The sequence below is a fragment of the Myceligenerans cantabricum genome (genome assembly GCF_054777735.1).
This window is the reverse complement of record NZ_BAAHAJ010000004.1, coordinates 338662-396332: the sequence shown is the minus strand read 5'-3', so window position 1 is coordinate 396332 and position 57671 is coordinate 338662. Positions and strand designations below refer to the sequence as shown.

Here is a 57671-nt window from a genome sequence, read left to right as displayed (position 1 = left end):
GCCAGGTCTGCGCGGGTCGCCGTCGGCCCCCCGCCGGCCGTGGCGGCGGACCGCACACCGGCTCACCCGCGCTGGCCCGCGCCGACTCACCCGCGCGCACCGCGGTCGCCGTCCCCACCCGCTCCGCTCGGCGGCACAGGTGGTTTCGGCGGGCCCGGGGCGGTGACAGACTGAGCGGATGAGCGAGCACACCACCTCGTCCGAGCAGTCCGTCGAAGAGCGGGGATCCAACCGCTCGCAGCGCCCGGTCTCGCAGGCCTTCAAAGATTTCGTGATGTCCCGGTGGGCGCCGCGCGCCGACCTCGGCGTCACGCCGTCGCGTGCCGCGCCCTTCACCGCCGCGCGTCGGGCCGCCCTGTCGGCCCGCCTGCCCGGTGCCCGGCTGGTGATACCCGCCGGCCCGCTGAAGACGCGTTCGAACGACACCGACTACCGGTTCCGCCCGCACACGGCGTTCGCCCACCTCACAGGCCTGGGCACGGACCAGGAGCCGGACGCCGTCCTGGTGCTGCACCCCGTCGACCCCGGTACGGGCGACCCGGGTGCCGACGGCACGCCGTCGAACCACCACGCCGTGCTGTACGTGCGGCCGCTCGCCCCGCGGGACAACGAGGAGTTCTTCGCCGACGCTCGCTACGGCGAGTTCTGGGTGGGTGCGCGACCGACGCTGGCCGACGTCGAGACGCTGACGGGCGTCGAGGCCCGCCACGTCGAGGAGCTGAAGGACGCGCTGGCCAAGGACGTCGGGGAGGGCGGCGTCGTGCTGCTCGTCGTCAGCGGCGCGGACGAGGAGGTCGAGACCCTCGTCGACGCGATCCGCGCCGAGGCCGGGCTGGATCTCGCCGAGCGCGCCGAGACGGAAGCGGGAGCAGGAGCCGCGGCGACGTCGTCGTCGGGCACCCTGGACGACGCGGCGCTCGTCGAGGCCGCCTCCGAGATCCGCCTTCTCAAGGACGAGCTGGAGATCGAGCACCTGCGCGAGGCCGTGGCCCGCACGATCGAGGGCTTCGCTGCCGTGGTGCGGGCGCTGCCGCGTGCGGTGGCGCACCGGCGCGGCGAGCGAGTCATCGAGACGACGTTCGACGGCAACGCCCGTCTCGAGGGCAACGCCGTCGGTTACGAGACCATCGCCGCCTCCGGCGACCACGCGACCACGCTGCACTGGATCCGCAACGACGGCGTGGTGCGCGAGGGCGAGATGGTGCTGCTCGACGGCGGTGTCGAGGTGGACTCCCTGTATACGGCGGACGTGACGCGCACGCTCCCGGTGTCGGGCGAGTACAGCGACGTGCAGCGGCGGATCTACCAGGCGGTGCTGGACGCGGCCGACGCCGCGTTCGCGGTGGCACGGCCCGGCGTGAAGTTCCGCGAGGTGCACTCGGCGGCGATGGAGGTCATCGCGGCGCGGCTGGAGGAGTGGGGCCTGCTGCCCGACGGCGTGACCGCCGAGGTCGCGCTCACCGAGGAGGGCCAGCAGCACCGGCGCTGGATGGTGCACGGCACGTCCCACCACCTGGGGCTGGACGTGCACGACTGCGCGCAGGCGCGGCGCGAGATGTACCTGGACGGCGAGCTGACGCCCGGGATGGTGTTCACGATCGAGCCGGGCCTGTACTTCAAGGCCGACGACCTGGCGGTCCCGGAGGAGTACCGCGGCATCGGCGTCCGCATCGAGGACGACGTCCTGGTCACCGCCGACGGCAACGAGAACCTCTCGGCGGCCCTCCCGCGCACGCCGGACGCGATCGAGTCCTGGATGGCGGCCCTGCGCGCCTGACCTGACGGTGCGTGTGGCTCAACGGTGTGGTCGGTCTGTTCTTGAATGATCGGCAGTTCAAACTGCCGATCATTCAAGAACAGACCGACCACACCGTAGGCACGGTGGCGGGGTGGGCGGTGTGGTCGCCGGGTGGGGCGGTTAGTTTTCCGTTGGGGGGGTGGCCGGGCGGCCGCCACGGGTGCGGCGGCGGTTCCGGGCACGACGACGGCGCTGGGTGGCGTCGCCCTCCGCGCCGGCCGACGACTGGGCGGCGGAGTCGGACGCGCGCGCGGGCCCGGCGTCGGACCCGGAACGGCCCGAGCCACCGCGGCCGCTGTCGGAACGGCCGCCTCGTGCCCGGCTTCCGCCGGAGCGTCCACCGTGGTCGCGCTCGCCCTTGCCGGCGCGCTTGCCCGTCTCGCCCAGGTCCTCCAGCTTCTCGCCGTCCAGGCCCTCGAGCACGCGCTTCTCCTGGGGGAGGCGGCCCTTGGTGCCCTCGGGGATGCCGAGGTCGGCGAACAGGTGCGGGGACGTCGAGTACGTCTCGACCGGCTCCGGGATGCTGAGCTCCAGCGCCTTGTCGATGAGGCTCCAACGGGGGACGTCGTCCCAGTCCACGAACGTGACGGCCGTGCCCTTGTTGCCCGCGCGGCCCGTCCGGCCGGTGCGGTGCAGGTAGGTGCGCTCGTCTTCCGGGCACTGGTAGTTGACCACGTGGGTGACGTCGTCGACGTCGATGCCACGGGCGGCCACGTCGGTCGCGACGAGCACGTCGATCTTCTCGTTGCGGAACGCGCGCAGCGCCTGCTCGCGAGCACCCTGGCCGAGGTCGCCGTGGATGGCGCCCGCGGCGAAGCCCCGGTCGCGCAGCTCGTCCGCGACCTTCGCGGCGGTGCGCTTGGTCCGGGCGAACACGATGGTGCGGCCGCGGCCCTCCGCCTGGAGGAGGCGGGCCAGGACCTCCACCTTGTCCAGCGCGTGGGCGCGGTACACGACCTGCTTGATGTTCTTGACCGTGGCGCCCTCGTCGGGGTCCGCGGCCCGGATGTGCGTCGGCTGCTTCATGTACCGACGGGCCATGCTCACCACGGCGCCCGGCATCGTCGCGCTGAACAGCATGGTGTGCCGCTGGGCGGGAGTCTGGGCGAGGATCTTCTCGACGTCGGGCAGGAAGCCGAGGTCGAGCATCTCGTCCGCCTCGTCCAGTACGACCGTACCGGCCCGCAGCAGGGTGAGATGGCCCTGGTTCATCAGGTCGATCATGCGGCCCGGCGTGCCGACGACGACGTCCACGCCCCGCTTCATGGTCTCGATCTGCGGTTCGTACGCACGGCCGCCGTACACCTGCACGATGCGCACGGAGCGCTTCGCCGAGGCCGTGGCCAGGTCGTTCGCGACCTGCACGGCGAGCTCGCGTGTCGGGACCACGACGACCGCCTGCGGCTTGCCGGGCGCGACGAGCTGGTCGTAGCCCTCCTCGCCGGGTGCCACGATGCGGTGCAGCAGCGGGACGCCGAAGCCGAGCGTCTTGCCCGTGCCGGTCTTCGCCTGGCCGATGATGTCGTGGCCGCTCATCGCGACCGGGAGCGTCATCGCCTGGATGGGGAACGGATGGGTGATGCCCGAGTCGCTCAGTGCCGCGACGATCTCGGTACGGACGCCGAAGTCTGCGAACGTCACGTTCTGCGCCTGGATGGCGGACGGTGAGCTGTAGTCGGGGGAATCGGTCTCGGCCGCGCTCGCGGCCGGGCTGTCTGTGGTGGTCACTGGCGCCTTCATCTCTCGTCGGCGCGGCAGCTGGCCCCCTGCGGGCGATCGGCACGCGCCGTTCGTGCGGCAGCCGATCGTGAAAATTCGTCGCGCGCCGGGCCCCGTCGTGGCGCCGCGGGCTGCGCGTTCCGCGGGGCGGCCGAGCGGCCGGAGCGCGGAGTCGGAAGTCGTGAACAGGACGACCGGGCAACCGATTACGGCCTCATGGTACGCGTCCGAGGTTGCGATCGCGTTATCCGGGTTCTCCGGGGCTGGGTTGTCCCGAATCGCCGGGCTCAGGCCTGATTTCCGGAGTTGCCGGGCTCGCCCCTGCTTCTCGCAGCCGCAGGGGCCGGCCCCTGCGGGCGCTCCTGCGTCGCCCTCGACCCTCGCTGCCCGCGGGAGGCCCGGGCCGGTCGCGTTCGTCCAGGCCGTGGCAGAACTCTGCGCCGGGCCCCGGCGGCCCAGCCCGGTCAGCCTGGTCACGGACCCGGCCGACCGGCCTGGCTGGTGCCGTGGCCGGGGCGACGGCGCTCTCCGGCCGCCGCCGTCTCGTCAGAGAGAGCCGAAGCCGACCTTGCGCTGCTCCTCGCTGCCGATCTCGACGTAGCCGACGTTGTGCGCGGGGATCATGACGCGGCGCCCGCGCGTGTCGGTGAGCTCCAGGACGCCGTCGGGCAGGGCCTTCTTCACCGCGGCGGCAACGGCATCGGCCGCCTCCTCGGTCTCGACGACGACCTCGCGCGGCAGGTGCTGCACACCGATGGTGACTTCCACGTTCACTCCTTCACGTGCCCGGACGGGCGGCGGGTCGCCGGGGGATCCCGGCTCGTCGCGATCCTAACCACGGCGACCGGTCCTGGCCGTGCGGTTTCGCCGAGGGCCGATGCGGGAACAGATCGGCGTGCGCCGCCTGCGTGACCGGTTCGTGACCTCGTGGCACGATGTCCCCGTGCACAAGGCTCCCAGTCCCGGCAGGTCCGCCCTGGTGCTCGCGCTCGTACTCGTGGCCGGCGTCGGTGCGGGCGCCACGGTCATGTTCGCCCAGCGGCCCGCCGAGTCGCGGGCCGCGGTGTCGAAGATCTTCGAGGGCGGGGTCGGACTGGACGCGGAGGCCATGCGCGAGGACAGCACCGGGGAGGTGGGTGCGGCAGCGGCCCCGTCGTCGGACGCCGGAGCCGCCGCCCGGACGCCGGACGACGCGTCGGCCGGGGGGACGACGCCGGAAGGACCGGACCCGGGCGGGACGACAGGGTCCGAGGAGTCGGTGACGTCGGAGGCGGCGACGGACTCCGCAGGGGAGCCGGACGCCGGAGGGACGGCGCCGCCCGAGCGGGCGGGTCGCAGGAACTCGGCCAAGAGCCCCACGCCCGAGGAAGGCTCCGGGCTGCTCGGCGACGACGTCGAGGTCGCGAAGGCGGCGTCCGGGAAGCTGCGCACCGCGGAAGGCAGGGAGCCCGCGCCGGGGCGCGGTGAGGTCCTGAAGGTGCGGGTCGCGGTGGAGAAGGGGCTCCCGGTCGACCGGGACGTGTTCGCGGACGCCGTCATGACGACCCTGAACGACCCGCGCGGCTGGAGCTCGGTCGACAAGGTGACGTTCGCGCGCACGGACCGCGACAACTACGACTTCCGCGTCGTGCTCGCCAGCCCGAGGACGACCGACAGGCTCTGCCTCCCCCTGGACACCGGCGGGTCGCTGTCGTGCGGGGTCGTCGGGACGGCGGTGCTGAACTTCCGGCGCTGGGCGGAGGGCTCCGACGTCTGGAAGAGCGACGCGCGGTACCGCCAGTACCTGGTGAACCACGAGGTGGGGCATGTCATCGGGCACCGTCACGACCTGTGCGCGGGCAAGGGCAAGAAGGCGACGGTGATGGTCCAGCAGACTCGCGACATCCGGGGGTGCAGGCCCGAACCGTGGCCCGCACCGGACAAGGGCTGACGGACCTCTTCCGTTCCGCGGGGCGCCCTGCGTGCTCGCCGGGCGCCCCGCGTCCCGCCCGACGTCCCGCGTACACGCCGCCCGGGCTGCGACGAAGACGCAGGTCCACGGCTGTGTCAGTGTCTCGTGATGGGATGCTCGGCGTGACCACAGCACTACCGAGACTCCGGCTGGTGCCGCCCGGGCAGGACCTGGGGGGCGCCGTCGTCCGTGCGCTCGACGACGCGCAGGCCGAGGCGGTCGAGGTCGCCCTGTCGCGGCCGGTCACGCTGGTGGCGGGCGCGCCCGGGACAGGAAAGACGATGGTCGCGACGCAGGTCGCGGGCGAGGCGCTGCGTGCCGGTGCGGCGCCGGAGCGGGTGCTGGTGCTGTCGGCGTCGCGCCGGTCGGCCGCGCGGATGCGGGACGACGTCGCGGCGCGGGCGGGCCGCACCGTCGGGGCGCCGATGGTACGCACGGTGGCGTCGGCGGCGTTCTCGATCCTGCGTACCCGCGAGCTCGCGCTCGACGCGCCGCCACCCACGCTGGTCTCGGGGCCGGAGCAGGACCTGATCCTGGCGGAGCTGCTGGCCGGGCACGCGGAGGGCGATGGTACGGGGCTCGAGCTGCCGCCGGGCCTGCCGTCCGACTCCCTCGGGCTGCGCGGTCTCCGCCAGGAACTGCGTGACCTGCTGATGCGCGCGGCCGAGCGCGGGCTCGGCCCGGTCGAGCTGCACCGGCTCGGCCGGTCGCACGAGCGGCCCGAGTGGGTGATGGCGGCCCGGCTCTACGAGGAGTACCTCGACGTGATGACGCTGCGGTCGGGGACCCCGGACACGGGGGCGCGGTACGACCCGGCCGTCGTCGTGGACGAGGCGACGCACGCGCTGCAGTCCTGGGAGCAGGACCTTCCCGGGTTGCCGCGCCTCACGTGGGACCTGGTCGTCGTGGACGACTACCAGGAGGCGACGGCGGCCACCGCCCGCTTCCTGCACGTCCTGCACGACGACGGTGCGCGGGTCGTGCTCCTGGGTGACCCGGACAGCGCCGTGCAGGGCTTCCGTGGTGCCGCACCGGGTCTGGTGGGGCGTGCTGCCGCGAGCACCGGCCCGGTGGGGTCGTTCGACGCCGCGACGGTGGTGCTCGGCACCGCCTGGCGGCAGGGGACGGCGCTGCGCGAGGTGACGCGGGCCGTCACGGGGCGGATCCCCGTGCTCGCGAGCGTGCTGCACCGGCGGGCGGGGGCGCGACCGGAAGACGAGCCGGGCGGCGACACGGGTGAGGTGCCGACGCGGTCGGAGGCGGGCGCGTCCAGCGCGAGCGAGGCGCGCACCCGCGAGGCCGTGCGGGTGGCCGTCCTGCCGGGTGCGGCGCAGGAGGCCGCGTGGATCGCGCGCGAGCTGCGGGCGGAGCATCTGCTGCACGGCACGCCGTGGGATCGAATGGCCGTGATCGCGCGGAGCGGCACGCGGCTTGCCGCGCTGCGCCGGGAGCTCGCATCGGCCTCGGTGCCCGTGGCGCTGCTCGGGTCGGACCTGCCGCTCCGTGACGAGCCGGCAGTGGCACCCCTGCTCGCGGCCGCCCGTGTCGCGGCGGGGGCACCGCGCGGCAGCCTGGAGGCGCTCATCGCCGCGGAGATCTCCGGCGGCGACGTCGAGCCGCTCGATCCGGAGACCGCCGCCCTCCTGCTCACGTCTCCGATCGGCGGGCTCGACGCGGTGGGGCTGCGTCGGCTGCGGCGGGCGCTGCGGTCGGAGGAGCTGGCCGACGGCGGCGGGCGCACCTCGGACGCGCTGCTCGTGGAGGCGCTGGGCGACCCGGCCCGTGCCGGGCTGCTGCCCGAGAACGTGCGACGCGGCCCGGTGCAGGTGGCGAGCGTGCTCGCGGCGGGCCGCACCGCGGCCGCCGAGCCGGGGGCGACGGCACAGACGGTCCTCTGGGCGGTGTGGGACGCGACCGGGCTGGCCGAGCGCTGGCGCAAGTACGCGCTGGGTGGCGGGCCCGGCGCCTTGCGCGCGGACCGGGACCTGGACGCCGTGCTCGCGCTCTTCCGCGCCGCGGAGACGTTCGTGGACCGCATGCCGGGGGCGCCCGTGGCGGCCTTCGTGGACTACCTGGAGTCGCAGGACCTGCCGGCCGACTCGCTGGCGGCGTCCGCGTCCGGTGGCGGTGCCGTGGAGGCGCTCACCCCGGCGGGCGCGGCCGGGCGCGAGTGGGACGTGGTCGTGGTGGCCGGAGTGCAGGACGGTGTGTGGCCGGACCTGCGCCTGCGGGACTCGCTGCTCGGCTCGCAGGCCCTGGTGGAGCTGCATGCGGGGCGCGCGGACGATGCCCGCGTGCACGGCGCGGAGGCGCGCCGCCAGGTGCTCGCGGACGAGCTGCGGGCGTTCGCCGTCGCGACGTCCCGCGCCCGGCGGCGGCTGCTGGTGACTGCCGTCGAGGACGCCGAGGATGCGCCGAGCGCCTTCTGCGACCTGATCTCCCCGCGCGACGACGACGGTGGGGGCCCGGATCCCCGCCGCGCCGTCGTCGGCCCGCCGCTGGACCTGCGCGGAGTCGTCGCGGCGGCACGTGCCGAGCTGGTCCGGGCGGTCGCGGCGGGCGCGACGGCACGTGCGGAGCCGTCGGAGCCGATGGCCGGACCGGAGCCGTCGGCCGCGCCCGACGCACCGGAGTCGCCGCACGCGCAGGGCGCCGGCGAGCCCGCCCGGACAGCCGCGCGGCTGCTGGCCGGCCTGGCTGCTGCGGGGGTCGCCGAGGCGGACCCGACCACCTGGTACGGGGTGGCGGAGGCGTCGAGCGACGCCGCGCTGTGGGGCCCGCGCGAGACGGTGACGGTGTCGCCCTCGAAGGTGGAGACGGTGTCCACGTGCGCGCTGCGCTGGGTGTTCGAGGCGGCCGGCGGGACGGCACCCGACGCCACCCACCAGAGTCTCGGCACGCTGCTGCACTCCATCGCGCAGGACATGCCGCAGGGCTCCCTGCACGAGCTGAAGGCCGAGCTCGACCGGCGCTGGCCCGAGCTCGCGCTGCCCGAGGGCTGGCCCTCCCGGCAGTTGCGCGGGCGGGCCGAGCAGATGGTGGAGCGCCTGGCCGGCTACCTCGCGGGCTCGGGCGAGCCGCTGCTCGTCGAGGCGGACTTCGACCTGCGCGTAGGGCGCGCGCGGCTCCGTGGCCAGATCGACCGGGTCGAGGACGCGGGCGATGAGGGCGTGCGGGTCGCGGACCTGAAGACCGGCAAGTCGGCCCAGTCCAAGGCCGAGGCCACCGAGAACCCGCAGCTCGGCGCCTACCAGCTCGCCGTGGAGCAGGATGCCCTCGACCTGCCGGACGGCACGGTCAGCAAGGGCGCCAGCCTCGTCTACGTCGGCACGCCGTCGGCCCGCGCGACGGTCCGGGACCAGTCGGCGCTCGCACCGGGGCCCGACGGCGAGTCGTGGGCGCGGGACGTCGTCGAGCAGGCCGCCGACACGATGGCGTCGGACAGCTTCGCGGCGCAGCGCAACAAGCTCTGTGAGATGTGCTCGGTGCGTCGCTCCTGCCCGCTGCAGCCCGAAGGACGCAAGGTGGTCGAGTGAGCCAGGACTCCCTGTTCGGTGACGACTTCTTCGTCGACGCCTACTCGACCGGCGGTGCCGGCCCGGCCCGCGACCTGCGTCGCACCCAGGACGAGGCGCTGTCGCACGCGGGCCGCCCCCGGTTCTCCGCGCGCGCCATCGCCAGGCTGCTCGGCAGGCCCGAACCCACCGACGAGCAGACCGCCGTGATCGAGGCCCCGCTCGAGCCGGCCCTCGTGGTCGCGGGCGCCGGGTCGGGCAAGACGGAGACGATGGCGGCGCGCGTCGTGTGGCTCATCGCGAACCGCCTGGTCTCGCCGGAGGAGGTGCTCGGCCTGACCTTCACCCGCAAGGCCGCCGGCGAGCTCTCCCAGCGTGTCCAGACCCGCCTCGCACAGCTCTCCCGCGCGCTCGGCGAGGAGTCGGGCGAGGCCCTGCCCGGCGCGGGCGACCTGGCCATCGACCGGCCCACGATCGCCACCTACAACGCGTACGCGGCCGGGCTCGTGGGCGACCACGGGCTGCGGATCGGCGTCGAACCCAGCGCGCGACTGCTCGGCGAGGCCGAGCAGTGGCAGCTCGCGTCGCAGGTGGTGGAGTCCTGGGCGGACGATCTCGGCACCGACAAGGCCGTCAGCACCGTGGTCGCCGCCGTCGTCGCGCTGTCCGGGGCGCTGGGCGAGCACCTGGTCGAGCCCGCCGAGGCCCGCGCCCGCCTCACGGACATGGCCGAGCACCTGGAGTCCGTCCCCCTCGGCGAGAAGCAGCGCAACCGCACCAAGGACGTGGAGCAGCTCATCGGCTCCGTGGCCGAGCGCGCCCGCCTCGTCGACCTCGTCGTGGAGTACCGCCGCCGCAAGCGGCTCTCCGAGACCCTGGACTTCGGCGACCAGGTGTCGCTCGCCGCAGAGCTCGCCCGGTCGGTCCCCGCCGTCGGGAACGCCGAGCGCTCGCGGTTCGCCGTCGTGCTGCTCGACGAGTACCAGGACACCTCGTACGCGCAGGTCGAGCTGCTGGCGGGTCTGTTCGGCGACGGCCACCCGGTGATCGCCGTCGGCGACCCCCACCAGTCCATCTACGGCTGGCGCGGCGCGTCGGCCTCCGGCCTCGCCCGCTTCCCCGACCGCTTCCGGCGGGACGACGCCGTGGCCGCGCGCGTCCACTACCTGTCCACCTCGTGGCGGAACGACGCCGCGGTCCTCGCCGCGGCGAACGTCATCGCCGGCCCGCTGCGCCGCCCCGGGGGCCCGGGCCGGGCGACGGCGCGCGGCGGAGGGGCGCCGGACGTCCACGTCCCGCCCCTCGACCTGCGCCCCGGCGCCGGGCAGGGCCAGGTGTCCGGGCACGTCGCGGCCACCATGGAAGAGGAGGCGGCCGCGGTCGCGGAGTGGGTGGCCGCCCACTGGCGCCCCGGCACCGACCCGCACGGCCGCACCACCGCCGCGGTCCTGTGCCGGGCACGCTCGCAGTTCGTCCCGATCGAGGTCGCGCTGCGCTCCCAGGGACTGCCCGTCGAGGTGGTCGGTCTGGGCGGGCTCCTGACCACGCCTGAGGTGGTCGACGTCGTCGCACTCCTGGAGGCCGCGCACGACCCGTCGCGCGGTGACTCGCTGCTGCGCCTGCTGACGGGCCCGCGCGTGCACCTCGGCGCCGCCGACCTCCTCGCCCTCGGTTCCTGGGCGGCCGACATCGCCCGCGAGGACGACCCCCGCAGGGCGGGCGATCGTGCACCCGACGGTGACCCGGCCCCAGCCGGTGAGCCCGGACCCGACGACGTGACCGTGGTCGAGGGCGATGTCGTCGACCACCGCTCCATCATCGACGCGCTCGACGACCTTCCCGAGCTCGGGCAGCCCGCCCGTGACGGCCGCACGCTCACCCGCGAGGGGCACGCCCGGCTGACGGCGCTCGCGGCGGTGCTGCGCGGGATGCGCGGCCTGACGTACCTCTCGCTGCCGGAGCTCGTGGTCCAGGCCGAGCGTGCCCTGGGGCTGGACGTGGAGGCGGTCACGGCGGCCGCGCTCCTCGGCGCGGGCGCCGCCGGTGCCGTCAGTGACCGGGGGCGCGAGCACCTGGACGCGTTCCGTGACGTCGCGGCGTCGTTCGCGCAGTCCGCGGACGTCGCGACGCTCGGCGCCTTCCTCGCGTGGCTGGGCGTGGCGAGCTCCCGGGAGAACGGGCTGGACATGCCGGTGCGGGAACCCGACCCGGACGCGGTCCAGATCATCACGGCGCACGCCGCCAAGGGGCTGGAGTGGGACGTCGTGGCGGTGCCAGGCCTGGTCGGTGGTGTGTTCCCGGCGTGGGACCGGGGCTCGCGGTCCGGCGAGAAGTCGAGCGGCTGGCTCAGCAGCCTCGGCGAGCTGCCGTACCACCTGCGCGGTGACGCCGACGATCTGCCGGCGTTCCGGTGGGAGGCCGCGTCGGACACGAAGGACCTGGTGGCGCTGCGCGAGGAGTTCAAGCAGGACTGCGGTGCGCACCGGCTGGCCGAGGAGCGCCGGCTCGCGTACGTCGCGTTCACGCGGGCGCGCCGCGGGCTGCTCCTCACCGGTTCCTGGTGGGGCACCGCCGCCCGCCCCCGCACGCCGTCGGTGTTCCTGGAGGAGCTGAGCGAGGCCGGCCTGATCTCCACCGAGGGCTGGGTGACTCCGCCGGACCCAGATGCCGAGAACCCGCGCGACCTGGTCACGGAGACGGCGGCGTGGCCGGCGGAGGCGGCGTCGGGCAGCACGGTGACCCCGGCCCGGGACGTCCTGCGCACGACGGCGGCGATGGTCGGCGACGCGGCGTCGGACGGGATCGCCGCGCCGGAAGGAGTGCTGCACGACGCCGTCGGGCACGACCTCGTCGAGCTCACGGCCATGCTGCTGACGGAGCGCGCGGAGCGGGACGAAGGGGCCGTCGAGTTCCCCGCGCACGTGTCGGCGTCGGGCCTGGTGCGTCTCGCGGCGGACCGCGACGACTTCACGCTGCAGCTACGTCGGCCGATCCCGACCGAGCCCACGGTGCACGCGCGGCGCGGGACCCAGCTGCACGGCTGGGTGGAGCAGTTCTACCGGTCGGCGTCGCTGCTGGACGTCGACGACCTGCCGGGCGCCGAGGCGGACGACCTGCCCGTGGACACGGACCTGGCCAAGCTGCGCGAGACGTTCCTGCGCTCGGAGTGGGCGGCGCGCACCCCGGTCGCGGTGGAGGCCGACGTCGAGACCCCCGTCGCCGGGGTCATGCTGCGCTCCCGCATGGACGCCGTGTTCCCGGACCCGGACGGCGAGCCGGGCAGCGTCGTCGTCGTGGACTGGAAGACGGGCCGCGAGCCGCACGACCGCACCGCCCGGGCGGCGCGCGAGGTGCAGCTGGCCGTCTACCGCCTGGCATGGTCCCGGTGGACGGGCCTCCCGCTGCACCAGGTCAGCGCCGCGTTCTACTACCTGGGCTCGGACACGACGGTCCGCCCGGCGCGCCTCCTCACGGAGCAGGAGCTGGAGGCGCTGATCCGCGGCACCGACGACTGACCGCGCGCCCGGCCGTGCGCGGCCGGCTGACCGTGCACGGCCGGGCGCGGCCGAGTGACCGCGGGCTCGACCGTGCGGCAGGGCCCGCCGTGGTGACGGGTCCTGCCGCACGGTCGTCGCATCAGGGCTGGATGGTCGGTACGAAGTTGTCCAGCAGGAACTGGCCCTCCGCACCGGCGGGGAGCTCACCCATGAAGCGGGAGACGACCCCGGTGGTCTCCGAGCGGACGTAGACCTCGAAGCCGATGATCTCGACGGACCCGTCCCACCAGTGGCCGCCCTGCCCGGCCACCAGCACCGCTTCCGAAGCGCCCTCGATCCCGATGTACGAGGCGTGGAAGCCGAGGTCGTTCAGCCGGTCGGGGTCCGGCATCTCCTGGTCGAAGAACGGTGACTGGACGAGGACCCGCCAGTGCAGGTCCCCGAACTCCTCGTCGGGCACGGCGACCTCGGGGGAGGACCACTCGTGGCCGCTGCCGCCGTCGCCCTCGGCGGCCTCGCCGGTCCAGTCCGGCGGGATCAGGTAGCCGACCCCGTCGGTCTCGGTGCTCTGCCAGTCGTCGGTGGCGCCGGGCGTGGGCTCGCCGAGCGTGATCGGCGTCGTCGTGGGCTCGCACGTGGGCGGGTCGTTGCGCGCCGGCTCGGCGAGGGGCACGGCGCTGGTCGCGGCGCACGCGACCTGCGCCGGCTGGGCCACGGCCGCCGACGTCGCCCCCGCGGTCATGCCGGCGGCGAGGCCGGCGATGAGGACGGAGGTACGGAACGTCTTCTTCACTGTGTGTCTCATACTGGCTATGACGCTGTGACCACGGGTTTCGTTGCCTGGCGCAGGAGATCGGCTGCGTCGGGCGCCGAGGGTGCTCACCCCTCTTCGCGCGTCGCCTCGTCCAGGTCCTGGAGCATCGCGGTGGCGTCCGTGACGACCTCGGGGAGCCGGTGGCGCACGCCGTGCAGCAGCCAGCGCGCGAGCGCGAGCTCGCCCACGAGCAGCGCGCGATCCTGCAGACGCGGGTCGCTGAGCTCGGTGCGGCGCAGCTGGTAGGCCTCCATAATCGAGTCCGCGGCCTCGACGGGCGCGGCGACCAGGAGCCACGCGAGGTCGTCGGCGGGGTCGGCGACCTTCGCCTCGGACCATCCGGAGATCGCCACGACGCGCCCGCGGTCCACCAGCATCTGGTCGGCGGCGAGGTCGCCGTGCACGACGACGGGCTGGAACTTCCACAGCGACACGTCCTCGAGGGCAGCCTCCCAGCGGTGCAGCAGGGTCGGCGGGATGCGTCCGGTCTTAGCCGCCTCGTCGACCTCCGACATGCGGCGGTCGCGGTAGTCGCCCGCGGCGTAGCTCGGCAGCCCGCATCCCTCCACCACCGAGCCGGGGAGCTCGTGGATCGCGCCGATCGCCCGGCCGAGGTCCGCGGCGAGCCCGGGACCCGGCGCGAGGGACTCCACGTCGAGCCACTCGCCGACGATCCGCCGGTGCACCACCGCGCGTCCGCCCTCGGGCAGCAGCGCGTACCCGGCGATCTGCGGTACGACGAACGGCAGCACGCCCGTGTCGACGTACAGCTTCAGCGACTCGAGCAGCTCCATCTCCGCCTCGAGCGCGGCGCCCGCGACGGTGCTCCGCGGGGCACGGACCACCCATTCCTGGTCGTCCTGGCTGGTCACGATGGCGGCGTCGTAGTCGCCGGGCATGGTGTCGGTCCGGACCGACGCCGCCTCCAGACCGGGTACGGCCGCCGTCGACAGGGCGGCGAGCGCGAGGGGAGTACGTGGCACGGCCCTACGGTATTCCGCTCGGGCCCCCCGGCGTGCAACCCGCGCCGGGCGACGGCCGTTACGGTCGGTCCATGCTCGATCTTCCCCTCGCGCACGTCGCGCACGACCGTGCCGCGCACCGGCGGACCAAGCCCGGACTTCTCGACGAGGTGCTCGCCCGGCCCGAGACCCAGGTGCTGCTGGTGGGCGCCGGGCGGGTCGCCGCGGCCGGGCGGGTCCCGGCGTTGCTCTCGACCCGGGAGGCCGCCGTCGTCGGACAGGCCGCTGCAGCGCCCGGTGTCGCCGGTGCCGAGCACTACTTCCTCGGCGAGGCCGACGACGTCGCCTACGTCGCGCGTGCCCTGCCCGGCCTCGCCGACGACGCCGTCACCGGCCTGCCCGACGGTCTCACCTGGATCACCCCGCGCGACCTCGCCGACTCCGACGACGCCCTGTCCACGGGCCTCGCCGTCGAGGCGGTCGGGCTCGCCAACTGGCACGCGGTGACGGCGTACTGCCCGCGCTGCGGGAGGCCGACCGAGCCCACCGCGGCCGGGTGGGTGCGGCGGTGCGAGAGCGAGGAGAAGGACCACTACCCGCGCACGGACCCCGCCGTGATCATGTCCATCGTCGACGACGACGACCGCCTGCTGCTCGGCCGGGGCAGCACGTGGCCGGTGGACCGGATGTCCGTCCTGGCCGGGTTCGTGGAGCCCGGGGAGAGCGCCGAGCACGCGGTGGCGCGGGAGGCGGGGGAGGAGGCGGGGATCGTCGTCGGGCGGGTCGAGTACCGGGGGAGCCAGGCGTGGCCGATGCCCGCCTCGCTCATGCTCGGGTTCCACGCCCACGCCGAGACCACGGACCTGGTTCCCGACGGCGACGAGATGGCGGAGGTCCGCTGGTTCACCCGCGGCGAGCTGTCGGCCGCCTACGCGGACGGCGTCCTGCGGGCCCCCGGCCGCGCGTCGATCGCCCGGTCCCTCATCGAGGACTGGCTCGGCACCGCCCCGGACCGCCCTCCGGCCTGACCCCACGCGGTCGAGCGCTCTCGCTCTCCCGGTCGGGCGCACGGCACGGGTCGGCTCCGAGGGACCGAAACCCGACCACGACTGTGCACCCGACCGCGAGGGGGGAGGGGGCCGTCGGCAGGGAGGACGGCCGCGAGAGGGTCAGTTGGCGAGGGCCGCCTTGACGTCTGCCAGGGACGGGTTGGTCGCCGCCCCGCCGTTCGGGAAGATCACCGTCGGGACGGTGCGGTTGCCGCCGTTGACCTGCTCGACGAACGCCGCCGTCTCCGGGCGCTCCTCGATGTCGATCACCTCGTAGCCGATGCCCTCCGAGTCGAGCTGCGTACGCAGCCGCCGGCAGTACCCGCACCAGGTGGTCGAGTACATGAGGACGGTCCCCGGGGCGGGGACCGGCGTGGCGGTCTCGGTCATCTCTTCGTCTCCTTCGCGATGTACGACGGTGGTCGCGGGTGCCCGGCATGCGCTGCCGACGGTCGTCGGCAGCGGCGTCCTTGCAGGCAGCACCGGCCGCTGTCGTCGGTGTCGGTCTCTCCTGACAGAATCCGTGCCATGGTGACGCACGCGCCTGCTCGTTCCAACTCCGCGATGGACCCGGTTCATCCCGACTCGATCCTCGACGCGCTCGATCCCGAGCAGCGCGAGGTAGCACTCGCCCTGCGCGGCCCGGTGTGCGTGCTCGCCGGCGCGGGCACCGGCAAGACCCGCGCCATCACGCACCGCATCGCCTACGGCGTGCGCAGCGGCAGGTACAAGCCGAACAGCGTCCTGGCCGTCACCTTCACGGCTCGCGCGGCAGGGGAGATGCGCACCCGGCTGCGGGACCTCGGCGTCCAGGGCGTGCAGGCCCGCACCTTTCACGCCGCCGCCCTGCGCCAGCTCGGCTACTTCTGGCCCCGCGTCGTCGGCGGTGCTCCGCCCCGCCTCATGCAGCACAAGGCCCAGATCGTCGCCGAGTCGGCGCGGCGGCTGGGCCTGTCGGTCGACCGTGTCGCCGTGCGGGACCTGTCCTCGGAGGTCGAGTGGGCCAAGGTCGGTCTCATCACCGCCGACGACTACGAGAAGGTGGCGGCCGCCCGCGGCCGCCCGGCACCGTCGGGCTACGGACACCAGACGATCGCGCGCCTCATCACCATGTACGAGGAGGTCAAGACCGAGCGCGACGCCATCGACTTCGAGGACGTGCTCCTCATGCTCGCGGACATGCTGAACAGCCACAAGGCGGTCGCGGACGAGGTCCGCGGCCAGTACCGGCACTTCGTCGTCGACGAGTACCAGGACGTCTCCCCCCTGCAGCAGTTCCTGCTGGACCAGTGGCTCGGCGGGCGCGACGAGCTCTGCGTCGTCGGCGACCCGTCCCAGACGATCTACTCCTTCACCGGCGCCACCCCGGACTTCCTCCTCGACTTCCGGCGCCGCTACCGGGACGCCGCCGAGATCCGGCTCGTCCGCGACTACCGGTCGACACCCCAGGTGGTCGGTCTCGCCAACGACCTCCTGCGCCGGGCCGGGCCGGGTGCCGCCCAGGCCCTCGAGCTCGTCCCGCAGCGCGCACCCGGACCCCCCGTCACGTTCACCACCCACGACGACGACGAGTCGGAGGCATCCGGCATCGCCACCCGTGCCGCCAGGCTCATCGAGTCCGGCGTCCCGGCCAACGAGATCGCCGTCCTGTACCGCACCAACGCCCAGTCCGAGGCGTTCGAGACCGCGTTCACCGACGCCGGGGTCAGCTACCTCGTGCGCGGCGGCGAACGCTTCTTCCAGCGCAAGGAGGTACGGGACGCCATCGTCCTGATCCGCGGTGCCGCCCGCTCCGCCGAGCCTGACCTGAGCATGCCCGAACAGGTGCGCGACGTCCTCGCCGCCGCCGGCTGGGCGCCAGAGGCCCCCGCCGTCCGAGGCGCGGCCCGCGAACGCTGGGACTCGATGCAGGCGCTCGTGGCACTGGCGGACGACCTGGCGGAGGCGGCACCGGAGGACTCGCCCGCGACGCTCGCGACGCTGGTGGCCGAGCTCGAGGAGCGGGCCCAGGCGCAGCACGCCCCGACGGTCGAGGGCGTGACGCTGGCATCGCTGCACGCGGCGAAGGGGCTGGAGTGGGACGCGGTGTTCCTCTCGGGGATGAGCGAGGGCCTCATGCCGATCTCCCTGGCGGAGACGGATGCGGCCGTGCACGAGGAACGCCGCCTGCTGTATGTCGGGATCACCCGCGCGCGGAAGCACCTGGACGTGTCCTTCGCGCGCAGCCGCAACCCCGGCGGGCGGGCGACGCGCAAGCGCACGCGCTTCCTCGACGGCATCTGGCCCGACGGTGAGCCGCGTGGTCCGCGCAGGACCCGCGGCGGCCGGGGGAAGGCGCGCACGCTGCTGACCGGCGAGCACGACGTCGCCCTCTTCGACGCCCTGCGTGAGTGGCGCCAGGAGGTCGCGCTGGAGTCGGACAAGCCCGCGTACACGATCCTCACCGACGCGAGCCTCGCCGAGATCGCCGAGGCGCGTCCGAGGTCGGCGGCGGAGCTGGCACGGGTCAACGGGGTGGGCCCAGGGAAGATCGATCGCTTCGGATCGACGATCCTGTCGATCGTCGGCAGCGCTCCGGGCGTGTGACGATCGACAAAACCTGGCCTGGACAGCGCTTTCATCCGGGCTGACGATTCCCGGTGAACCGTCAGCAAAAAAAGTTGGAAAAAGAGTTGGAGTCCGTGAGGCAGGCGGCATAGTCTGCTCGTGTCCTTGAAAGAGCGGGCGTGGCCGAAAGGCTGGGCCCCGAGTGCGTGAGGAGGTGGGAAGTCTGATGGAGATCATGAAGCAGAACCCGACGTGGACGGATTCGCTGTACGGCACGGGTGTGTCGACGTGCGCGAGCCGGCCCGTCTCTGCGCGCGCGGAATTCTCTGTCCACACGCTGCGTGCTCGCGGCAAGGGCGGGAGCTTCCCGAACCCCATCCTCACCTCCGACTCCGCTCCAGGAGCGCATCCGGTCTAGAAAGACCAGACGCCTTCAGGCCGCGGAGTCCACCAGGACCCGTGGCCTGAATTCTTTCCAGGCAGATCCCGGCCTCACCAGGCCGGCTGGAAGAGCCTCAGACCTGGGTCCTGCCCCACCAACGTTCACCGACGACGTTTACGTAACAGGACCACAGGAGACAACCGTGCGCCTCACTGCGCTCCTCGACACCCTCCCCCAGGGCGGATCCGGCCCCTGGAACCCTTCGACCGGCGTTGCCACGAGCGACGTCGACTCCCGCGAGTTCAACCGGATCATGGACTTGCTGCTGCCGTGCCGTACCAACGACCCCGAGCTCTGGTTCGCCGAGCAGTCCGCCGACGTGGAGCACGCGAAGTCGCTGTGCCGCGCGTGCCCGCTGATCGACGGCTGTCTCGCCGGCGCCCTCGAGCGGCGTGAGCCCTGGGGCGTCTGGGGTGGCGAGGTCTTCATCGACGGCGCCGTGGTCGCGCGCAAGCGTGGCCGTGGCCGGCCCCGGAAGTCGGAGACCGCGGCGGACGCCGGGGCTCCGGCGGCCGCATGACCCCGGCGGCCGCGCGGGTGGATGCTGCGACGACACCATCCACCCGCGCGGCCCCTGGGCGTCAGCGCGCGAGGACGACGCACCCGCACCGCGGGTGCGGATCGAACCTCCGGACGCGAGGCAAGCAGTCCGGGAGTGCGACCTCCAGGCAGGAACCGACGGCCGTCGGCCGGTGCCCGTCCAGCTGGGCGAGCACCTGGCCGGCGGCCGTCGCCGCTGCCAGGGCCGTGAGTGCGGCCTCCTGCACCTGCTCGGGGCCCTGTCGGAGCTGTGCCGCGACGAGGTGCCAGTCCCGGTCCTGATCGGCGCGGTCCGCGTCGAGGCAGGTCACACAGGCGCTCCGGCCCGGCAGCACCAGCGGCCCGACGACGACGTCCGCCTCCCGCGCCACCACCGAGAGGTGCGGCACGCCCGCGCTCATCAGCCGTGTGAAACGGGCGGGCAGAGCGGCCCGGGACTCCACCACCACGGCGACGTCGGGCTCGGTCTCCCCGTCCACCTGCACGTCGATCCCCGCCGACCTGCGGGCCAGCACGTGCGCGAGGGCGCTGTCCCGGGGCTCTCCCACGTGACGTGCGGTGTGGGTGCCGAACCCGACGTCCGTGGTCTGCACCGGCTGCGGGTCGTGGAGCACCAGGCGGCCGACCCCGGCCGTGGCGAGGATCAGGGCGAGCACCGAGCCGATGCGGCCGAGCCCGGCCAGCGCCACCGTGGCTGCCGCCCGCCCGGCGAGGGTGGCGGCGCCCGCGCCGTCGGCCCGCAGCATGCCGAGGGTCCGCGCGTCCGCCGTGCTCTCGCCCGTGATGGCGGCCCGTCCGGCCGGCGGTGCCGGGACCAGCATCCCGGCCCGGGACAGGACCTCCAGGAGGAGACCCCGGCGCCCGGGGTCCACGCCGCGCCGTGCGGCGGACTGCTCGGGCGACACGTGCCGGCGGTCACTCAGGTCGCGCAGCCACGCCGCCTCGGCGCGGGTGAGCCCGTCGACGACGAGCGCCCAGCGCGGATCCGTCCCGCACTGCACCGAGCCGCCCGAACGCATGATCACAGGCGTCCCCGGGCGAAGGTGCGACGCGGCGCGCGGCGCCGGCTCGTGGGTGGGGAGACGGTCGGCGGTGGCCACATCCATGGGCGAGCTCCAGGGGCAGTGCGGGGGACGAGCCTCCACCGTGCCAGGCCGGGGCGGCCCGCGCCGTCTGTCCACAGGCCCGGCCGCCGGGCCGTCCGCGCCCGCGCCCGCGCCCGCGCCGCGCCGGGCCGGAAGAGGTGTCGCGGCACACGCACGAGCGAGGCAACTTTGACGTCACGGGGCGTGTTCTTGACTACTTCGCGCCGATAAACGCTACCGTCTTGGTGTGGCCCACGACGATCCGACGTCCGTGGAGGTACGTCGGAGCCGACGTCGTACCGCCACGGTGAGCGCGTATCGCGACGGTGAACGAACCATCGTCGCGATTCCGGCGCGCTTCTCGCGGGCCCAGGAACGGGAATGGGTGGCGAAGATGCTGGCCCGCCTCGAGGACAAGGAGCGACGTCGCAAACCGTCCGACGAGGAGCTCATGACCCGTGCGGAGTCCTTGTCGGAGCGGTATCTCGACGGACGCGCGAAGCCCTCCAGCGTCCGCTGGGCGTCGAACCAGGGCCGGCGCTGGGGCTCGTGCACGCTGCTGGACGGCTCGATCCGGATCTCGACCCGCGTGCAGGGCATGCCCGCCTGGGTGCTCGACTACGTCCTGCTGCACGAGCTGGCGCACCTGCTGCACGCCGGCCACGGCCCCACGTTCTGGAAGATCCTCGAGGCCTACCCCAGGACGGAGCGCGCCCGCGGCTTCCTGGAGGGAGCCTCCTACGCCCAGGACGACGCCGCGACCCCTACCTCGGACGAGGAAGACTGAGGGGAAGACCGGGACGGGCAGGACCGGGACGTGCAGGACCGGGACGAGCGGGACAGGGACGTGGAGGACCGCACGCCCCGGCGAGGTCCTGCCCGCCGCGCCCCCGGCAAGGTCCGGCAGGCCGCGGCAGCCCGGTGGACGGGCCCTGGTGGACCGGCCCCGGTGGATGAATCCGCCCGAAGATGCTGCGCGTTCGGTCGCCGAGGTCCACGATGTGTACAGCAGGCCGCCGCGCCCAGGCTGCGAGCCGCACCGGATCGTGGAGGACCGCATGACGCAACCCACACCGTCTGACCCGACGGCCGCGCTCACCGACGACGAGACCTGGGAGCTGCTGTCCGTGGTCCCGATCGGCCGCCTGGCGACCGCGGCGGCAGGGGACGTAGACATCTTCCCGGTCAACTACGCGGTGGCGAACCGGCAGATCTACATCCACACCACGCCGGGCAGCAAGCTGGTGGAGTCCGTGGTCAACCCGCGGGTGGCCTTCGAGGTGGACCAGTGGGGCGCGGACGTCGCCTACTCGGTGGTGGTCAAGGGCGTCGCGAAGCTCCTGGACACCGACGCCGAGCTGGCCGAGGCGGAGGCGACCGGGCTCGTCTCGTTCACCGGGACGAGCACGAAGACGGAGTGGCTGCGGATCACCCCGACGTCCGCGACGGGCCGCCGGTTCGCCCGGGTCACCGGCGACTGACCCCTACCCCTCGTCCGCGCCGAAGATCTCGCGCAGGGCGGCGTCGACGTCGGCGTGCTCCTCGGCCGCCGCCGCGCGCCGGGCCGGGTAGCCCGCCGGATCGTCCAGGTCCTCCGTGACCGGGAGCAGGTCCGGGTGGTCCCAGACACTGTCCCGGGCGGCCTGGCCGCCGTCGTCCATCAGGACCGTGAAGAGCCGGGCGGCGTCGCGGGAGCGGCGCGGCCGCAGCTCGAGGCCGACGAGCGTGGCGAACGTGTGCTCGGCGGGCCCGCCGGCCGCGCGCCGCCGGCGAATCATCTCGCGCAGCGGTACCGAGTGCGGCAGGTGGGGGAGCGCCGCGGCCGCCGCCACCTCGTCGACCCAGCCCTCGACCAGGGCGAGCGTCGTCTCCAGCCGCAGCAGCACGGCCTTCTGCTCGGCCGTGTTCTGCAGCCCGAAGACCCCGCCCGACAGCGCGCCGCGCAGGGCGTCGGGGTCGGACATGTCGATGTCGCGCACCTGGGACTCGAGCATGTCCAGATCGATCGTGATGCCGCGGGCGTACTGCTCCACGATGCCCAGCAGATGCCCGCGCAGCCACGTGACGTGGGTAAACAGGCGGGTGTGCGCGGCCTCGCGCAGCGCGACGAAGTGTCGTACCTCGTCGGCCGGGGCGTCGAGGCCCTCGGCGAACCTGTCGACGTTGGTGGGCAGGAGCACGGTGTGCGCGTCGTCGAGCAGCGGCAGACCGATGTCGGTGGCGCCGAAGACCTCGCGGGACAGCGTCCCGGCCGCCTGGCCCACCTGCATGCCGAACACCGCCGAGCCGAGCCGCCGCATCATCAGAGCGGGGTCCATCCCGAGACCGGCGAGCGCGCCGGCGGGCATGCCGGGCATCGCCACGCCGTCGTCCACCCCCTCCGGGAGCTGGTCGGCGAGCACGGTGGCGAGTGCCTCGGAGACCGACGCCGCGACCGGTGCGGCAAGCTTGTTCCACGCGGGCAGGGTCGCCTCGACCCACTCCGAGCGGGACCATGCGCGCGCCGTCCCGACCGACGGCGGGAGGTCGGTGACGGCGTCCAGCCAGAGCTCCGCGACGGACAGCGCGTCCGTGGCGGACCTGGCCTGACCGCCGGTGAGCGACGGGTCACCCTCGGAGACGGCGACCTGGCGGGCGACGTCGTGCGCGACGTCGGAGTTGACCGGGCCGGCGCCGGGCTCCGCCAGCATCCGCTGCACCTGGGAGAGCGCGAACTGCATCATCATCGGATCCTGCGCGCCGGCCATCGACGACGGGTCGAAGCCCCGTGCGCGCATCTCGGCGAGCACCTCGTCCGCCCCGTCACCGAGCATGGAACGGAGCATCTCCTCCCACGGCTGATCGCCCTGACTGGGGTTCTCGCTCATGCTGCTCCTCGTTCGTTCGGCGGGGCACCCGGGGGTACTCCTCGGGCCGTGCGTGGACGCCCTGACAGCCACCGTATCCACGTGGACTGAACTCTGGGGACCACAAGGCGGGTTCCCGACTTCGCTCTGGGCGCACAAGCGGCTGCCCCAGGAGCTCTCGCAGGGATCCTCCAGCCGGATGGGGGATGATGAGCCGGTGACGTCGAGCGACCTCGAGAACTCCATGCCGTCCGGCCGGGCCCACGCGTCCGACGACGGGCACGCGGCCTCCCCGGACGGCCGCGCCGCGGACGCGTACACCGACCTGCATGCCGGCGTCGAGCACCTCGACGCCCCGCCCGTCACGCGACGGACCCTCACGCTGGGCATCACGCTCCTGCTGACGGCCGTCCTCGCGGCCGTCGCGCTCGTCATGCCGGTGCCGTACGCGGTGCGTGCCCCCGGGCCCACCGAGAACACGCTCGGGGAGCAGGGCGACGCGCCGCTCATCGAGATCGAGGGCGCCGAGACGTACGAGTCGACGGGCGAGCTGCGGCTGACGACGGTCTCGGTCTCCGGCGGGCCCGGGTACCCCGTGGCGGCTGGGCAGGCGGTGCAGGCCTGGCTGGACCCGACCCGCTCGGTGGTGCCGGTCGAGGCGATCTTCCCCGAGGAGACCAGCGCCCAGGAGCAGCAGGAGGTGAGCCAGGCGGAGATGGTCACGTCGCAGGAGTCGGCCACCGCGGCGGCGCTCGCCGAGCTCGACCACCCGGTCCCGGCCAGGCTCGAGGTCGCGGGGGCCGAGCCCGGGACCGGGGCGGAGGGCGTGGTCGAGGAGGGGGACGTCGTCGTCTCGTTCCAGGGGGAGCAGGTCGCGACGTACGCGGAGCTGATCGACGGTCTCGCGGCGACGACGCCGGGGGACGATGTCGGCCTCGGCGTGCGGCGCGACGGCGAGACGGTCGACCTGACGATCACCACCACCGGCGTCGAGGGGGAGGACCGCGCGGTGATGGGGGTCTACATCGACCCGCACTACGACTTCCCGATCGACGTGTCGATCCAGATCGAGGACATCGGCGGCCCCAGCGCCGGGACGATGTTCGCGCTCGGCATCATCGACAAGCTCACGCCCGAGGACGAGGCGAGCGGCGAGCACATCGCCGGCACGGGGACGATGAGCCCGGAGGGGCTCGTCGGCCCGATCGGCGGCATCGAGCAGAAGCTGCACGGGGCGCTGCGCGACGGCGCCACCTGGTTCCTCGCGCCCGCGGGCAACTGCGCCGAGGTGGCGGGGAACGAGCCCGACGGGCTGCGCGTCGTGCGGGTCGAGACGCTGCGGGACGCGCGGGAGGCGATGGAGGCTATCGGGGCCGGGGAGGGCGGGACGCTGCCCACCTGCTCGGAGTCGTCCTAGATGTGGGAACCTTGTGACCGTCCTGCCCGTTGCCCCTGGGTAGATTGAAACGCCGACGAGAGCAGTGAGGTAACAACGCCGTGTCCTTCGCCGTACCGCGTCCCCGGCAGGGTGGCGCTCCCCCAGCTCGCCGACGGAGTCCCCTCGGGTTGGCGATCGTCGCGGTCGCCGTCGTCGTCGTCGCGCTCCTCCTGCTGGCCCAGTTCTGGACAGAGATCCTCTGGTTCCGCCAGATCGGCTTCTCCCGGGTGATCTGGACGGAGTGGATCACCCGCGGGCTGCTGTTCGTGGTGGGCTTCGTCGTGATGGCCGGCGCGGTGTTCGCGTCGTTCGCCTTCGCCTACCGCTCCCGTCCCATGTACGTGCCGAGTGCCGAGCAGGCCACGCTCGAGCAGTACCGTGAGGCGATCGAGCCGCTGCGCAAGGTGGTGACGTTCGCGGCCCCGGTGCTGGTCGGCTTCTTCGCCGGTGTGGCGACGTCGGCCCAGTGGCAGACGGTGCTGCTCGCCATGAACTCCGAGATGTTCGGCGAGGTCGATCCGCAGTTCCAGATGGACCTCTCGTTCTACGTGTTCCTGCTCCCGGCGCTGCGCAGCATCATCGGCTTCCTCATGGCCGTCGTCATCATCTCCGGCATCGCCGGCATCGTGACGCACTACCTGTACGGCGGGCTGCGGATCGGGCCGCCGCAGGGCAACCTGCCGCGCACCACGAACTCCGCGCGCATCCACGTCGCGGTGGTCGGCACGGTGCTGATGGTGCTGTTCGCCGCCAACTACTGGCTCGACCGCTACTCCATCCTGGCCAGCGCTGGCGAACGCTTCGACGGCGCCTCCTACTCCGACGTGCACGCGGTCATCCCCGCCAAGGGCATCCTCGCCGTCGTGGCGCTGCTGGTCGCGGTCCTGTTCCTGGCGGCCGCGTTCCGCGGCAACTGGCAGCTGCCGGCGATCGGCGTCGGGCTGATGGTGGTCTCCGCGATCGTGATCGGCGGGATCTACCCGGCGATCGTGCAGCGGTTCCAGGTCGCGCCGAACGCCCAGGAGCTCGAGCAGCCGTTCATCCAGCGCAACATCGACGCGACGCTCGAGGCATTCGACATCAAGGACGTCGAGACCCAGCCGTACGATGCGGCGACGGAGGCGCAGGAGGGCGGTCTGCGCTCGGACGCCGACACGACCGCGTCGATCCGTCTCCTCGACCCGGAGATCGTCTCGCCGTCGTTCCGCCAGCTGCAGCAGAACAAGCAGTACTACAACTTCAGCGACTCCCTCGCCGTCGACCGGTACGACATCGACGGGGAGAGCCGCGACACCGTCATCGCCGTGCGCGAGCTCAACCAGGACGGCCTGGGCAGCGACCAGCGCAACTGGGTGAACGACCACACCGTGTACACGCACGGCTACGGCGTGGTGGCCGCCTACGGCAACCAGCTGGGCCCGGGCGGCCAGCCGGCCTTCTTCGAGGGCGGCATCCCGTCGGAGGGCGCGATCACCGATCTCGAGGGCGAGTACGAGCCCCGGATCTACTTCTCGCCGTCGACCACCACCTACTCCGTGGTCGGCAAGCCCGCCGGCGACGAGCGGGAGCCCTGGGAGCTGGACTACCCGGCGGACGACGCCGAGAACGGCGGGGACCAGGTCAAGTCGACCTTCGACGGCGACGCCGGCCCGGACATCGGGTCGTTCGGGAGCAAGCTGCTCTACGCGCTGAAGTTCGGTGAGGAGCAGCTGTTGCTCTCCGACCGGGTGACGGAGGAGTCGCAGATCCTGTACGACCGCGACCCGCAGGAGCGCGTCGCCAAGGTCGCCCCGTGGCTGACCCTGGACAACCGGGTGTACCCGGCGGTCGTGGACGGGCGCGTGAAGTGGATCGTGGACGCCTACACGACGACGGACCAGTACCCGTACGCGGCCTTCAGCCAGATGCAGGAGGCCACGACGGACACGCTCACCCTGCAGCAGGACGGGGCGCCCGTGAACCTGCCCGCCGAGGTGAACTACATCCGCAACTCGGTCAAGGCCACCGTGGACGCCTACGACGGCTCGGTGGACCTGTACGCCTGGGATGCCGAGGACCCGGTGCTCCAGACCTGGGACAACGTGTTCCCCGGGTCGGTGCAGCCGATGGAGGAGATGTCGGGCGAGCTGATCAGCCACGTGCGCTACCCGGAGGACATGTTCAAGGTGCAGCGCACGCTGCTCACCGAGTACCACGTCACCGACGCGAGCGACTTCTTCTCCGGGAACGACTTCTGGAACAACCCGGAGGACCCGACGACCGACGCCACGGCGAGCCCGCTGCAGCCGCCGTACTACCTGACGCTGCAGATGCCGGGCCAGGAGGATCCGTCCTTCTCGCTGACGTCCACGTTCATCCCGGGCGGTAACACTCCACGGCAGGTGCTGACCGGCTTCCTCGCCGCGGAGGCCGACGCCGGGTCGGAGGCGGGCGAGAAGGCCGAGGACTACGGCACGCTCCGGCTGCTCGAGCTGCCGCGAGACACGACGGTGCCAGGCCCCGGCCAGGTGCAGAACATCTTCAACTCGGACCCGGTGGCCGGTGAGCAGCTGCGCATCCTGGAGCAGGGCCGTTCGACGGTGCTGCTCGGCAACCAGCTGACCCTGCCGGTGGGTGGCGGCCTCGTGTACGTGCAGCCGGTGTACATCCAGTCCGCCGAGGGCACGAGCATCCCGCTGCTGCACAAGGTGATGGTGGCGTTCGGTGACGAGGTCGGCTACGCCGACACCCTCACCGAGGCGCTCGACCAGGTGTTCGGGGGCGACTCCGGCGCCGAGGCGGGCGATGCCGACGGCGGGACCGAGGGCGAGGCGCCCGAGGCTCCGGTCGACGGCGAGGACGTCCCGGTCGAGGAGCCCGAGGATCCGGCCGCGACGGACGAGCCCGGTGAGGAGGAGCCCGGCGAGGAGCCCACCGAGCCCGCGGACGAGCCCACCGGCGACCTGGACGAGGCGCTGCAGCGCGCCTCCGACGCGCTGCAGGAGGCGCAGCAGGCTCAGCGGGACGGTGACTGGGCCGCCTATGGCGAGGCCCAGGACGAGCTCCAGCAGGCGATCGAGGACGCCGTCGCGGCGGAGCAGGCGAGCGGGGCGGAGTAGCGCACCGCCGCGTGGACGGGGCCGTCGTGCAGACGACCCCGTCCACGGTCCGTACCGACGTTCACACCCGGCGGGCGACGATCATCGAGTTGATGACGTCGCCCGCCGGGTGTCTCACACCCAGCACGTCGAACCCGGCCATGGCGTGCGGGTCGACCTCGGGGTAGAGCAGCGTGCGCAGCCCGCGGGCGCTACGGGCGAGCAGCAGTGCGCCCGGCCGCATCCGGTCGGCGAGCGATCGCAGCAGCGTGGTCTTCTCCTGCGTCGTCGTGCCGACGAGCGCCGCCAGCACCACGACCTCGTGCTCGCGCAGGGGGACCCGGGCGGCGTCGCCGTGCGCGACGACGGTCGCGGGCGAGCCCGTCGCCTCGACGAACCCGCGCGCCGCGCCGACGGCGGACCGGTCGTGGTCGACGCCGACCGTCCGGACGCCGAGCCCTGCCGCGTAGCCGGTGGCGGTGAGCGGTAGCGGCCCGCAGCCGAGGACGACGACGGAGCGGGGGGACCGGCCGGTCAGGTGACGGCGGAGCAGGGCGAGCTCCATGTCGACGAGCTCGCGGTAGTTGTCCTGGTAGGGAAAGCTCTGGAGCTCGGCGCGGGGGTCGGGCGCGGCGGTGATGCGCTCTGACCAGTGCACCTCCAGCGCGGACTCGCCGCGCGCGCTCAGGGCACGGAGACGCTCGGCCCGGGCCGTGACCGCGGCATGGGTGCCGACCTGGCGCGCGACCGTCTCGGGCGTGGTCGTGACGGTCCGGACCACCGCGGAGAAGAGCTGGTTCGTCTCCGGGCCGGGGGCGAGCGAGGACAGGCCGGCGAGCCGGTCGGTCAGGCGGGCGAGCCGTGTGGCGACGGCGTCGGCGGCGGCTGCGGTGCCGGCGGGGCCGCCGTGGTGGGTGGGGTCAGCGGCGTCGGCGGCGGGACCGGCGTCACCGGCGGGGGTGACGGGGCCGGCATCGAGGGTGCCGATGGAAGCAGAGTCGCCGGGAGGGACGGTCGCGTCGTTCGCCATGACATGGAGCCTCGCAGGTCGGAACGGTTCGAACACGTGTGACCTGCGTCTCCACGGCCGGATCAGGTTGCGTTCGCGGATGCCGTCGCGTAGTGTTCATATCACCGACGCGGGGTGGAGCAGTTCGGTAGCTCGCTGGGCTCATAACCCAGAGGTCGGAGGTTCAAATCCTCCCCCCGCTACCACAAGAAGGGCCCCTCACCTGGGGATTTGCCAGGTGAGGGGCCCTTCGTCCTGCCCTCGTGCACGGTGGGCGTGCGCGGCAGGGCACGCGTACCAGCCGGTTCCGCACCGTCGAGGACCTGAACCTGGGCGCCGTTTCGACGCCGACGGTGCGGCGACCGATGCCGGCATCGCGGCGCGTGAGCAGCTCGAGGTCGAGACCGACGAGCACTGTGCCGCTCTGTGGACGGCGACCGGTGACACCGACGCTCGTCGCCTCGCCTCGCTCATCCTGCCGATCCACGACGCGTTCACCGGGGCCCGCACATATCCGTTCCCCGTGGAGGTCGCCGATGCACGCCCCGACGGTCCGGAGACCGCCGGGTAACCCGCACCGGGGCGTGGAACTCGCTCCACGGGTTTACCTCAAGAATCTTGAGTGCCTCAAATATCTCAAGAGAGATCTTGCGATCCTCTTGAGGATCTTCGGCTGGGCGTTGAGTTCTGGGCTGCACGCTGGAAGCAGCCAGTCAGACACTCATGAAAGGCACCGCCATGGCGGAGAGAATGTGCTCCCGCGGACGGGTCGGGTGCCAAGGCGACGTCGAGGAAAATCCGGGTGACCACGTCGGCTCGCACGGCGTGGCAGTGATGGCCGAAGCCTCGACGAGCAATTCGACCGGAAGTCGCGTCGTAGTCCTGATCCCGGCGCACAACGAGTCAGAAGGGATCGCCGAGACCGTCACGGCGCTGAGCCGCCAGACTCGGCTGCCCGACGAGGTGCTGGTCGTCTCGGACAACTCGACTGACAACACCGTTGAGCTCGCCGAGCGTGCCGGCGCTCACGTCACCGAGACGGTCGGAAACAGCCACAAGAAAGCCGGTGCTCTCAACCAGGCCCTGTCCACGGTGCTTCCCCGGCTTCAGGAAGATGACTTCGTGCTGGTCCAGGACGCCGACAGCGTGCTGGACCCCGAGTTCATCGAGAGTGCGCTCTCGCACCTCGCTGCCGACGACAGGCTGGGGGCCGTCGGAGGTGTGTTCCGTGGGCAGGACGGCGGAGGCTTCGTCGGCCATCTGCAGCGCAACGAGTACGCGCGATACGCGCGGGACGTGCGTCGTCTCAAAGGAAAATGCCTGGTCGTCACCGGCACCGCGGCGGTGTTTCGCGCCTCGACGCTGCAGCACGTGCAGTCGGCGAGGCTGTCGCGTGAGATCCCGATCGGCGACGGGCACGGCGGTATCTACGACACGACGGTGCTGACGGAGGACAACGAGATCTCGTTCGCCTTGATGCACCTCGGGTACAAGATCTTGTCGCCCAAGAGCTGCACGCTGACGACCGAGGTGATGCCGACCTGGCGAGAGCTCTGGAACCAGCGCCTCCGCTGGAAGCGTGGCGCCATCGAGAACTGTGTGCAGTACGGCCTGACGCGCGTCACCGCGCCCTACTGGGCCCGGCAGCTGGTGACCATGCTGGGAGTCCTGGTGACCGCCACCTATCTGGCGACCATCGTCTGGTCTCTCGTGGCGTTCGGCTCACTCAACATCGAGCCGTTCTGGCTGGCGCTGACCGGAATTTTTGTCGTTGAGCGCGTCATCACTCTGCGAGACCGGGGACCGGTCAAACAGATGATCGCCTGCACGCTTTATGAGCTGCCGTTCGACGTCTTTCTTCAGGTCTGCCACGGAAAGGCATATCTGGACTCTGTGATGAACCGAGAGAGGAGATGGTGAAATGTATAACGGTGCAGCACTCAGCACGCTCGGAGGCGGGGGTGCGGCGGCTCTGGCCTCCACGGGCCCGGAGAACCTGCTGTGGCTCGGACTGGCGTCATTCGCGATGATCGCAGCCGGGGTGGCCGTGCGACGGATCATGCCTCGCAAGGAAGCGTGATCTCTGCGCGGCAGAAGGGTGCTTGCCATCGTTGTCACCGTGGCGGGCACCCTTCCGTGCGGCATCGTGGTGCCCCACACCTACGGGCCTGACCGCCGAGGAGCCGTTGGCCGTGGCCACCTCGGTGCCCGCAGGGCCCGGAAGGCACCGCACAGCCGCTGGCCTGTACGGCGGTGCGGCGGTGTCGTTGCTACGTTCGGCAGATGGAGGAGACCTGGGGTCGAGGAGTCGCGGTCATCGTCGAGGACGACGACGACATCCGTGCCCTCATCGAGATCACGCTGCGGCAGGCCGGGTTCACGGTTCATCCCGCGGCGACCGGCGCGCAGGGTGTGGCGCTGGTCAAGGCCCACGACCCCATCGTGACGACCGTCGACGTCTCCCTGCCCGACATCGATGGGTTCGAGGTCGTGCGGCGCCTGCGGACCTTCTCCGACACGATCGTCGTCATGCTCACCAGCCGGGTCGACGAGCCCGACACGCTCATGGGTCTGGAGACGGGTGCCGACGAGTACGTCACGAAGCCATTCCGGCCGCGGGAGCTCCGGGCGCGCGTCGACGCACTCCTGCGCCGCGCCGGTCGCGTCGCGGCATCGGCTCCGGAGCAGTTCGCCTCGTCCGAGCCCGGCGCTGCTGTCGGAGGCCTCGAGGTCGACACCGCACGCCGCACGGTCCGCCTGGCCGGCGAGCTCGTTCAGCTCACACGCACCGAGTTCGATCTCCTCGCTGCCCTCCACGGCGCACACGGCCGGACGGTGGCCAAGGGCGAGCTGGCGGCCCTGCTCTGGCCCGACCAGTACCGCTACGGAGGCCGGGTCGCGGAGGCGGACCACCGTACGGTCGAGGTGCATGTGGCCAACGTCCGGCGCAAGCTCGGCGACAGCCCCACGAGCCCGCGTTTCATCCACACGGTCCGAGGGCTGGGGTACAGGTTCGACGGCGCATGAGACGCGTCCGTCGCGGACGGCGCCGGCTGCCGTCCCGCGTGGCGACCGCCACCGCACCGCGGACACGCCCCTGAGCGTGCCCTCCAGACCTGCTGAATCGCGACTTATCCTCTTTGATGGGTGAATACCACTCGATTCGGCATCCAGGAGGGCTTTCGATGTACCAGGTCGGCACTACCTACCCCACCAGTCAGGATCTCCGCGACGCCGACCTGCCGCACCTCGCCATCGTCCTCGACGCCAGCGGGTACGCGATCCAGCGGGACACGGACGGCAACTGGTACGGCGTGGCCTCCGTCAAGGCGTCGGACCTTGCGGGGACCTACGTGCTCATCCATCTCCCCGCCGAACCGCTCCCGGCCGCGTACGGCTCGGTCGTGATCACCAACAGCGGCACTCCGTTCATGCGCCGCTGGGGCGCCGCGACCGATGAGCGCTTCCCGCCGGAACGCTGGATCGGGCCCGACGGCGTCACCGTGCACGACGCCGACCTGCGTGGCCTGGGCATCGCGCGCGCCTGGGACGCGGGAGGGACCAACGGCCTGGCGTCGGCCGACGAAGCGTCCGGGGAGTGGTCCCGTGCGGCGCCGTACAGCCCACGGCACGGCGGCGACGGGACCCGGTGAGGTCGTGGGGAACGCGGCGCGGCCCGCCGCGCCCGGGTTCGGGACCTGGTCAGACGCCTACCTTCCGGTCCGGACAGGGCGTCGCGACCGGCAGCGCTCGTGCGCGCCCGACCGAGCCTCGGAACCGGGTCAGCGCTCGTCGAGCCCGAGCACCCGGCGGGCGTTGCCCGCGTACAGGCCCGGCAGCAGGTGGGCGGGCAGCGCCGCCCCGGAGATCTGCCAGCGGCCCTGCGGCGGCACGTCCTCGCCCGGTGCGTAGTCGAAGCACTCGTCGTCCGTCTCCAGGAAGCGGAAGTGGACGTCGAGCTGCTCGCGGGTCAGGGGGAAGGCGTCCGTGCCGAAGAGCACCCGGTCGGGGAAGTCCTCCACGAGGCGCCGGAACCGCCGGGGCTGGCGGCCGAGCTCGCCGAGGCGTCCGGCGATGTCGACCACCAGGTGGGGCGCCGCGCGCAGCAGCCGCTCGACGTGGTCGAGGTCCTCGGCGACGCAGCCGACGTGCGCCCCGACGTACCGGGTGCCCGGCGTCGCCGCGAGCAGCCGCTCGAACGCGTCCAGCAGCCGCGCGAAGGACGGGTAGCGGTCCCGGTCGGCGAACGACCAGTCGGGCTGGCCGGCGAGCTCGTCGAACCGCTCGTTGTGCGCGTCCAGTGGGTCGAAGAACGCCTTCGGGTCGGCCACGTGGACGAGGGCGGGCAGCCCGAGCTCCCCGGCCAGGGCGAGCACGCCGACCACCCGCGGGTCGTCCGGCAGCACGAGCTCGCCGTCGGGACCCGTGACGGTGAGGCCGACGTTCTTCCACACCTTGAGGCCCCGTGCCCCGCGCGCGGCGTTGTCCCGTAGCTGCTCCTGGATCTCGTGCTCCCCGCCGGGACGGGCCAGGAGGGTCCAGTCCACCTGGCAGAAGGTGACGAAGCGGCCCGGATGAGCGCGGTCGTACCGGTCGAGGTTGGCCGTCAGCTCGTCGCCCCACAGGCCGTCGAGGTTGACCACGGCCTCGATCCCCGCGTCGTCCATCATCGCCAGCAGCGCCGGGACGTCAGGGGCGCACCAGCCGGTGGTGAGCCAGCGCCCGAGATGGTTGTGCACGTCGACGGCCGGCACCGCCGCGCGCGCGACCCGTGTGACGGGGACCGAGACCCGCGGCCGCGGCGCCCAGTCGACGAGCCGGAGGTCCGGCACCGTCGTAGGGGTGCGGTCGGTGGCTCCCAGGGGATCGGGAACGTGGCTCATTGACTGCCTCCTCGGCGACGGTCCAGGAAAGTGCTCGACGTGCGCGTGCCGTCCCTGGAGCATCGAGCATGGCTGAGCAGATTGCCGACTTGTTACGCGATTCAATCAATCAGAATGAGCGAATCCGCCAGTCCTGATGACTCTCGCGCAATGGGCGAGCACCATGGGCGTCAACGGAGCCCGGCCGACCGCCAGGGAGGCAGGAGGCGCCGTACATCGGCGCCCGGTCCTGGGCGTCCTGGACGACGACAGGAAGCCGCACGTGAGCATCAGCAGCACCACCGAGCGTGAGATCCGCAGCCAGCCCGAGGTGTGGGCCCGTGCCGTCGCCGCGGCGAGCGAGGGCGCGGCGGTGCTCGGCCGCCCGGGTGAGCGGGTCCTCGTGCTGGGCTGCGGCACCAGCGCGTTCGTCGCCGAGTCCCTGGCGGTCCTGCGGGAACGCGCCGGGCACGGCGAGACCGACGCCGCCTACGCCTCCGAGTGGACACCGACCCGGTCGTACGACCGGGTCGTCGTGATCAGCCGGTCCGGTACCACGAGCGAGGTGCTCGAGGCGCTCGCGGCCGTGCCGGCCGGCACGGTGCGGGCGGCGGTCGTGGGGGTCGCCGGCACCCCGGTGGCCGAGGCGGCCGACGAGACGCTCGTGCTCGACTTCGCGGACGAGGAGTCGGTGGTCCAGACGCGGTTCCCCACCTCCGTCCTGGTGCTGGCCCGTACCGGTCTCGGCGAGGACCTCACGCCCGTCCTGGCACAGGCCGCCGACGTGCTCACCGCACCGCTGCCCGTCGACCCGTCGCGGTTCGACCACTTCGTCTTCCTCGGCCGGTCCTGGAGCCACGGGCTGGCGCAGGAGGCGGCGCTCAAGATCCGCGAGGCCGCGCAGGCCTGGTCGGAGTCGTACCCGGCTCTCGACTTCCGCCACGGCCCGGTGGCCGTGGCGGGGGAGGCCAGCCTGGTGACGCTCTTCGGCGCCGCCGAGCCCGAGCTCGTCGCGGACGTCGAGCGCACGGGAGCGACCGTGCTGCACGAAGACCTCGACCCGCTGGTCCAGCTCGTGCAGGCCCAGCGCCTCGCCGTCGAGCTCGCCGCCCGGCGCGGGCTGGACCCCGACGCGCCCCGCCACCTCACCCGTTCGGTCGTGCTCGGCTGACCGACGGGCCGGCCGGCGGAGCCGACCGGTGCACTGACCGAAGAAGGACCGATGCACGACCCCCAGAGACCAGAGAAGTACGCAGGAGAGACGAGGAAGACCATGCTGCGTCACCACATCCGCACCGCCCGTGGCAGGAGCGCCGCCGGCGCCGCCGCCCTGTTCGCGACGACGGCCCTGCTCGCCTCGTGCGCGTCGGGGAACCAGGGCGCGACGACGCTCGACGAGGACGCCGACGTCACGCTGACCTGGTGGACGGGACAGGCCGACCAGGCCCAGACGATCCTCACCGGGCTCGCCGAGGAGTTCGAGGAGGAGCACCCCAACGTCACCATCGAGGTCTCGTCGGGGGCGCCGTCGACGGAGGACCTGCTCCAGAAGCTGTCGTCGTCGTTCGCCGGCGGCACCTACCCGGACATCTCGTACGCGTTCGGGTCGTGGGCGAGCGAGCTCGCCGACTCCGACCGCACGCTCGACATCACCGACCAGGTGGCCGAGCCCGACGTCGGCTGGGAGGAGTTCTCGGGGGCGGCCCGGGAGACGGCGCAGCCGACGGGTGAGGCGACCATCGGGTTCCCCGCCGTCGTCGACAACCTCTCCCTGATCTACAACAAGACGGTCTTCGACGAGGCCGGGGTGGAGCATCCCACCGCCGACTGGACCTGGGACGACTTCCGCACGGCGGCCGCGGACCTCGCCGACCCCGAGACCAGCACCTACGGGTACGGGTACTCGGTGTCCGGGTCCGAGGAGACGACCTGGCAGTTCTGGCCCCACCTGTGGCAGAACGGCGGCGAGATCCTCGACGACACCCAGACCGAGGCGACCTTCGACTCCGACGCCGGGGTGGAGGCGCTCACCCTGCTGCGCGACATGGCGGTCGAGGACGAGTCGGTGTACCTCGACCAGACCGACACCAAGTTCGGCCAGATCTTCGCGAGCGACCAGATCGGGATGATCACCTCGGGCCCGTGGTCGCTCTACGACCTCCAGGTCGCCGGCACGGACTACGGCGTCGTGCCGCTGCCCGGGACCGACGGGCAGCACACGACCATCTCCGGCGCGGACCTGTGGGTGCTCTTCGACCACCAGGACGCCAACCGCGAGTACTGGTCGTACGAGTTCACGAAGTGGCTCACCGACCCGGAGCAGGACGTGCGCTGGAACGTCGCGTACGGCAACCTGCCCTTGCGGGAGAGCGAGATCGACACGCCCGAGTTCCAGAAGCAGGTCGAGGAGATGCCCGGACTGGACGTCATGGCAGAGAACAGCGCGAACGCGACGGTCCCCCGTCCCACCGTGCCCGGCTACGTGAACCTCTCCGAGGCGATCGGCACCGCGATCTCCGAGGTGCTGCAGGGCCAGGGCGAGCCGGCCGACGCGCTGTCACGAGCCGCCGACGAGGCGACGGCCGCCCTGGCGGACAAGTGACGGCGACCGCCGTCCCGACCCGGCCACCCGCACCCGCACCGGTCCGGCGGCGCCCCGCGGCCCGCCGCGGCCGGGACGGGCTCACCGGCTGGGGGTTCGTAGCGCCGGCGACCCTCATCGTGCTCGGCCTGTCGATCTTCCCCGCGGTCTGGGCGTTCCTGCTCTCGCTGCAGGACTGGAACGGGTTCTCGGTCCCGGAGCAGGTCGGGCTCGACAACTACCGCGACATGGCCGCGGACCCGGACCTGGCCGCCGCCGCGGGGCACACCCTGCTGTACACGGCGCTGTTCGTGCCGGCCTCGGTGCTGCTCGGCCTCGGGCTGGCCGCGGCGCTGAACCGGCGCATCATCCTCGTCGGTCTGTACCGCACGCTGATCTTCCTGCCGTTCGTCGTGTCCGCCGCCGCGACGGGCATCCTCACCACCTACCTGTTCAACCCGCAGTTCGGGCTCGTCAACAACGTGCTGCGCGTGGTCGGGCTGCCGCAGCAGGGCTGGCTGGAGGACCCGCACCAGGCCATGGTGGTCATCGCGCTGATGTCGCTGTGGGGACAGGCGGCCTTCACCACGGTGATCTACCTCGCCGCCCTCCAGGACATTCCCGCCGAGCTCTCCGAGGCCGCCCTCGTCGACGGCGCGAACCGCTGGCAGTCCTTCTGGCACGTGACGTTTCCGCAGCTCGCGCCCGTGACGGTGTTCGTCACGATCTGGCAGACGATCCAGGCGATCCAGCTGTTCGACCTGGTGTACACGACCACGCGCGGCGGACCGCTGGGCGCCACGGAGACGATCGTCTACTACCTGTGGACCTCGGCCTTCAAGGAGCTCGAGTTCGGCTACGCGTCGGCGGTCGCCTACGGGCTGTTCGCCGTCACCCTCGCGATCACCGTCGGCGTGACGACCTACTCGCGCCGCAGCACGGTAGGTGGACTCTGATGACCTTGCTCGCCACTCCCGCCCGTCTGCTCCACGACGCGGACGGCCCGGTCCGGCCCGCCCGCCGGCGCCGGCCCCGTACCGGCTGGTGGCACGTCGTGCTCGTGCCCGTCGCGCTGCTGTTCGCCGTCCCGTTCGTGCAGATGTTCCTCACGTCGCTGACGCCGGAGTCGGAGATCAACCGGTTCCCGCCGCGGTTCGTCCCGTCCTCCCTGACCCTGGACGGGTACGCGAAGCTCTTCGGCGACACCGACATCCTGCTGTGGACGGGCAACACGATCCTCGTGAGCGCGGTCGCCGTCGTCTCCCACCTCGCCCTGTGCTCCCTCGCGGGCTACGGCTTCGCGCGGCTGAAGTTCCCGGGACGCAACGCCGGGTTCCTCCTGATCGTCGCGACGATCATGATCCCGACGCAGCTGCTCATGGTGCCGACCTACGTGATGTTCGCCCGCGTCGGGATCATCGACACGCTCGCGGCGGCCATGGTCCCGTGGCTGGCGTCGGTGTTCGGCATCTTCCTGATGCGCCAGTTCTTCCTGTCCCTGCCCGCCGAGCTCGAGGAGGCCGCCGTGCTCGACGGCTGCTCGCGGTTCGGGACGTTCTGGCGGATCGTCCTGCCGCTCGCCCGCCCGGCGCTCGCGACCCTGGCGATCTTCACGCTCCTGAGCTCGTGGAACGACCTGGTCTGGCCGCTGATCGCCATCAACGACCCGAGCGCGTTCACGCTCCAGCTCGGGATCACCAACTTCCAGGGCGCCCGGCGCACGGACTGGTCGCTGCTCATGGCGAGCAACGTCGTGGCGACGCTGCCGCTCATCCTCTTCTTCGTCTTCGCGCAGAAGCAGTTCATCGCCACCATGACGTTCACGGGGGTCAAGGGATGACCGCCACCGGGCTCCCGCCGTACGCACCGCTGCCCGTCGTGGTCGCGGGGGACGCGAACGTCGACCTCGTCCTGCGCGGCGACGTCGTGCCCCGTTTCGGCCAGGCCGAGCAGCTCGCCGACTCGGGCGACCTCGTGCTGGGCGGGTCGGCGGGCATCGCGGCGTCGGGCGTCGCGCGCCTGGGCGTCCCGACGTCGCTCGTGGCCCGGGTGGGCGCCGACACGTTCGGCACGTTCACGCTCGACGCGCTGCGCGCGAACGGGGTCGACGTCGGGAGCGTCGAGACGTCCGGCGACGAGCCCACCGGGCTCTCGGTGATCCTCTCGACCCCTCGCGACCGGGCGATCCTCACGGTGCCGGGCACCATCCCCACGCTCACCGGCTCGCGGGTCACCCGGGAGCTGGACGCCCGGGCCGCGCGCCCCGGCCTCCTGCACGTCGCGTCGTACTTCCTCCAGCCCGGCCTGGCCCGTGCCCTGCCCGGCGTGCTCGCGCGCGCGAGGGCCCAGGGCTGGACCACGAGCCTGGACACCAACTGGGACCCGGAGGAGGCCTGGGCCGGGATCGACGCGGTCCTGCCCCACCTGGACCTGCTCCTGCCCAACCGCAACGAGCTGCGCGCGATCGCGGGCGCCCTCGGCGAGCCGGAGGGCCCGGACGACGTCGTGCTCGCCACCCGGCTGGCCCGGCGCGGCCCGCGCGTGGTCGTCAAGGACGGGGCCGCCGGCGGCTGGTCGGTGGGCGCGGACGGCGACGTCGTGCGCGCGCCGGGCACCGCCGTCGACGTCGTCGACACGACGGGCGCGGGGGACAGCTTCGACGCGGGCTACCTGGCGGCCCTGGCGCACGGCGTCCGGGACGAGCAGGTGCGCGTGCGGTGGGCGACGGTCGCCGGCTCGCTGTCCACCGCGGGTTCCGGAGGGACCGGGCGGCAGGCCTCGCTCGGCGAGCTGGAGCGGGTGCTGGCCCGGTGATCTCGGCGATCGCGCTCAGCCCGGCGCTCGACGTCACGTACGTGGTCGACGAGCTCGCCGGGATCCAGCGCCCGCGCTCGGTCCACCGGGTGCCGGGCGGCAAGGCGCTCAACGCGGCCCGTGCCGCCGCCGCGCTCGGCGCGCGCGTCTCCGCCGTGGCGGTGCTCGGCGCGGGCATCGGGCAGGACGTCGCCGACGGCGCGCGGGCCGCCGGCGTCGACGTGCGCGTGGTGCCGGGCGAGCCCACCCGCAGCTGCGTCTCGGTCTTCGCGCACGACACCGGCGCCCTCACGGAGATCTACGAGCGGGCCGTGCCGCTCTCCCCGCGCACCGCCGACACCGTCCTCGACACCGCCGCCGGGCTCGCGGCCTCCCGGCCCGGGTGGTGGTTCGTCTCCGGCGGCCTGCCGGCCTCCGCGCCGGACGGCCTCCTGGCCGACGTCGTGCGGCGGCTGCACGACGTCGGCGTCCGGGTCGCCGTGGACAGCCACGGCGCGGCGCTGCGCGACGCGGTCGACGCCGGCCCCGACCTCGTGAAGGTCAACCGGGCGGAGGCGCAGGAGCTGGTCGGTGCGGAAGCCGGTGGCGCGCACGACGGCGGGCCCGGACGCGCTGCGTCCCCGCCGGAGCTGCTCGCCGCCGTGCACGCGCGGACCGGGGGACTGGTCGTCGTCACCGACGGCGCCGCCGGGGCGTGGGCGACCGACGGCGCCCGGGTGCTGCGGGCCCGCCTGGGCGACCGCACCGGAGGCTTCCCCGTGGGCAGCGGAGACTCCTTCCTGGGCGGCCTCCTCGTCGCGCTCGACCGCGGCGACGACCTCGCGGGCGCGCTGGCGCTCGCGACGGCGACGGGGACCGCCAACGCGCAGGTTCCCGGGGCGGCGGTGCTCGACCCGGAGCTGGCGTGGCGTCTCGTGCCGGAGGTCGACGTCCGCACCGCCTAGGTGTGCCGGCGACGGTCTCCGGCCGGTGTCGTGCGACGGGCGCGGGCCTGGCCGCGGTCCGACGCGCGGGCAGGCACCCGGTCAGTCCTCGACGACCTGCACGTCGACCCCTGCGGCCGCGATCGCCGCGAGGGCGTCCGGGTCGGCCGAGGAGTCGGTGACCAGCGTGTCGACCTCGGCGAGGTCGGCGACCTTCGCGAGGGTCACCCGGCCGACCTTCGAGCCGTCCGCCACGACCACCACCTGCTCGGCGTGCGCGAGCATCGCGTGGTTGGTGCGGGCCTCGGTCTCGTCGTGGGTGGTCGCGCCGCCGCGCACGCTGATGCCGTCCGTGCCGAGGAACGCGGTCCCCACGTTGATGGCGTTGAACGTGTTCTCGGCCAGCGCCCCGACGGCCTCGAACGAGCTGGACCGGACGAACCCGCCGGTCATGATCACCTTCAGGTTGCTCCGCGACGCCAGCTCCGTCGCCGTGGTCAGCGCGTTGGTGACGATCGCGAGGTCGGGGCGGGTCGCGAGCGCGCGCGCCACCGCGGCCGCCGTCGTGCCGCCGCTGATGGCGACCGAGTACCGCCCGGACGGCAGGAGGCCGGCCGCGTGCTCGGCGATGCGCAGCTTGGCCTCCCGGAACCGGTTGTCCCGCAGCAGCACGGGGACCTCCGTCGTCGGGTCGAGCGCGCGGACGCCGCCGTGCGTGCGCACCAGCAGGCCCTGGTCCTCCATGGCGGCCAGGTCGCGCCGCATCGTGGCCGACGACACGCCGAGCTCCCGGATGAGGTCGGTCAGGCGCGTCGTGCCGTGCTCGTTGACGAAGGTCAGGGTCCGCATCATGCGCTCGCTGCGCTTGTGCGAGATGGCGTGCGGTGCCGCCTCGGTGGTGCTCGCCATGCCGTTCCCTTCTCGAACCGCTCACTCATACTGATCGTTTGTCGCCAATTCTGATCGTATTCTTGCACATCTCGCGCGGCTCCACGGATGATCGGGCACATGGTCAGCATCGCGTTCATCGGCGCCGGGAGCGTCGTCTTCACCCGGCAGCTCGTCGCCGACATCCTGAGGTTCCCGGAGCTCGTGGACGCGCGCCTCGTGCTCCACGACATCTCCCCCGAACGGCTGGACGTCGCCGAGGCGACCGCACGCCAGGTGGACCGCCGGCTCGGCGGCCGGGCCACCGTCGTCGCGACCGCGGACCGCCGTGCCGCGCTCGACGGCGCGGACTTCGTCATCAACATGATCCAGGTCGGGGGCGTCGACGCGACGTTCGCCGACCTGGAGATCCCGGCGGCGCACGGCCTGCGCCAGACGATCGGCGACACGACCGGGGTGGGCGGGATCTTCCGCGCGCTGCGGACGTTCCCTGTGCTCACGGCGCTGGCCGCGGACATGCGCGAGGTGTGCCCCGACGCGTGGCTGCTGAACTACACCAACCCGATGGCGATGAACGTGTGGTGGCTGTCGGTCGTCGCGCCCGAGCTCAAGGTGGCAGGGCTCTGCCACAGCGTCTACTGGACCGCCCACGACCTGGCCGAGCTCGTGGGCGTCCCCGTGGGGGAGACGCGATTCCGCGCCGCCGGCGTCAACCACCAGGCCTGGCTGCTCGAGTGGGAGTACCGCGGGCAGGACCTGTACCCGGCGCTGCGCGACCGCATCGGGTCCGACCCCGGGCTCGAGCGCCGCGTGCGCGTGGAGATCTTCCGCCGCATCGGCTACTACCCCACGGAGACGAGCGAGCACTCGTCGGAGTACCTGTCGTGGTTCCTGCGCTCGGACGCTCAGGTCGAGCGCTACAGGCTGCAGCCGCTGGAGTACGTGGGCATCAGCCGCGAGAACCTCGCCGAGCTGGACCGGGCCAGGCAGACCCTGGCCGCGGGCGGCGAGCTCGAGCTGGAGGAGGGCGCGAGCGAGTACGCGCCGCAGATCATCCACTCGATCGTCACCGGGACGCGCCGCGAGGTGCACGTCAACGTCCCCAACCGCGGGCTGATCGACAACCTGGCGCAGGACGCCGTCGTCGAGGTCCCGGCCGCCGTGGACGGGTCGGGGGTCGCGCCGCTGCCGATGGGCGCGCTGCCCGTCCAGTGCGCCGCCGTCAACCAGGCGTACGTCTCGGTCGGCCGGCTGACCGTCGAGGCGGCCCGCACGGGGGACCCGCTCCTGGTCCGCCAGGCCGCCCTGATGGACCCGAACACCGCCTCCACGCTGACGCCCGAGGAGATCTGGGCCGTCTGCGACGAGCTCGCCGCAGCGCACGGCGACCTGCTGCCCGAGCCGCTGCGCGCCGGCGTCCCGGCTGGCACGCCATGACGCTCGCCGCGACGGGCGCGCTCGTCGCCGACGCCGTGAGCTCCGGGAGCGCCGTCCTCGCGTTCAACGCCATCACGCTGGAGCACGCGGAGGGCATCGCCCAGGGGCTCGAGGCGGCGGGGGCACCCGGGATCCTGCAGGTGAGCGAGAACGCCGTGCGCTTCCACGGCGGGCGGGCGGCACCCCTGGCCGCGGCGTGCCGCGAGGTGGCGGCGGCGTCCGGCGTCCCGGTCTCCGTGCACCTCGACCACGTGCAGGACCCCGGCCTGGCCCGGTCGGTCGTCGCGGAGGCCGGGCGGCTCGGCGTCTCGTCCCTCATGGTGGACGCCGCCCACCTGGAGTACGCGGACAACGTCGCGACGACGGCGGAGCTCGCCGGGGCGGGGCACCGCGCGTCGCTGTGGGTCGAGGCCGAGCTGGGCGCGATCGGCGGCAAGGACGGCGCGCACGCGCCGGGGGTGCGGACCGACCCGGACGAGGCGGCGTCGTTCGTCAGGGGCACCGGGGTCGACGGGCTCGCCGTCGCCGTCGGCAGCTCGCACGCGATGACGGCGGCGACCGCAGAGCTCGACCTCGACCTGGTCGCCCGGCTCGCGGAGCGCCTGCCGGTGCCGCTCGTGCTGCACGGCTCCTCGGGGGTGCCCGTCCCGGCGATCCGGGCCGCCGTCACGGCGGGGATCCGCAAGATCAACGTGGGGACCGCGCTCAACGTCGGGTACACGGACCAGGTGCGGCGGTACCTCGCCGCGGACGCGTCGGCCACCGACCCGCGCAAGTACCTCGCCCCGGCGCGGGACGCGGTGCGCGACGCCGTCGACCGGCTCACCACCGGGGTCCTGGGCGCCTGATCGCGGCCGCGGGAGACTTCCGTGACATTCAGGACACGACTGGCCCGTGGCGTCCGAGGACCGGTCCCAGGCGCTACGGTGAAGAGGCAGGGTCCCGACCCAGGAGGATGCCGTGGCGGACCATGCCCACGAGAGAGCCGAGCTGCTGCTCGACGCCCTGGCGAACCTCGGGCGCGGACTCGACCTCGAGACGGCCCTGAACCAGATCAGCGCGATCGCCGCGCGGCTGGTCGGCGCCCGGTACGTGGCGCTGGGCGTGCTGGGCGACGACGGTCGGATCGCCCGGTTCCTCACCGTCGGGCTCTCCGACGAGGAGGTGCACGCCATCGGCCCGTACCCGACCGGGCACGGGATCCTGGGCGAGCTCATCCGGCACCCGGTCCCGCTGCGGCTGCACGACCTCGCCGAGCACCCGGCCTCCGTGGGCTTCCCCGCCGACCACCCGCCCATGCGGACCTTCCTGGGCGCCCCGCTGCGGGTGCACGGTGCCCCTTTCGGCAACCTGTACCTCACGGAGAAGCGGGGCGGGGGCGACTTCACCGAGGAGGACCAGACGCTCCTGGAGGCGCTGGCGTCCGGCGCGAGCGTCGCGATCGAGAACGCGCACCTCTACGAGGAGTCGCGGCTGCGCGAGCGGTCGGCCCGGGCGAGCGACGAGATCTCCCGCCGGGTGCTCGCCGGCGACTCCCCGGACGAGGTGCTCGCCCTCGTCGGCGAGCACGCCATGCAGGTCACGGCCGCGAACATCGCGCTGATCGCCCTGCCCGAGCCCGAGTCCGGCCGCCTCGTGGTGCGGGCGGCGTCCGGCGTCGAGGCGAAGCGGCTGGTCGGCGTCATGCTGCCGCCCGGTGGTACGTTCTCCAGCGCCGTCTACGAGTCGGGCGCACCGATGCTCTCCCACGACGCCGCGGCCGACGAGCGTGCCCAGCTGTCCTTCGACCTGCGGCACGAGATCGGCCCGCTCGTGGTGCTCCCGCTGGGCGAGCCGGACAGCACCCGCGGGGTGCTCGCCGTCGGACGCTACGGGGGCAAGCCGGCGTTCGCGCCCGTGATCGTCGAGGTGCTGCAGGGGTTCGCCGCCCAGGCGGCCGTGGCACTGGAGCTGGCGGAGCACCGCGACGACGTGGAGCGGCTCGCCGTGCTGCGCGACCGGGAACGCATCGCCCGCGACCTGCACGACCTCGCCATCCAGCGGCTGTACGCGACCGGCCTGTCGCTGATGGCGTTCCAGCGCGGCCTCGACGGCGACCACGCGCAGCGGGTCGGTCAGGCCGTCGACGACATCGACGAGACGATCGCGCTGATCCGGACCACCGTGCACCGGCTGCAGCCCGGCGGGGCCGGCGCGCGCCGGGTGGGCCTGCGCTCGCGGGTCATCACCGAGGTGGACGCCGCCGCCGAGTCGCTCGGTCACGCACCGCGGCTGCGGTTCGACGGGCCCGTCGACACCGCCGTCCCGCCCGAGGCGGGCGATCATGTCGTCGCCGTGCTGCGCGAGGCGCTGTCGAACGTCGCGCGTCACGCGCGCTCGCGGACGGTCTCGGTCCGCCTGGCGGTGTCGGACGACGTCGTCCTCGCCGTGGTCGACGACGGAGTCGGCATCCCCGGCGACGTCCCGCGCAGCGGCCTGCACAATCTCGCGCAGCGGGCCGCCGACCTGGGCGGGACGCTCCGGGTCGAGCCAGGGACGGCGAGCGGCACCCACCTCGAGTGGCGGGTACCGCTGGCGGACCCGTAGCCGGGCCCGTCCCGTCCGTGGCCGAGGGCGCCCGGCCCGCCCGGGGGTGGGGTGCTCCCGCTACCGGGGCTCGTGCTGCTGGTCGAGGCGGGTGGCGAACACCGCCGCCTGGACCCGCCTGGTCATCCCGAGCTTCGCGAGGATGCTCGACACGTGGTTCTTGATCGTCTTCTCGGCGAGGAACAGCTCGACGCCGATCTCCCGGTTCGTCATGCCCCGGCCGATCAGGACGAGGATGCGGCGCTCCTGCCCGGTCAGGACCGCGAGGGGGTCCTCCCGCGGCCGGGCGCCGGCCCGTAGCCGCTCCATCACCTGTGCCGTGGCGCGGGGATCCAGCGTGGACCCGCCGGACGCCACCGTCCGGACCGCGTCGACCAGCTCCGTGCCCCGCACCTGCTTGAGCACGTAGCCGGCCGCACCGGCCAGGATCGCGTCGTAGAGCGCCTCGTCGTCCGCGAACGACGTGAGCATCAGGCAGGCCACGGACGGCATCCGGGACCGCAGCTCGCGGCAGACGGTGACGCCGTCGCCGTCGGGCAGCCGGACGTCCAGCACCACGACGTCGGGCGCGAGAGCCGGGACGCGGGCGACCGCCTCGCGGGCGGTGCCCGCCTCGCCGACGATCTCCAGGTCGGGCTCGGCACCGAGCAGGTCCGCGACGCCCCGGCGCACGACCTCGTGATCGTCCACCAGGAAGACGCTGACCGCGGACCCGCTCATGGTTGTCACCGTAGTGCCTCCGGCCTGGTCAGGTTCAGCGGAGCGCCGGGACGCGCCGGACGATGCCGAGGCCGGCCCACCAGCGGCCCAGACCGAGCGTGTCGCCCGCCGCGACGGCTGCCAGGGCGACCAGCAGGAGCGCGTCCACCAGGTGGGCGTCGACGAACGGGTTCACCGCGAGCGGCATCGACGCCAGCCACATCATCAGGAGCAGGAGGGCGCCGGTCACGGCCGCGACCCGCATGCCGATGCCGAGCGCGAGGGCGAGGCCGATGCCCAGCAGGCCGAGCATGAACACCCAGTCGACGACGGCGTTGCCCGCCATCGCGCCGAAGAAGCCGGAGTAGGTGCCCTCGAGGCTGCCGAGGTATCCCGCGGTCGGCGAGCCCCCGTTCAGCCACGCGCCCTCGGGCGGCGTGGCGAGCCCCCAGCCGAAGGTCTTGTCGCCGAAGGCCCACAGGAACTCGAAGGCCAGCAGCAGCCGGATCCCCGCGAACGAGTACCTCGCGACGTGCCCGGCGGTGAGGAGGCCGCCGTGCTCGGCGACCCGGGCGTTCTGGTCGATGGCGATGCTGCTCATGATCTCCCTCTCTGTCCCGTCCCTGGCCGGAGGGACTCCGGCCCGGTATGACCACCTTCGCGCTCCGGGACGGGTGCCCGTCAGGGTCGACGGCCCCGCGCGGCCGGGACCTTCGGCCCTGCGCCGTGGGCCGGTCGGCCAGGCGGGCGGACCGGACCGGTTCCCGGGCCGTCCCCCGGGAGAGCTACGCGCAACTGTCCACCCCAGGGTGACGACGCCGGGTGCGGCGGATTCGTAGTGTTCCGGGCAGCAGTCGCGACCGTCCGGCCGCGGGCCCGTTCGAAGGAGTGCTCATGAGGTTCGTCTGGCAGCTCGTGGCCGCCGTGGCGGTGGCTTTCGCCGGTGGCCGGGCCGTGCTCGCGCTGGAGGGGAGCCCCTGGCTCCTGCTCGTGGCGGGCCTGACGGCCGCGGGGCTCTCCGTCGTCGTCTACGGGCTGGTGGTGCGGTGGACCGAGCGGCGCGTGGTGACCGAGGTGGCTCGCCAGGGCGCCGCGGGCCGGCTCGTCCTCGGGACGCTGCTGGGTGTCGTCCTGTTCGGGTTCGTGATCTCGAACATCGCGTTCCTCGGCAGCTACCGGGTGGACGGCCTGGGCTCCGTACCGGGGGCGGTGGGGCTGTTCGGCTTCATGGCCGCCGCCGCGGCCACCGAGGAGGTGCTGTTCCGCGGCGTCCTGTTCCGGAAGATGGAGGAGTGGACGGGCACGTGGGTCGCCCTGGTGGTGACCAGCGCGGTCTTCGGTCTGGGGCACCTGTTCAACCCGAACGCCGACTGGTGGGGTGCCGTCGTCATCGGGCTCACGGGCGGCACCATGCTCGCGGCCGCCTACATCGCGACCCGCAACCTGTGGGTGCCGATCGGTGTGCACTTCGGCTGGAACTTCGCGGCGGGCGGCATCTTCAGTACCGAGGTGTCGGGCAACGACACCCCGCAGGGGCTGCTGGACGCCTCGACGTCGGGTCCGGTGCTCGTCACCGGCGGTGCCCTCGGCCCGGAGGGCAGCGTGTACACGCTGGTCGGGTGCGGACTGGCCACGCTCGTGCTCCTGCTGGTGGCCCGGCGCCGCGGGCACCTGGTGCCGCGCCGGCGCAGCGACCGCAGGCAGCCCGCCGTGCCCGCCGCCGACGCCGGTCCGGGGCACGGGCAGCCCGGCACCCGGCCGGTGGAAGCGGCCGACGACGCCGGTACGCTTCCCGGGTGATCGACCGCCGGAGAGCCCTCGAGGCGTGGCGACGGCTCGACGTCACCGTCCGGGACCTCCCGCTCGCGCTGCTGCCGGCCGCCCTGTCGTTCGTGCCGGCGACGCGTTCCTACGGCACGCACGTCGGCGAGCTGGCCGCCCGTCCGTTCGACGCGGCCGCCGTCGTCGCCGTCGCTCTCGAGTGCCTTCCGCTCGCCGTGCGGCGGCGGTGGCCCGGCGTGTCGCTCTTCCTGGTGTCGTTCGGCTTCGTCATCGATCAGCTCGGCGCCTACCACTCGTTCTCGGGCAACGCGATGACCATCGCGCTCGTGAGTGCCGGAGCTCACCTCGAGCGCGGGCGGCGGGTCGTCGTCCTGCTGCTCACCGTGGAGTACGCCGTGCTGGCGGTCGCGCTGGACCGCCGCGGCTCCACCGAGGGGGTCGAGGGCTTCGGGACGTTCTACCTGGCGCTGGCCCTCGCCTGGGGCATCGGCGCCTGGCTGCGCTCCGCCCGCGCCGCCGAGGCCGAGCGTCGACGCCGCGTCGCCGTGGACACCCGCGCGGCGGAGCGCGCGCGCATCGCCCGTGAGCTGCACGACGTCGTCACCCACCACGTGACGGCGATGGTGGTCCAGGCGGAGGCCGCGCGCTACCTCATGTCCGCGCCCGACCGGCTCGACCACACGCTCACCGGGATCACCGACACCGGCCGGCTCGCCATCGCCGACCTGCGGCACCTGCTCGACCTGCTCGACCCTGGCCACGGGACCGGGACCGGGACCGGGACCGGGACGGGGGCCGGGGCCAGGACGCCGTCCGGCGACAGCCTCGGCGCGCTCGTGGAGCAGACCCGCCGCGCCGGGCAGCCCGTCGAGCTCACGCAGGAGGGCACGCCGGCCGAGTCGGGCGGCCGCGCGCTGCTCGTGGTCCACCGGGTGGTGCGGGAGGCGCTGACGAACGCGCTCAAGCACGCCCCGGGCAGTCCCACCCGCGTCGAGGTGCACCATCGCAGCCAGGAGGTCGTCGTGCAGGTCAGGACGGACGGCGCGGGCGTGCCGCCCGGGGAGCGCGGTGCGGACGCCCGGACCCCGGACGAGACCGGCGCCTCCGGCGCACGGCCAGGGCAGGGCGGGCAGGCGTGGCGGCCCGCCGTCGGCGGGAGCGGGCGGGGGCTGCCCGGTCTCCACGCACGCGTCGGTGTCCTCGGCGGAGAGCTCACCGCCGGGCCGGCGGACGACGGCGGGTTCACCGTGCGCGCCCGCATCCCCGCGGGAGACGCCTCGTGACCGCGCCGATCAAGGTCCTGGTCTGTGACGACCAGGTGATGATCCGTACCGGCCTGTCGACGATCATCGACGCCCAGCCAGACCTGGAGGTCGTGGGGGAGTGCGGCGACGGCCGCGCGGCCGTGGACCTCGCCGGGTGCCTGCTGCCCGACGTCGTCGTCATGGACGTCCGCATGCCCGTGCTCGACGGCATCGAGGCGACCCGGCTGCTGGCCGGCGCCGAGGTGGCGCATCCCGTCAAGGTGCTGGTCGTCACGACGTTCAACCTGGACGAGCACGTCTACGAGGCGCTGCGCGCCGGCGCGAGCGGGTTCCTGCTCAAGGACGCTCCACCGGCCCAGCTGCTGCACGGCATCCGGACGGTGGCCGCGGGCGCGGCCCTGCTCGACCCGGACGTGACGGCGCAGCTCGTCGGCAGGTACGCCGCCCGGATCCGGCCGGCCGGCGCCGGCACCGGCGACACCCCGCTGACCCCGCGCGAGCTGGAGGTGCTTCGCCTCATCGCGGACGGGCTCTCCAACAGCGAGATCGCCGCGGCCCTCGTGATCAGCCAGGAGACCGTCAAGACCTTCGTCTCACGCATCCTGGCGAAGCTGGGCCTCCGCGACCGCGTCCAGGCGGTCGTCCACGCGTACCGCCACGGTCTGGTCGAAACGTTCTGACGTAGGGTGAGCCCCGACCCCGGTGTTCGTGAAGGAGGAAAACATGGTGCTGCTCCAGGCAGCCCGGCGCCGCAGCATCGCCGTCATCTCCCACCCCGACGCGGGCAAGTCGACGCTCACGGAGGCGCTGGCCCTGCACGCCCGCGCGATCGAGACTGCCGGTGCCGTGCACGGCAAGGGCGACCGGTCCGGCGTCGTCTCCGACTGGATGGAGATGGAGCAGAAGCGCGGCATCTCCATCACGTCCGCGGCGCTCCAGCTCGAGTACGGCGACGTGACCATCAACCTGCTCGACACGCCCGGCCACGCGGACTTCTCCGAGGACACGTACCGCGTCCTGACCGCCGTCGACGCCGCCGTCATGCTGCTCGACGCCGCCAAGGGCCTCGAGCCCCAGACGCTCAAGCTGTTCGAGGTCTGCCGTCGCCGCGGCGTCCCCGTCATCACCATGGTCAACAAGTGGGACCGCCCCGGCCTGGAGACGCTGGAGCTCTGCGACGAGCTCGCCGAGCGCATCGGCCTCCCGCCGACGCCGCTGACCTGGCCTGTCGGCGAGGCGGGACGGTTCCTCGGGCTGCTCGACGTCGCGTCCGGCGACGTGCACACGTACGAGCGCGCGCCCGGCGGCGCCAGCCTCGCCCTGGAGGAGCGGCTGGACGCGAGGACGGCCCGCGACCGGCTCGCCGCCGACTACGAGGACGCCACCGACGGCGCGGGCCTCCTGGACGCCGTGGACCGGGAGTCGTTCCTCGCGGGACGCACGACGCCGCTGCTGTTCGGCGCGGCGCTGTCCAACATCGGCGTACGCCAGCTGCTCGACACGATCGTCGAGCTCGCCCCGGCGCCGTCGGCCCGGCCGGACGTGCGAGGCGCCGGGACACCGTCGTCGGGCGGCGACGGCGAGAACCTGCCGACCCGCCCCGTGGACGCCCCGTTCAGCGGCTTCGTGTTCAAGATGCAGGCCGGGATGGACCCGAAGCACCGCGACCACGTCGCCTTCCTGCGCGTGTGCTCCGGGCGGTTCGAGCGCGGCATGACCGTCACCCATGAGCGTTCGGGCCGCCCGTTCGCCACGAAGTACGCGCTCCAGGTCTTCGGCCGGGACCGGGAGACCGTGGAGGAGGCGTTCCCCGGTGACGTCGTCGGCCTGGTGAACGCGAGCACGCTCGCCGTCGGGGACTCGCTCTACGCGCCGGAGGGGCCCGCCGTCCGGTTCCCGCCGATGCCGGCGTTCGCGCCGGAGCACTTCGCGCTGGCGCGTGTCAAGGATCCGGGGCAGTCGAAGAAGTTCCGCAAGGGCATCGCACAGCTCCAGCAGGAGGGCGTGGTGCAGTACCTGGTCAGCGAGCTGCGCGGGGACGCGACCCCGATCCTGGCGGCCGTCGGGCCGCTGCAGTTCGAGGTCGCCACGTTCCGTATGGAGCACGAGTTCTCGGCGCCGATGGTGCTGGAGCACCTGGACCTGTCGGTGGCCCGGCTCGTGTCGGCCGACGACGCGCCGACCGTCGCCGCAGCGATGGGCGCGGAGATCGCGCGGCGCGACGACGGCACGCTGCTCGCGCTGTTCCGCGACGTCTGGCGGATGCGCGGCCTGCAGCGCGAGAAGCCGGACCTGACGCTGACGCCCCTGGTCGCCGGGGCCGACTGAGCGGTCCGCGCGCCGTGGCCCGGCGCGCGGGACGAGGGACGCGGTCGGTCCTTCGGTGAGCGATCGGTCAGTTGAACGACCGATCGCTCACCGAAGGACCGACCACGTCCCGGGGAGCAGCGCCGGGCGCTACGCCGACAGGTGCTCAGGCCGTCCGGCGGGTGGGGACCGGCGGGTTCGCCGACCGCTTGCGGTTCGACGAGGCGCGCCGGGCCTCTCCGTCGGTCACCTCGAAGAGGCCGCCGAGGCCGTCGAGCACCCGCCAGGCCGGCTGGCCCGCGGCGGCCGGGACCACCTTGCCGAGCACCGGGACCTGCGCGACGAGCGCGTCGACCCGCATCCGCCCGTTCGGGGCCGGCAGGTGCTCGTCGATCGCGGCCTGGAGCGTGGGGCTCATCAGCGTGCTGCGCACCAGCGTCGCGGAACGGCTGTCGATCTGCTGCGCGTGCATGTTCGAGATCTCGAACCGGTCCGCGAGATCCTGCAGCCTGACCGGCGGCTCGGCGAACCGGCGCGCGGTGAGGATCACCCGTGCGCGCTCGTCGAGGTATCGGAGCGTCGAGTCGAGGCGCTCGTTCAGCGGGCGCTCCAGGAGCTCGGCGGCGGGCGTGGCGGGCGTCCCCTCGGGCGCGGGGTGCTGCAGCGAGCGGTAGACCATCCGCTGCACGAGCGTGCTGAGCGTCTTGGCGCCGTAGTGCGGCAGGAACCGCAGCTCGGCGATGGTGCGTTCGGCCAGGTCCCCGAAGCGGGCGATCCCCGCCTCGCGGAACCGGTCCGTGTGGCTCTCGGGGATCTCGAGGTCGGTCATGCTGTCGTCGGAGGCGATCGCCGGGAAGATGACCCCGACCGGGGCGGCGGGCAGCCGCTCGGTGATGATCGTGGTCAGCGCGTTCACCTGGTGCCGCAGCCGGCCACGGGCCTGCGGCTCGAAGTCCCACGAGGAGGTCTTGCGCCCGTCGCCGGCGAGGTCGAGCGTGATCAGCCACGGGAACCATGCCGTCCACGCGGGCCGCACGGCGCCGCCCGGACCCGCGGGAGGGAGCACCGCGGGTGTCGGCCGGGGATGGGTCGGGCGACCGGTCCGCTTCCTGACGGCGGCCCCCGGCGCGCCCTGCCTCCCCGCCTGCGTCGCGGCCTCGCCCGGCGTCGTCCCGTCGAGGCCGAGCGTCTGCACCAGGAACGCCCACACGGGCAGGTTGGTGCGGGGGACGGTCTCGGTGAGCACGGGGTGCTGGGGGAGGAGCGTGGCGAGCGCGATGGTGCTGTTCTGCTGGTTCATCGCGTCGGCGAGGGCATCGCGGTCCGACCCGCGCGACGCGTTGGTGATGCGCACGGTCGCACGACGTTCGAGGGCGACGACGTCGCGCTCGCCGATGCCGAGCTCGTCCGCGAGGCTCGTGTACGACGTCGGGCGCCGGGCAAGGGCACGGCTCCGCAGGACGTAGTACTCCTCGTCGGACAGCTCGGACAAGACACCCGCGAGCCGCTCCGTGAGCGTTCGGCCGACCGGCCTAGGTCCCTGGGACCTGTTGATCTCGTTCAGCAATGTCACTCCTCCGCAGGCTGCTGCGGGCGAGAGTACCCGAGTTGGACGGTTGTCCAACAATCCGATGGTCACCGCCCTGGGCGGATGTGCCCGGCTTTCCTCGACCTGGGTGAATGTCGAGATTGGGTACTTCTGCTGCCTGTCCGGGCGCAGTGCCGCGACCGATCTTCGTGACCAGCAAAGATGCTGTCGTGACACCGTCCGGGCGCCGTCCGGGCGCCGCTCGTGACCGGTCATCGACCGGGCATCCCTGATCGGTGGCTCGTCCTGCTCTCGTGGACGTCAGGACCGGGTCGTGCCGCGGGCGATCAGGGTCACCTGGCTGACGACGTGCTCCGCCTCCGACCTCGGGTCCGCCATCTGGCGCCGCAGAAGGCGCAGCGCCTCGGACGCCATCCCCTCGTGGTCGGGGTCGACCGTCGTCAGCCCCGGTACCAGGTGCTCCGCGAGGTGCAGGTTGTCGAAGCCCGCCACCTGGACGTCGTCGGGCACCCGCAGGCCGGCGTCGTGCAGCCCCGCGATCGCCCCGATCGCGGCCTCGTCCGTGACGGCGAAGACGCCGTCGAGCTCCAGTCCTGCCTCGACGGCCTCGGTGATCGCCGCCCGCGCTTCCGCGATCGAGTAGGTGCTCAGGGGGATCACCAGGCCGGGCTCCTGGTCCGCCCCCGCTCGGTGCAGGGCGTCTGCCCACCCGTCGGCACGGAACGTCGCCATGTCGGGGTGCGACGCGGACAGTCTCCCGCCCAGCACCGCGATGCGGCGCGCGCCGCACGCCAGGAGATGCTCCGTGGCGAGCCGCGCCCCCTCGGCGTTGCCCATCCGGACGCGGTGGTAGCGGTCCGGCACGGCCTGCTCGCCGAGCAGGACGATCGGCACGTCGGGGTGGATCCGGTCGAGGTCGGCGAACTCCAGCCCCACGGCGCTGAGCAGGATGCCGTCGTACTGCTGCAGCCGGGCGAGCGACAGCGCGGAGAGCTCCCGTTCGCGGCTCGCGCCGGACTGCTCGACGACGAGGTGCATGCCGTCGGGCTCCAGGCTCTGCGCGATCCTGGCCGCGAGATCGCCGTAGTAGGACTGGTCGAACCGCGGCACGATGAGGCCGATCGTGCTGGTCCGGCCCGATCGCAGCCGCTGCGCGGTCAGGTTGATCTCGTACCCGAGCTCGTCGACGACCTCGAGCACGCGCAGCCGGGTGTCGGCGCCGACGTTCGACCGCCCGTTGAGCACGTTCGACACCGTCATCACCGAGACGCCGGCAGCCCGGGCCACGTCGGTCATCGTGGCGGCTCGTCCTCTACCCACGACGGGTCACTCTGCCAGGCCGCACCCGGTGCGCGCACACCGGGACGCGCCGTCGGCCGCGAGACGGCGGCGACATCGAGGCGAGCGCCGGACCGTACCGGCTCGACGTCGGCCCTGCGAGCGGGACGATGCCCCGTCGACGTGCGGGTCGACCCCGAGCCGGTGCACGGTGCCCGATCCGGTGCCGGTCAGGCCGTGGCGCAGCTCGCCGTCGGGGGCGTCGAGCTCCCGTTCGAGTAGAGCGTGATCCCGAACGTGTTGCCGTTGCCGTTCGGGGTGGCGGTCAGGGTCCCCGACGACCCGTTCACGGACGCGTTCCAGGAGTTCTGCAGCTGCTGGCCCGGGCCCGTGGTGATCGTGACCCGCCAGCCGTCCGTGCCGCTCACCGCGAAGGTGGTGTTGAAGCGGTCGCCCCACTGCTGGCCCGGGGTGATGGTGACCGAGCAGGTCCCGTCACCGTTGCCCGGGTCGCCCCCGCCGTCGCCGGGCTGGCCGCCGCCGGCCGGGGCGACGGCCCGGCCGGTGCTGGGCGAGATGTGGCCGGTGCACAGGTTGCGGGCCGCGAGGTCCTGGACGATGCCCGGCACCGCCTGCACCGTGTTCTGCGGCCAGTCGTGCATGAGGATGGTCCCGCCGGCGTTCAGCTGCCGCGCGGCCTGCCGGATCTGGTCGGTGCCGACGCCGTTGTAGTCCTGGGAGTCGACGTCCCAGATGATCTGCGTCATGCCGAGGGACGACGCCACCTGCTGCACCGTCCCGTTGGTGGCGCCGTACGGAGGTCGGAAGACCTGCGGGGTGACGCCCGAGGTCTGCTGGATGGCGTTCTGCGTGCTCGACAGCTGCTGCTGCACCTGCGCCTGGCTCAGCTGCGTGAGGTACGGGTGGTCCCAGGAGTGGTTCCCGATCTGCAGCCCGGCCGCGGCGTACGCCTGCATGAGGCCCGGGTTCGCCTGCGCGTTCTGTCCGGTCGGGAAGACCGTGCCGGTGGCGCCGGCCTGGTTCAGCGCGCTGATGAGCTGCTGGCTGGTGCCGCCGTTGGGCCCGTCGTCGAAGGTGAGGGCGACGTAGCCGCCGGAGCAGTCGGCGGCGCTGGCCGCGGGGGCGGCGGCGACACCGGTCAGGACGACGGCGGCCGCGGCACCGGCCGCGGCCAGGACCCGGGTGAGACGGCTCCTGCGGCGCGTGGCCCACTTGGTAAACGATTTCGACATGGGGTGCACTCCCTCGTGCGACGGGACGATTTCCTGACAGTGTTGGACGGCGGTCCGCGCAGGTCAAGAGCCTGGACAGTGGTCAAGCGTTTAACCGGGCAACAGTCTGCGGCCGCCGGGCCCGCGCCCGTGGGGCTGCCGCGAGCCGGCGACGACGCCGGCCCGTCATCGGACCGCGGTGCGAGCGGCTACTCCGGCCGCGAGCCGGGGAGGGTGCCGGGGTCCCCGTACTGCGGCTCGGTCTCCTCGAACACGAGCAGCGTCCGGGTGCTCAGCACGCCCTCCATGCCCTGGATCTCGTCGAGCACGATGCGCCGCAGGTCCCCGTTGTCTCGCGCCCGCACGAGCATGACGACGTCGAACTCGCCGCCCACCAGGGCGAAGTGCGCCACCCCGGGCATCGCCTCGAGCCGCGCCCGGATGTTGCGCCACTGCGTCTGCTCCAGGTTGAGCGTCACGTACGCCGACGTCGCCATGCCCGCTGCGACCGGGTCGATGTCGGCATGGAAGCCCCGGATCACTCCGTCGCTCCGGAGCCGTCGCGTGCGCGCGTACGCGTTCGCCCGCGAGATGTGCAACGCCTCGGCCAGCGCGCGCATCGACATGCGCCCGTCGTGGCGCAGCGCGTCCAGGATGCGTTCGTCCGTGCTGTCGAGTGCCACCCGTCTCGCCTCCGCTCCGTCGCGCGCGCAGGGTTGGACGATCGGCTCCCGATCTGCCCGCGCTCCGACACATCCTCTCGATCTTTGCCAGGTGATGGCAACCAGATGGCTCTCCGACGGAGAATCGCGGCATGAGACCTGATCCAGAGGGTCTGCTGCCGGCGACGGAGCCGGTGACCCTGATCGACAGCGACGGTGCTCCGGTCACCCCCGGGGGCGACGCCGCTGTGACGCCGGCCTTCCCACCGACATCCGACCTCGTCGCCGCCCTCGGCGCGATGATCACCGCCCGGCGGTTCAACGACCAGGCGCACGCCCTGGTCCGCCAGGGCCGCCTCGCCGTGTACCCGTCGTCGCACGGACAGGAGGCCTGCCAGGTCGCGGCCGCGCAGGTGCTGTCCGACGGCGACTGGCTCTTCCCCACCTACCGTGACACCGCGGCCGTCGTGACGCGCGGCGTCGACCCCGTCGAGACGCTCACCCTGCTGTCCGGCGAGTGGCACCACGGCTGGGACGTGGCCGCCCACCACGTCGCGCCGCTGACGACACCGCTGGCCACCCAGCTCCCGCACGCGGTCGGCGTCGCGCACGCCGCCCGGCTGCGCGGCGAGGACACGGTGGTGCTCGCCCTGTGCGGCGACGGCGGCACCAGCGAGGGTGACTTCCACGAGGCGCTCAACTTCGCGGCCGTGCTGCAGGCGCCCGTCGTGTTCCTGGTGCAGAACAACACCTTCGCCATCTCCGTGCCCCTGTCGCGGCAGACCGCCGCGCCGTCCCTCGCGCACAAGGGCGCCGGGTACGGCATCCCCGGCGAGCGCGTCGACGGGAACGACGCCGCCGCCCTCCTCGCGGTGCTCGGTGCCGCCGTCGCCGCCGCCCGCGCGGGCGGCGGCCCGCGCCTCGTCGAGGCGCACACCTACCGCATGCAGGCCCACACCAACGCCGACGACGCCACCCGCTACCGGGAGGCCGACGAGGTCACCGCCTGGTCCCGCCGCGACCCGATCGACCGCCTGCGCACCTACCTCGCCGACGCCGGCGCCGTCGACGACGCGCGTCTCGCCGCGTTCGCCGCCGACGCCGAGCACCTGGCGGACCGGATGCGCGAAGGGCTCGGCACCGACGTCCCGCACGATCCGGGCGAGCTGTTCGCCCACGTCTACGCGGTCCCCACCCCGCAGCTCCGCGAGCAGCAGGCGATGCTCGCGGACGAGTCCGCCCGCGACGCCGAGGGAGCGGTGCGATGAACGAGAAGCTCACGATGGCCCAGGCCCTCAACCGGGCCCTGCGCGACGCGATGGCCGCGGACGAGAGCGTGTCCGTGTTCGGGGAGGACGTCGGCCGCCTGGGTGGCGTCTTCCGCGTCACCGACGGCCTCACCGCCGAGTTCGGCGAGGACCGCTGCTTCGACACGCCGCTGGCCGAGGCCGGGATCGTCGGCGTCGCCGTCGGCATGGCGATGAACGGCGTGCGACCCGTGGTCGAGATGCAGTTCGACGCGTTCGCGTACCCGGCGTTCGAGCAGATCACGAGCCACGTCGCGAAGATGCGCAACCGCACGCGCGGGCAGCTTGGGCTGCCGATGGTGATCCGCGTGCCGTACGCCGGCGGGATCGGCGGGGTGGAGCACCACAGCGACTCGTCGGAGGCGTACTTCGCGCACACGCCCGGGCTGCACGTGGTCACGCCGTCGGGCCCGGCGGACGCCTACGGGCTGCTGCGGGCGGCGATCGCGTCGGACGACCCGGTCGTGTTCCTGGAGCCGAAGAAGCTGTACTTCGGCGCCGACGAGGTGGACCTCGACCTGCCGGTCGCGCCCGTCGGGCGGGCGGTGGTGCGGCGGCCCGGGACCGATGCGACGCTGATCGCGTACGGGCCCAGCGTCCCGGTCGCGCTGGACGCGGCGGTCGCCGCGGCCGCCGAGGGACGGAGCCTGCAGGTGGTGGACGTGCGCTCGATCCAGCCGTTCGACGACGAGACGGTGTGCCGGGCGGTCCGCTCCACCGGGCGCGCCGTCGTCGTGGCCGAGGCGCCGGGCTTCGTGAGCGTCGCCTCGGAGATCGCCGCGCGCGTCACCGAACGCTGCTGGGACGCGCTCGCCGCGCCGGTGCGGCGCGTGACCGGGCTCGACGTCCCGTACCCGCCACCGAAGCTCGAACGCCTGCACCTGCCGGACGTGGACCGCGTCCTCGACGCCGTCGACGACCTCCGATGGGAGGAGGCCGCATGAGCGACGGAGCCCCGACCACGACAGCCGACCGGGCCCGAGCGTGCCACGAGCCGGAGGAGACCGCATGACCAGGACGTTCGCCCTGCCCGACCTGGGCGAGGGGCTCACCGAGGCCGAGATCGTCACGTGGCTCGTCGCGGAGGGGGACGTCGTCGTCGTCGACCAGGCGGTGGCCGAGGTGGAGACCGCGAAGTCCCTCGTGGAGGTGCCGACGCCGTACGCGGGTGTCGTGGAGCGGCTGTGCGCGAGCGAGGGCGAGACCCTCG

Annotated in this window: 49 protein-coding genes and 1 tRNA gene (2 of these 50 only partly in view); 34 read left to right on the top strand and 16 right to left on the bottom strand. The window is 73.2% G+C overall.

Translation table 11 applies throughout. From position 1 onward, the window contains the following. Together ACYU96_RS04175 and ACYU96_RS04170 are read left to right on the top strand one after the other, a co-directional pair. On the top strand, positions 1–174 hold the end of the coding sequence (locus tag ACYU96_RS04175; RefSeq protein ID WP_460749325.1) for an alpha/beta fold hydrolase. It extends 831 nt beyond the left edge of the window; the window shows 174 of its 1005 coding nt (coding positions 832–1005); its start codon lies off the left edge, out of view; the stop codon is at positions 172–174. Positions 175–178: 4 nt separating this feature from the next. Further along, a complete protein-coding gene (locus ACYU96_RS04170) occupies positions 179–1777 on the top strand; it encodes an aminopeptidase P family protein (RefSeq protein ID WP_460749323.1) in 1599 nt (532 codons plus the stop codon). A 141-nt stretch (positions 1778–1918) separates the two neighbouring features. Here the strand turns inward: ACYU96_RS04170 and ACYU96_RS04165 are convergent, their stop codons facing one another. Further along, positions 1919–3538: a DEAD/DEAH box helicase gene (locus ACYU96_RS04165; RefSeq protein ID WP_460749322.1), complete on the bottom strand. Its 1620-nt coding sequence runs from the start codon at positions 3536–3538 to the stop codon at positions 1919–1921. 525 nt (positions 3539–4063) lie between these two features. Beyond that, positions 4064–4285, bottom strand: a complete 222-nt coding sequence (locus tag ACYU96_RS04160; RefSeq protein ID WP_460749320.1) for a DUF3107 domain-containing protein — start codon at positions 4283–4285, stop codon at positions 4064–4066. Positions 4286–4394: 109 nt separating this feature from the next. On the opposite strand from ACYU96_RS04160, the gene ACYU96_RS04155 reads away from it, so the two are divergent. The 3 genes from ACYU96_RS04155 (at position 4395) to ACYU96_RS04145 (ending at position 12498) form a co-directional block, all read left to right on the top strand. Continuing rightward, on the top strand, positions 4395–5447 hold the full coding sequence (locus ACYU96_RS04155) for a DUF3152 domain-containing protein (RefSeq protein ID WP_460749318.1): 1053 nt from the start codon (positions 4395–4397) through the stop codon (positions 5445–5447). Positions 5448–5581: 134 nt separating this feature from the next. After that, positions 5582–9004, top strand: a complete 3423-nt coding sequence (locus ACYU96_RS04150) for an ATP-dependent helicase (RefSeq protein ID WP_460749316.1) — start codon at positions 5582–5584, stop codon at positions 9002–9004. Then, complete coding sequence (locus ACYU96_RS04145) at positions 9001–12498, top strand: UvrD-helicase domain-containing protein (RefSeq protein WP_460749315.1); 3498 nt, start codon at positions 9001–9003, stop codon at positions 12496–12498. The genes ACYU96_RS04150 and ACYU96_RS04145 overlap by 4 nt, the downstream gene beginning before the upstream one ends. Before the next feature lie 121 nt (positions 12499–12619). Here ACYU96_RS04145 and ACYU96_RS04140 read toward each other — a convergent pair whose 3' ends face one another. Next, complete coding sequence (locus ACYU96_RS04140; protein WP_460749313.1) at positions 12620–13285, bottom strand: hypothetical protein; 666 nt, start codon at positions 13283–13285, stop codon at positions 12620–12622. 74 nt (positions 13286–13359) lie between these two features. Then, positions 13360–14277 (bottom strand): phosphotransferase, encoded by a 918-nt coding sequence (locus ACYU96_RS04135; RefSeq protein WP_460749311.1) that lies wholly within the window; start codon positions 14275–14277, stop codon positions 13360–13362. 71 nt (positions 14278–14348) lie between these two features. On the opposite strand from ACYU96_RS04135, the gene nudC reads away from it, so the two are divergent. Next, positions 14349–15284 carry an NAD(+) diphosphatase gene (nudC, locus tag ACYU96_RS04130; protein WP_460749310.1) on the top strand — a complete coding sequence of 312 codons (936 nt, stop codon included), beginning with the start codon at positions 14349–14351 and terminating at the stop codon, positions 15282–15284. 141 nt (positions 15285–15425) lie between these two features. Here nudC and ACYU96_RS04125 read toward each other — a convergent pair whose 3' ends face one another. Continuing rightward, positions 15426–15695, bottom strand: coding sequence for a mycoredoxin (locus ACYU96_RS04125; RefSeq protein ID WP_460749308.1), 270 nt, complete (start codon positions 15693–15695; stop codon positions 15426–15428). Positions 15696–15833: 138 nt separating this feature from the next. On the opposite strand from ACYU96_RS04125, the gene ACYU96_RS04120 reads away from it, so the two are divergent. The 3 genes from ACYU96_RS04120 to ACYU96_RS04110 all read left to right on the top strand — a co-directional run bounded on the left by ACYU96_RS04120 (position 15834) and on the right by ACYU96_RS04110 (position 18814). Further along, entirely contained in the window at positions 15834–17891 is a 2058-nt protein-coding gene (locus ACYU96_RS04120; protein ID WP_460749306.1) for an ATP-dependent DNA helicase UvrD2, read from the top strand. Between the two features lie 187 nt (positions 17892–18078). Next, positions 18079–18270: a hypothetical protein gene (locus tag ACYU96_RS04115; RefSeq protein WP_460749304.1), complete on the top strand. Its 192-nt coding sequence runs from the start codon at positions 18079–18081 to the stop codon at positions 18268–18270. Between the two features lie 166 nt (positions 18271–18436). Further along, positions 18437–18814, top strand: coding sequence for a WhiB family transcriptional regulator (locus ACYU96_RS04110; protein ID WP_460749302.1), 378 nt, complete (start codon positions 18437–18439; stop codon positions 18812–18814). Between the two features lie 61 nt (positions 18815–18875). Here ACYU96_RS04110 and ACYU96_RS04105 read toward each other — a convergent pair whose 3' ends face one another. Further along, positions 18876–19940, bottom strand: coding sequence for a ThiF family adenylyltransferase (locus ACYU96_RS04105; RefSeq protein WP_460749300.1), 1065 nt, complete (start codon positions 19938–19940; stop codon positions 18876–18878). A 226-nt stretch (positions 19941–20166) separates the two neighbouring features. On the opposite strand from ACYU96_RS04105, the gene ACYU96_RS04100 reads away from it, so the two are divergent. Then, positions 20167–20706, top strand: coding sequence for a SprT-like domain-containing protein (locus ACYU96_RS04100; RefSeq protein ID WP_460749298.1), 540 nt, complete (start codon positions 20167–20169; stop codon positions 20704–20706). 271 nt (positions 20707–20977) lie between these two features. After that, entirely contained in the window at positions 20978–21400 is a 423-nt protein-coding gene (locus ACYU96_RS04095; RefSeq protein WP_460749297.1) for a pyridoxamine 5'-phosphate oxidase family protein, read from the top strand. 3 nt (positions 21401–21403) lie between these two features. On the opposite strand, the gene ACYU96_RS04090 is transcribed toward ACYU96_RS04095, so the two are convergent. Next, positions 21404–22786 carry a zinc-dependent metalloprotease gene (locus tag ACYU96_RS04090; RefSeq protein ID WP_460749295.1) on the bottom strand — a complete coding sequence of 461 codons (1383 nt, stop codon included), beginning with the start codon at positions 22784–22786 and terminating at the stop codon, positions 21404–21406. Between the two features lie 196 nt (positions 22787–22982). On the opposite strand from ACYU96_RS04090, the gene ACYU96_RS04085 reads away from it, so the two are divergent. Both ACYU96_RS04085 and ACYU96_RS04080 read left to right on the top strand, forming a co-directional pair. Next, positions 22983–24182, top strand: coding sequence for a YlbL family protein (locus ACYU96_RS04085; RefSeq protein WP_460749294.1), 1200 nt, complete (start codon positions 22983–22985; stop codon positions 24180–24182). 80 nt (positions 24183–24262) lie between these two features. Further along, a complete protein-coding gene (locus tag ACYU96_RS04080; RefSeq protein WP_460749292.1) occupies positions 24263–27301 on the top strand; it encodes a UPF0182 family membrane protein in 3039 nt (1012 codons plus the stop codon). Positions 27302–27362: 61 nt separating this feature from the next. Here ACYU96_RS04080 and ACYU96_RS04075 read toward each other — a convergent pair whose 3' ends face one another. Next, positions 27363–28310: a nicotianamine synthase family protein gene (locus ACYU96_RS04075; RefSeq protein ID WP_460749290.1), complete on the bottom strand. Its 948-nt coding sequence runs from the start codon at positions 28308–28310 to the stop codon at positions 27363–27365. A 108-nt stretch (positions 28311–28418) separates the two neighbouring features. Here ACYU96_RS04075 and ACYU96_RS04070 point away from each other — a divergent pair. From ACYU96_RS04070 to ACYU96_RS04050, 5 genes are all read left to right on the top strand, one after another. Continuing rightward, positions 28419–28495: transfer RNA gene (locus ACYU96_RS04070), tRNA-Met, on the top strand. 32 nt (positions 28496–28527) lie between these two features. Beyond that, a complete protein-coding gene (locus ACYU96_RS04065; RefSeq protein WP_460749288.1) occupies positions 28528–28860 on the top strand; it encodes a helix-turn-helix domain-containing protein in 333 nt (110 codons plus the stop codon). Between the two features lie 152 nt (positions 28861–29012). Beyond that, on the top strand, positions 29013–30209 hold the full coding sequence (locus ACYU96_RS04060) for a glycosyltransferase family 2 protein (protein ID WP_460749286.1): 1197 nt from the start codon (positions 29013–29015) through the stop codon (positions 30207–30209). A gap of 363 nt (positions 30210–30572) precedes the next feature. Next, positions 30573–31316 (top strand): response regulator transcription factor, encoded by a 744-nt coding sequence (locus ACYU96_RS04055; protein ID WP_460749284.1) that lies wholly within the window; start codon positions 30573–30575, stop codon positions 31314–31316. Between the two features lie 158 nt (positions 31317–31474). Continuing rightward, the gene (locus ACYU96_RS04050; protein ID WP_460749282.1) at positions 31475–31942 is read left to right on the top strand and encodes a hypothetical protein; all 468 of its coding nucleotides are present in this window, start codon (positions 31475–31477) and stop codon (positions 31940–31942) included. Positions 31943–32071: 129 nt separating this feature from the next. Here the strand turns inward: ACYU96_RS04050 and ACYU96_RS04045 are convergent, their stop codons facing one another. Further along, positions 32072–33172: an amidohydrolase family protein gene (locus ACYU96_RS04045; protein WP_460749280.1), complete on the bottom strand. Its 1101-nt coding sequence runs from the start codon at positions 33170–33172 to the stop codon at positions 32072–32074. A 262-nt stretch (positions 33173–33434) separates the two neighbouring features. On the opposite strand from ACYU96_RS04045, the gene ACYU96_RS04040 reads away from it, so the two are divergent. The 6 genes from ACYU96_RS04040 (at position 33435) to ACYU96_RS04015 (ending at position 39490) form a co-directional block, all read left to right on the top strand. After that, entirely contained in the window at positions 33435–34322 is an 888-nt protein-coding gene (locus ACYU96_RS04040; RefSeq protein ID WP_460749278.1) for an SIS domain-containing protein, read from the top strand. Between the two features lie 102 nt (positions 34323–34424). Then, on the top strand, positions 34425–35753 hold the full coding sequence (locus ACYU96_RS04035) for an ABC transporter substrate-binding protein (protein WP_460749277.1): 1329 nt from the start codon (positions 34425–34427) through the stop codon (positions 35751–35753). After that, complete coding sequence (locus tag ACYU96_RS04030; protein ID WP_460749275.1) at positions 35750–36688, top strand: carbohydrate ABC transporter permease; 939 nt, start codon at positions 35750–35752, stop codon at positions 36686–36688. The genes ACYU96_RS04035 and ACYU96_RS04030 overlap by 4 nt, the downstream gene beginning before the upstream one ends. Further along, entirely contained in the window at positions 36688–37572 is an 885-nt protein-coding gene (locus ACYU96_RS04025; RefSeq protein ID WP_460749273.1) for a carbohydrate ABC transporter permease, read from the top strand. Before ACYU96_RS04030 ends, ACYU96_RS04025 begins: the two co-directional genes overlap by 1 nt. Beyond that, entirely contained in the window at positions 37569–38546 is a 978-nt protein-coding gene (locus ACYU96_RS04020) for a carbohydrate kinase family protein (RefSeq protein WP_460749271.1), read from the top strand. Before ACYU96_RS04025 ends, ACYU96_RS04020 begins: the two co-directional genes overlap by 4 nt. Next, positions 38543–39490, top strand: a complete 948-nt coding sequence (locus ACYU96_RS04015; protein WP_460749269.1) for a 1-phosphofructokinase family hexose kinase — start codon at positions 38543–38545, stop codon at positions 39488–39490. The genes ACYU96_RS04020 and ACYU96_RS04015 overlap by 4 nt, the downstream gene beginning before the upstream one ends. Before the next feature lie 81 nt (positions 39491–39571). Here the strand turns inward: ACYU96_RS04015 and ACYU96_RS04010 are convergent, their stop codons facing one another. Then, positions 39572–40378 carry a DeoR/GlpR family DNA-binding transcription regulator gene (locus tag ACYU96_RS04010; RefSeq protein ID WP_460749267.1) on the bottom strand — a complete coding sequence of 269 codons (807 nt, stop codon included), beginning with the start codon at positions 40376–40378 and terminating at the stop codon, positions 39572–39574. Positions 40379–40477: 99 nt separating this feature from the next. On the opposite strand from ACYU96_RS04010, the gene melA reads away from it, so the two are divergent. The 3 genes from melA (at position 40478) to ACYU96_RS03995 (ending at position 44380) form a co-directional block, all read left to right on the top strand. Continuing rightward, complete coding sequence (gene melA, locus ACYU96_RS04005) at positions 40478–41794, top strand: alpha-galactosidase (protein WP_460749265.1); 1317 nt, start codon at positions 40478–40480, stop codon at positions 41792–41794. Then, the gene (locus tag ACYU96_RS04000; RefSeq protein WP_460749264.1) at positions 41791–42642 is read left to right on the top strand and encodes a class II fructose-bisphosphate aldolase; all 852 of its coding nucleotides are present in this window, start codon (positions 41791–41793) and stop codon (positions 42640–42642) included. Before melA ends, ACYU96_RS04000 begins: the two co-directional genes overlap by 4 nt. A gap of 112 nt (positions 42643–42754) precedes the next feature. Beyond that, positions 42755–44380 carry a sensor histidine kinase gene (locus ACYU96_RS03995; RefSeq protein ID WP_460749262.1) on the top strand — a complete coding sequence of 542 codons (1626 nt, stop codon included), beginning with the start codon at positions 42755–42757 and terminating at the stop codon, positions 44378–44380. 60 nt (positions 44381–44440) lie between these two features. Here ACYU96_RS03995 and ACYU96_RS03990 read toward each other — a convergent pair whose 3' ends face one another. Then, complete coding sequence (locus tag ACYU96_RS03990; RefSeq protein WP_460749261.1) at positions 44441–45100, bottom strand: response regulator; 660 nt, start codon at positions 45098–45100, stop codon at positions 44441–44443. Positions 45101–45134: 34 nt separating this feature from the next. Next, positions 45135–45680: a hypothetical protein gene (locus ACYU96_RS03985; RefSeq protein WP_460749259.1), complete on the bottom strand. Its 546-nt coding sequence runs from the start codon at positions 45678–45680 to the stop codon at positions 45135–45137. Between the two features lie 293 nt (positions 45681–45973). Between ACYU96_RS03985 and ACYU96_RS03980 the strand changes: the two genes are divergently transcribed. From ACYU96_RS03980 to ACYU96_RS03965, 4 genes are read left to right on the top strand one after another with little or no spacing between them, the layout of a single operon-like run. Further along, positions 45974–46879, top strand: a complete 906-nt coding sequence (locus ACYU96_RS03980) for a lysostaphin resistance A-like protein (protein WP_460749257.1) — start codon at positions 45974–45976, stop codon at positions 46877–46879. Further along, positions 46876–48144, top strand: coding sequence for a sensor histidine kinase (locus tag ACYU96_RS03975; RefSeq protein WP_460749255.1), 1269 nt, complete (start codon positions 46876–46878; stop codon positions 48142–48144). Before ACYU96_RS03980 ends, ACYU96_RS03975 begins: the two co-directional genes overlap by 4 nt. Then, on the top strand, positions 48141–48806 hold the full coding sequence (locus ACYU96_RS03970) for a response regulator (protein ID WP_460749253.1): 666 nt from the start codon (positions 48141–48143) through the stop codon (positions 48804–48806). Before ACYU96_RS03975 ends, ACYU96_RS03970 begins: the two co-directional genes overlap by 4 nt. 43 nt (positions 48807–48849) lie before the next feature. After that, entirely contained in the window at positions 48850–50454 is a 1605-nt protein-coding gene (locus ACYU96_RS03965; protein ID WP_460749251.1) for a peptide chain release factor 3, read from the top strand. Between the two features lie 145 nt (positions 50455–50599). On the opposite strand, the gene ACYU96_RS03960 is transcribed toward ACYU96_RS03965, so the two are convergent. The 4 genes from ACYU96_RS03960 to ACYU96_RS03945 form a co-directional block, all read right to left on the bottom strand. After that, a complete protein-coding gene (locus ACYU96_RS03960) occupies positions 50600–52006 on the bottom strand; it encodes a hypothetical protein (protein ID WP_460749249.1) in 1407 nt (468 codons plus the stop codon). Positions 52007–52282: 276 nt separating this feature from the next. Then, a complete protein-coding gene (locus ACYU96_RS03955) occupies positions 52283–53278 on the bottom strand; it encodes a LacI family DNA-binding transcriptional regulator (RefSeq protein WP_460749248.1) in 996 nt (331 codons plus the stop codon). 212 nt (positions 53279–53490) lie between these two features. Beyond that, on the bottom strand, positions 53491–54513 hold the full coding sequence (locus tag ACYU96_RS03950) for a polysaccharide deacetylase family protein (RefSeq protein ID WP_460749246.1): 1023 nt from the start codon (positions 54511–54513) through the stop codon (positions 53491–53493). Between the two features lie 188 nt (positions 54514–54701). Continuing rightward, the gene (locus ACYU96_RS03945; RefSeq protein ID WP_460749244.1) at positions 54702–55175 is read right to left on the bottom strand and encodes an Lrp/AsnC family transcriptional regulator; all 474 of its coding nucleotides are present in this window, start codon (positions 55173–55175) and stop codon (positions 54702–54704) included. 131 nt (positions 55176–55306) lie between these two features. Between ACYU96_RS03945 and ACYU96_RS03940 the strand changes: the two genes are divergently transcribed. From ACYU96_RS03940 to ACYU96_RS03930, 3 genes are all read left to right on the top strand, one after another. After that, positions 55307–56422 (top strand): thiamine pyrophosphate-dependent enzyme, encoded by a 1116-nt coding sequence (locus tag ACYU96_RS03940; protein WP_460749243.1) that lies wholly within the window; start codon positions 55307–55309, stop codon positions 56420–56422. After that, on the top strand, positions 56419–57405 hold the full coding sequence (locus ACYU96_RS03935; RefSeq protein ID WP_460749241.1) for an alpha-ketoacid dehydrogenase subunit beta: 987 nt from the start codon (positions 56419–56421) through the stop codon (positions 57403–57405). The genes ACYU96_RS03940 and ACYU96_RS03935 overlap by 4 nt, the downstream gene beginning before the upstream one ends. A 64-nt stretch (positions 57406–57469) precedes the next feature. After that, on the top strand, positions 57470–57671 hold the 5' portion of the coding sequence (locus tag ACYU96_RS03930; RefSeq protein WP_460749239.1) for a dihydrolipoamide acetyltransferase family protein. 1124 nt of this gene lie beyond the right edge of the window; 202 of the gene's 1326 nt are visible here — the first part of the coding sequence; it begins with the start codon at positions 57470–57472; its stop codon lies off the right edge, out of view.

Coding starts and splice junctions, on each gene's coding strand:
- ACYU96_RS04170 (WP_460749323.1), top strand. CDS start 179: ATGAGCGAGCACACCACCTCGTCCGAGCAGTCCGTCGAAGAGCGGGGA.
- ACYU96_RS04165 (WP_460749322.1), bottom strand. CDS start 3,538: ATGAAGGCGCCAGTGACCACCACAGACAGCCCGGCCGCGAGCGCGGCC.
- ACYU96_RS04155 (WP_460749318.1), top strand. CDS start 4,395: ATGCGGGAACAGATCGGCGTGCGCCGCCTGCGTGACCGGTTCGTGACC.
- ACYU96_RS04150 (WP_460749316.1), top strand. CDS start 5,582: ATGCTCGGCGTGACCACAGCACTACCGAGACTCCGGCTGGTGCCGCCC.
- ACYU96_RS04140 (WP_460749313.1), bottom strand. CDS start 13,285: ATGAGACACACAGTGAAGAAGACGTTCCGTACCTCCGTCCTCATCGCC.
- nudC (WP_460749310.1), top strand. CDS start 14,349: ATGCTCGATCTTCCCCTCGCGCACGTCGCGCACGACCGTGCCGCGCAC.
- ACYU96_RS04125 (WP_460749308.1), bottom strand. CDS start 15,695: ATGACCGAGACCGCCACGCCGGTCCCCGCCCCGGGGACCGTCCTCATG.
- ACYU96_RS04120 (WP_460749306.1), top strand. CDS start 15,834: ATGGTGACGCACGCGCCTGCTCGTTCCAACTCCGCGATGGACCCGGTT.
- ACYU96_RS04115 (WP_460749304.1), top strand. CDS start 18,079: ATGGAGATCATGAAGCAGAACCCGACGTGGACGGATTCGCTGTACGGC.
- ACYU96_RS04105 (WP_460749300.1), bottom strand. CDS start 19,940: ATGGATGTGGCCACCGCCGACCGTCTCCCCACCCACGAGCCGGCGCCG.
- ACYU96_RS04095 (WP_460749297.1), top strand. CDS start 20,978: ATGACGCAACCCACACCGTCTGACCCGACGGCCGCGCTCACCGACGAC.
- ACYU96_RS04090 (WP_460749295.1), bottom strand. CDS start 22,786: ATGAGCGAGAACCCCAGTCAGGGCGATCAGCCGTGGGAGGAGATGCTC.
- ACYU96_RS04075 (WP_460749290.1), bottom strand. CDS start 28,310: ATGGCGAACGACGCGACCGTCCCTCCCGGCGACTCTGCTTCCATCGGC.
- ACYU96_RS04060 (WP_460749286.1), top strand. CDS start 29,013: ATGAAAGGCACCGCCATGGCGGAGAGAATGTGCTCCCGCGGACGGGTC.
- ACYU96_RS04055 (WP_460749284.1), top strand. CDS start 30,573: ATGGAGGAGACCTGGGGTCGAGGAGTCGCGGTCATCGTCGAGGACGAC.
- ACYU96_RS04050 (WP_460749282.1), top strand. CDS start 31,475: ATGTACCAGGTCGGCACTACCTACCCCACCAGTCAGGATCTCCGCGAC.
- ACYU96_RS04045 (WP_460749280.1), bottom strand. CDS start 33,172: ATGAGCCACGTTCCCGATCCCCTGGGAGCCACCGACCGCACCCCTACG.
- ACYU96_RS04035 (WP_460749277.1), top strand. CDS start 34,425: ATGCTGCGTCACCACATCCGCACCGCCCGTGGCAGGAGCGCCGCCGGC.
- ACYU96_RS04025 (WP_460749273.1), top strand. CDS start 36,688: ATGACCTTGCTCGCCACTCCCGCCCGTCTGCTCCACGACGCGGACGGC.
- ACYU96_RS04020 (WP_460749271.1), top strand. CDS start 37,569: ATGACCGCCACCGGGCTCCCGCCGTACGCACCGCTGCCCGTCGTGGTC.
- ACYU96_RS04010 (WP_460749267.1), bottom strand. CDS start 40,378: ATGGCGAGCACCACCGAGGCGGCACCGCACGCCATCTCGCACAAGCGC.
- melA (WP_460749265.1), top strand. CDS start 40,478: ATGGTCAGCATCGCGTTCATCGGCGCCGGGAGCGTCGTCTTCACCCGG.
- ACYU96_RS04000 (WP_460749264.1), top strand. CDS start 41,791: ATGACGCTCGCCGCGACGGGCGCGCTCGTCGCCGACGCCGTGAGCTCC.
- ACYU96_RS03990 (WP_460749261.1), bottom strand. CDS start 45,100: ATGAGCGGGTCCGCGGTCAGCGTCTTCCTGGTGGACGATCACGAGGTC.
- ACYU96_RS03985 (WP_460749259.1), bottom strand. CDS start 45,680: ATGAGCAGCATCGCCATCGACCAGAACGCCCGGGTCGCCGAGCACGGC.
- ACYU96_RS03980 (WP_460749257.1), top strand. CDS start 45,974: ATGAGGTTCGTCTGGCAGCTCGTGGCCGCCGTGGCGGTGGCTTTCGCC.
- ACYU96_RS03965 (WP_460749251.1), top strand. CDS start 48,850: ATGGTGCTGCTCCAGGCAGCCCGGCGCCGCAGCATCGCCGTCATCTCC.
- ACYU96_RS03955 (WP_460749248.1), bottom strand. CDS start 53,278: ATGACCGACGTGGCCCGGGCTGCCGGCGTCTCGGTGATGACGGTGTCG.
- ACYU96_RS03950 (WP_460749246.1), bottom strand. CDS start 54,513: ATGTCGAAATCGTTTACCAAGTGGGCCACGCGCCGCAGGAGCCGTCTC.
- ACYU96_RS03940 (WP_460749243.1), top strand. CDS start 55,307: ATGAGACCTGATCCAGAGGGTCTGCTGCCGGCGACGGAGCCGGTGACC.
- ACYU96_RS03935 (WP_460749241.1), top strand. CDS start 56,419: ATGAACGAGAAGCTCACGATGGCCCAGGCCCTCAACCGGGCCCTGCGC.